Genomic DNA, 55,575 nt, shown 5'->3' with positions numbered 1-55,575 from the left:
CCGGCGAGGTAGGTCTCGATCTGCTGGCGCGTGCGGCCCTGGTCCATGCGACCGAACTGCACGCCAATGCCGGCCACCTTGCCGCCCTGAGCGCCCTGCGGGGTGACCCAGATCACCTTGGCGGCCACGGCCAACCGCTCGGGGCTGCCCATCAGGGTCAGGGTCAGGAAGATCTCCTTGCCCATCGGGATGTGGGTGTGCCCCGGGATGAACAACCCGCCGTTCTTCACGAACGGCATGTAGGACTTGTAGAGCGTGTCCTTGTCCGGGATGTTGTGGTGGATCATGCCTCCACCCAGGCCGCCTCCTGCTGCCATTGCACGCTACCTCGTCACACGGTTGTCGACCCGGCCGCGCCTGGGGCGCCGCCGGGTCGTGGTTCAGTAATCCAGTCCGAAGTCTACCGGGAATCGCCGGTAGGCCGAAGTCAGCCGACCGGCTCGAGACGCCGAGCCAGACGCGGGTCGACCAGGTCCAGTGCCAGCTGCTCGACCGAGAGCTCGGGGTGCAGCGGGTGCCCCGCCTCGCGGGCGAACTGGATCAGTCGGGTCTGCACCGCGAGCCATTGCTCGCCGTCGTGGGCACGAGCCAGACGATCGAGCATCGGCACCAGGGCGGCCGGCACCGTGTCGGTCAGCCCGGCCTGGCGGCGGGCGACGGCCGGCCAAAGCCGCAACAGCCAACGGGCCAGCACCGGGCGTGGCGTGGCCAGCCACGGGGCGATGGCGGCAAGCGGCGAGCGGGGCTCCTCGGCCAGCTGCACCCACGCCTGCGTTACCGCCTGCCAATCGAAGGTGGGGTCCGTGCCGTCGACCAGAGTGGGATCGTCGATAAAGGCCAGCAACTCGGCCCGCTCGGGCGAACACCCCGTGGCCTGCCGCCACCAGGCGGCCAGTTCGTCGGGTCTCGGCTCGCGCAGGCGCACGCGCTGCAACCGCGAACGGATCGTGGGCAGCAACCGGTCGACCTGCTCGACCGTGCAGAGGAACTGCATCGATTCCGGCGGTTCCTCGAGGAGCTTGAGCAGGGCGTTGCCGGAGGCGCGGTTGAGCCGTTCGATGCGCTCGACCAGGACCAGCCGCATGCGGCCGTACCGGGTGATGAACGCCCCGTCGATCAGGGCGCGGATGGCATCGACCGGGATATCGCGGTGATCGGGATCGTCGGCCAGCCGATGCAGGTCGGGAAAACTGCCCTGCTCGGCCTGGCGACAGGCCGGGCACTCGCCGCAGGGCCAGCCTTCGCGGGGCGCCTCGCAGATCAGGCGGCGCGCCAGCGTCTCGAGCAGCGCGGTCATGGGCGCGCCCAGACGGCCATGCAGCAGCAGCCCGTGCGGCAGGCGCTTGGCGGCAATCATCCGCTCGAGCTGCGCCCAGGCATCGTTCAGCCAGCCGGCGCTGCGGATGGTGGCCGGATCGCTGACCAACCGCTGCTCGGCCAGGCCCGAGAGATTGCCTTCCGGTGCGTCAACCGCCATGCGCTGCCTCCAGTTCGGTCTCGATTTGGGCACGCACCTCGTCGAGGGCGCGCGTGGCATCCACCCGCCGGAACCGCGCGGGTTCGCGCTCGCTGAGTGCCTCGAACCCGTCACGCACGCGCTCGAAGAAATCGAGCGTCTCCTGCTCGAATCGATCGGCGGCCTCGCGGCTCGCCGCCCGTTCGAGCCCCAGCGCCACCGGCACGTCCAGCCAGAGCGTGAGCTCGGGGTCACAACCCGCGTGTGCCACCTCGGCCAACTGGTCGATGGTCGCCATCGACAGCCCGCGTCCAGCGCCCTGGTAGGCGCGGGTGGAATCGGTAAAGCGATCGCAGACCACCACCTTCCCGGCCGCGAGGGCCGGACGGATCACCCGCTCGACGTGCTGGGCACGCGCCGCAAACATCAACAAGAGCTCGGTCGAAGCGGCTACCGGCTCCTCGCGTACGGCCTTGAGCACCGCGCGCAACTCCTCGGCCAGTGGGGTGCCGCCCGGCTCGCGGGTGCAGAGCACCGTCTCGCCACGGGCCTCGAACCAGTCGCGCACGAAGGCCATGGCGGTCGACTTGCCCGCCCCTTCCAGCCCCTCGAGGGTAACGAAACGCGGCGAGGTGGCGGCGGTCATGGGCGCTCTCCCTCTTCTCGCTTGATCGCCCGCCAACGCGCCACGGCGCGGTTGTGTTCCTTGAGCGTGCGCGAGAACGCGTGCCCGCCGGTGCCGTCGGCCACGAAGTACAGCGCCTCGGTCTCGGTCGGACGGGTCGCGGCCGCCAGCGAGGCGCTCGACGGCAAGGCGATTGGTGTCGGCGGCAGCCCGTCGCGGGTGTAGGTGTTGTAGGGCGTGTCCTCGCGCAGGTGCCGGCTGAACAGGCGCCCGTCGTAGTCGTCGCCCATGCCGTAGATCACGGTGGGATCGGTCTGCAGGCGCATGCCGCGCTTGAGCCGATTGACGAACACGCCGGCGACCTCGCCACGCTCGCCCGACAGCCCGGTTTCCTTCTCGATCACCGAGGCGAGGATCAGGGCCTCGTAGGGGTCCTCCAGCGGCAGGTCGTCCGCTCGGGCCGCCCAGGCGGCGTCCAGCGCCTCGCGCATCTGGTCGAAGGCGCGTTGAATCAGCGCCCGGTCGGTGGTGCCGGCCGGGTACTGGTAGGTATCCGGGAACAGCCAGCCCTCAAGGTGCTCCACCGGCAGATCGAGCGCCTCGATCACTGCCGACGGGGTCAGTTCGTCGAGCGTGCGCCGGATACGCGGCGCCTCGGCCAGCTGGTCGAGGAAGGCCTGCGCGGTGACGCCTTCCGGCACGGTGAACCGGTATTCGATCACGTCACCGGCGACCATCCGATCGAGCAGGGACGCCAATCGGTCGTCGGGGCGCACCTCGTACTCGCCGGCCTGGATCGAGCGTGCCTGGCCGCGGAAACGCGCGGTCCAGTCGATCACGCGCGTCGGGATGGCCGGCTGCACCTTGTGGATGGCCGCGGCGATGGCCGGCATGGACTGCCCCGGTTCCACGGTGAGCGTGGTCGGCGCCTCGGCAAGCGGTTTCTGCCAGTAATGCACGGCCAGTCCCGTCCCGACCAACAGGCCCGCGAGCAAGCCCATGCCGGCTGCCCAGATCAAGAACACTCCGATGGCTCGCCGCATCCAGAACTCCTAACGCTCGATCGATTGGGGTGACGGTGGGGTCGGGCACGCCGCCTCGCAGGGGGCACCGAACTCCGCGAGGGCAACCCGCCCCCAGCAACTGTCGGCCATCGCCTCGGACAAGCTCGCCGGCCACGGGTTCTGTCGGGGGCGCATTGCCCTCGCCGGTGGCTGCCAGCAGCCTGCCACCGATTCGAGCCCGTCGGCGGGTGGGCCATCGACGTCGGGCAGCGCCCGCCCGAGCAACCAGCCGACCGGTCGCCAGGCCGAGACGGCGTTGCAGAGAAAGGCCGCCTCGGCCAGGGCAAGTCGGCCCGGGGCGCAGGGGGTCACCCGCGCGTCCAGCGTCTCGATCCACCAGGCTCGGCGCGTGCCGGCAATGGCCCCGCCGACCAACGGCGGGGTATGCCAGCCCCCGCGCTCGCGCCAGAACAGGTTGCCCATCGTACCGGAAACCACGCGCCCGGCCGGGTCGAGCATCAGCCCCTCGCGCCGTCCCGCGGGCAGCGACTGCTGGGCCAGCACGTGCGAGAGACGGTTGAGGTGCTTGAGACCGCGCAACGCGGTCACGCCCTCCACGATCACCGGTACCGGGTCGAGCGCCAGTGGTTCCGTCGGCACCGGCGGCAGCGGCCCGACGGTAGCCGTCACCGTCAGCGCGGGTTGCTCGGGACGCCGGTAGCCACGCGGGCCGCTACCGGCGGTGACCACGAGCTTGCACACCCCGGTTGTCCCGTGATCGCTCGCCCCGGTCTTGATCGCCTCGTCGAGCACCGCGAGCACCTGGTCTCCGGACGGCTCGGGCAGGCCGAGTCGCGACAGCCCGCAACGCAGCCGGGCGAGGTGATCGTCAAGCCGGGCCACTCGCCCCTCGTGGACGAACAGCGTCTCGAACAGGCCATCGCCGAAGGCGCAGCCCCGGTCGTTGACGGCAAACCCGGCCGCGTTCATCCGACCGGCACCCCGGCCGCCAGTGCTGTCTCGCCGCCCAGGGCATCAAGTACGCCGCGGGCCTTCTGGTAGGTCTCGTCGAGTTCGCGCGCCGGGTCGGAGTCGGCCACGATGCCGCCGCCGGTGCGGAACTCCCCCTGCCCGTCCGGGGCGAGGAACAGGCTTCGAATCAGGATGTTGCTGTCCATCCGGCCGTGATTGCTCAAGTAGCCCAGGCTTCCCGTGTACGGCCCACGCCCGGTCTGCTCGAGCTCGGCGAGGATCTCCATGCAGCGCACCTTCGGGCAACCGGTAATGGTGCCGCCGGGAAAGCACGCCGCCAGAGCGGCCAGTGGCGAGGTGGTCGCCGGCAGTCGCCCGACCACGTTCGAGACCAGGTGGTGAACCTGGGCGTAGGACTCCACCACCATCAACTCGTCGACCCGCACCGAGCCGGGCTCGCAGACCCGGCCCAGATCGTTGCGCGCCAAGTCGATGAGCATGACGTGCTCGGCACGCTCCTTGGGGTGGGCCTGGAGCTGCTCGATCAGCTCGCGGTCGCGCACCGGGTCCGGGTCGCGTCGGCGGGTGCCGGCAATCGGACGGGTCTCGGCGCGTCCGTCGGCCACCCTAAGCAATCGCTCCGGCGAGGAGCTGACGATCTCCCCCTCGGGCTGGCGATACCAGGCGGCGAACGGGGCGGGGTTGCGGCGACACAAGGCATCGTAGACCGCAGCGGACGACACCCCGGGGGCCAGTCGGAAACGCCAGGCATGTGACAGGTTGGCCTGGAAGACGTCCCCGGCGAACAGGTAGTCGCGCACCTTTGCCACCCGCTCGCAGTGCGGCGCCCCCGCCGGTGCCTGGAGTTCGGCCAGTTCCACCGTGCCACCCTGATCGTTGCCGGCGGCGTCACGCGCCTGTTGCCAGGCCGTGATCAGGGCCCCGGCGAATGCTTCGCCCCGGGCGCTGCCATCGTGTACCACGATGTCTTCGCCGGTCACGTGATCCCGCACCAGGGCGGCCGGATGATATTCGGCGATCGCCCGCGGAAAGCCGCTCTCGGCACCGAGGGCAAAGGCCGGCAGGTCGAGGGTGGGCTCGATCTCGGCGGCCATCTCGTAGGCGAGGAAGAAGCTCCAGCCACCGAGGAAGGGAAATTCCGCTGGCAGGTCCTGCGACGCCAGCCAGTCACTGGCATCGAACGATGCCGGCAACGGCTGGCGACGCGAGACGGCCTGCTGGAAACGCTCGAGAAAGCGGGGCTCGTCGCTCGTCGGCATTGCCGGAGCGAAGATTCGTTCGTCGACCGCGGAAAACAGGATCGACCAGCGGCTCAACGGGCCACCGGCGGTCACGCTTTCGAACAGGTGGCTTGCGCGCTCTCCTGCGCGGGCCAGCATCGCCGCAAGCGATGGCGGTACCCGCTGCGGGTCATCGTTGAGGCGATGAATGACGGGCAGGCTCACGGGCGGATCAGGCAAGCGATGAACGATGGGTGTGCCGGATCGACGGTCCTCGAGGAGACCGCCGAGTGCGTGGTGCGATCGAACGCCGCACCGTGGCCATCAGTCGACCGAGCGGCCGAAGATCAGCGTGCCGTTGGTGCCGCCGAAGCCGAACGAGTTGGACATCGCCACCTCGAAACCCTCGACGCGGCGCGCCTCGTGCGGCACGAAGTCGAGGTCGCAGTCCTCGGAGGGGTTGTCGAGGTTGATGGTCGGCGGCAGGATCTGGTCGCGCAGGGCCAGCACCGAGAACACCGCCTCGATGCCGCCGGCCGCGCCCAGCAGGTGGCCGGTCATCGACTTGGTCGAACTGACCGGGCAGTTGACCGGCTGGTCGCCAAACAGCGACTTGATCGCGTGCACCTCGGTGCCATCGCCCGCCGGCGTGGAAGTGCCGTGGGCGTTGATGTAATCGATGTCGGCCGGGGACAGGCCCGCGTCCTTGAGCGCGGCGTCCATGCAGCGGCGGGCACCGTTGCCGTCGGTGGCCGGCAGGGTCATGTGGTAGGCATCCGAGCTCATGCCGAAGCCCTTGAGCTCGCCGTAGATGCGCGCACCACGGGCCTGGGCGTGCTCGAGCGACTCGAGCACCATCACGCCGGCGCCCTCGCCCAGCACGAAGCCGTCGCGGTCGCGGTCCCAGGGACGCGAGGCGCGTTCGGGATCGTCGTTGCGGGTGGACAGCGCCCGCGCCGCGGCGAAGCCGGCCACGCCCAGCGGCGAGACCGCGCCCTCGGTACCGCCGGCGATCATCACGTCGGCATCCCCGTAGGCGATCAGGCGCGCGGCCTGGCCGATGCTGTGGGTGCCCGAGGTGCAGGCGGTGACCGTGGCGAGGTTCGGGCCGCGGAAACCGTAGCGGATCGACAGCTGACCGGAGGCCATGTTGATGATCGCGCCGGGGACGAAGAACGGCGACACGCGTCGCGGCCCCTGGTTTTCCAGGGCGAGCGTGTTGCGCTCGATGCCACCCAGCCCACCGATGCCGGAACCGATGAAGGTGCCCACCCGATCCAGATCGAGCGAGTCGCTGACCAGGTCCGCGTCCTCGATCGCTTCGATCGACGCCCCCAGGGCGTAATGGATAAACGGCTCCATCTTCTTCACGTCCTTCGCGGGGATGAACGCGGTGGGATCGAAGTCCTTCACCATGGCGGCGAACTTGACCGCCATCTTGTCGGTGTCGAAGCGATCGATGGGGGCCGCACCCGACCGGCCCGCGAGAATGCCGTCCCAGGAATCCTTGACGTTGTTGCCCAACGGGGTCACCAGCCCAAGGCCGGTTATCACGACGCGACGTTTGCTCATGCTGTTTTTTCCAGTTCGGTTACGGTCGGCCATTAGGGAACCTCTGCACGATTCGATGGCATCTCTGGCTCGCGGGTTTGTCCGCAATCAAGGCGCCGGACCGAAGACGGGCCCAGGGCAATCACTTGGGCCCGCCGAGGGACGGCAACGCCGAGTGCGGGTAAACCCGCGAGCCCCCTCCGGGCCTCCAAGGCCCCATCTGCGGCGTCGCGGGTTCATCCATGAACCCCGCCCGTCGGGCCGGCTCGCGCCGGCCGGATCGGCGTCGTGCCGATCCGGTCCAGCCATTGTGAAGGGCGACGGCCCTTCACGGCGGACTGCGCCTTGCATCTGGACCCTTGGGGGTCCCGCTTCAGACGTCATCGAATCGTGCAGAGGTTCCCTAAGTAAAAAACCGCGATCGACCTCCTGTGCAGAAGGCCGAAACACGGTTTTTCAGTTCACAAGCCCGGACACCCGGCCAGGGCCTGCGAAACGCACAAGGGCCGAATCAGGCGTCCTTGTGGTTATTGACGTAGTCGATGGCCTGCTGAACGGTGGTGATCTTCTCGGCCTCTTCGTCCGGAATCTCGCACTCGAACTCTTCTTCCAGCGCCATGACCAGCTCGACGGTATCCAGGGAATCCGCGCCGAGGTCGTCAACGAATGAAGCTTCATTGGTGACTTCTTCTTCCTTGACGCCCAACTGCTCTACAACAATCTTCTTGACGCGTTCTTCAACGGTGCTCATTCGTATCGAACCTCTTCTGGTACAAACACTGTTCAATTAAACGTTTTGGCCCGGCAACTCCGGGCCAACACTGCCCGGCATTCTAGTGAAAACCGACCGGCAGGCCAAATAAAAATGCCCATTCGCGGCAAGGCGCGCCGCGACGGGGCTTATGCCATGTACATGCCGCCGTTGACGTGGATGGTCTGGCCGTTGATGTAGCCGGCCTCGGGCGCCGCCAGGAAACGGACCGCCGAGGCGATCTCCTCGGGCTGACCCAGGCGGCCGTTGGGGATGTTGCCCAGTAGCGCTTCTTTCTGCTTTTCCGGCAGATCGCGGGTCATGTCGGTCTCGATGAACCCGGGGGCGACCACGTTGACGGTCACGCCACGCGGCCCGATCTCGCGGGCCAGCGACTTGGAAAAGCCCATGATGCCGGCCTTGGCCGCCGCGTAGTTGGTCTGCCCGGCGTTGCCCATCGAGCCGACCACCGAGGCGATCGAGATGATCCGCCCCCAGCGGGCCTTGGCCATCGAACGCATGACCTTCTGCGACAGGCGGAACACCGACGTGAGGTTGGTCTGGATGATGGCGTCCCAGTCGTCCTCCTTCATGCGCATCAGCAGCGTGTCGCGGGTAATGCCGGCGTTGTTGACCAGCACGGCGACCGGCCCGAAGCGCGACTCGATCGCCTTGATCACCGCGTCGACCTGCTCGGCGTCGGTGACGTCCAGCGCCATGCCGGCGCCACGCTCGCCCAGGCGTTCGTCGATGGCGGCCGCGCCCTTCTCCGAGGTGGCCGTGCCGACGACCGTCGCCCCAGCGGCAACCAGCGCATCGGCGATGGCCGCGCCGATGCCGCGCGAGGCGCCAGTGACCAGGGCAACGCGGCCGTCGAGGTTGGCAAATTGAGTCGCTTGTTCAGACATGGGGATTCCTCGTGATGATTCGTGTTCGATCGGGCCGGCTTACTCGGCGCCCAGTGCCTTTTCCAGGGTCGCCTGGTCGAAGACGGCCTTGGCGCCCATCTGGCGATCGATGCGACGCGCGAGGCCGGTGAGCACCTTGCCCGGACCGAACTCGACCTGGTCGCCGGCGCCCATGGCCTGCATCGCCTGGACGCAGGCGACCCACTGGACCGGGCGGAACAGCTGCTCGATCAGTGCGGTGGCGATGGCCTCGGGCTTGTCGTGGGTCAGGGCATCGACGTTATGAATGACGGGGATCTGCGGGGGACGGATGTCGACCTGCGCGATCTCGGCTCGCAGCTGTTCGCCGGCCTCGCGCATGAGCGAGGAGTGCGACGGCACGCTCACCGGCAGCAGCACGAAGCGTTTGGCACCCGCCTCGCTAGCGACCGCCTCGGCCCGCTCGACGGCGGCCCGGTCACCGGCAATCACTACCTGGCCCGGAGCATTGAAATTGACGGCCTCGCAGACCTCGCCGTCGGCGGCCTTCTCGCAGACGCCGCGCACCGCCTCGTCCTCGAGACCCAGTATCGCGGCCATCGCGCCCTGCCCTTCGGCCACGGCCGACTGCATCAGCTGGCCGCGCCGGGCGACCAGTGCGACGGCGGCTTCGAAATCGATGGACTCGGCGGCGACCAGGGCGGCGTATTCACCCAGGCTGTGGCCAGCCAGCGCAGCAGGCATGGCGCCGTCGTTACGGCGCCAGATCTGCCAGGCCGCCACGTCGGCGGCCAGCATGGCCGGCTGGGTGACCTCGGTCCGGTTCAGGTCGGCGGACTCGCCCTCGGCCACGAGTTTCCAGAGATCGTAGCCAAGCACATCACCGGCACGATCGAACACCGCCTGCGCGATATCCTCGTGCTCGCCCCAGCCACTGGCCATGCCGATCGACTGGGAACCCTGTCCCGGAAACACCCCTGCAATCATGGTCTCGCCTCACCGTTGAAAAACGCGGGGATGGTATCACAGCGCCACGGGACGCCGACGGATGGCCACAGCGACGAACGGCCAGACGCGAAAAACCGACGCCCGGAAGCGAGTCGCGGACGCCGGCGACCATCGCGGCCCAATTAGAGATTATTGAACAGCGATAGCTGCTGGGTCTTGGCCATGCTCTGCTGGGTGGCCTGAAGGGTCAGGTAGTTCTGGTTGAGGCGGGTGATGGCCTCGGCGAGATCGGTGTCCCGGAGTTTCGAGATCGATTCCTTGTTGCTGAGGCTCCAGGCGTTCTGGTCATCGCGCAGGCGTTCGAGCTTCTTGAGGTCGTTGCCCATTTGCCCTTGTGCGGTGATCACCTGATCAAGCACCGCATCCACATCGGTCTGCAGTGCTTCGTATTGGGTATCGTCACCCGCACGCACGGCTGCCTCGAGCTCGTCGATGACCTGCAACGCCGACCGCCCGGAGGTCGGAGAGGTGTTGAAGATGTCCGTGGCGACCCGGCTGACGGTCACCGAATCGGATTCCCCAACACGCAGCTCCACCGCCCCGGTGTTCTGGGTAGCGGTGTTGAGCTGATCCTGACCGGCCGGGTCATACGGGATCTGGTTCGCACGCACGCCCGAAAAGACGTATTCGCCCCGCTCGTCCTTGGCATTTGTCTGCTCGGCCAGGGCGGACCGCAACTCGGCCAGCTCATCCGCCAGCGCGCCACGACTCACTCCGTCATTGACGGCATTATTGGCCCGTATCGCGATGTCGCGCACGCGCTGGAGAATATCGGTACTCGCCGCCAGACGGGTTTCTTGCGCCTCGATCTTGCCAGTCGCCATGTCGTTGCTGCGCAGGAACTGATCCACGCGCGCCTGCTGATTGGTCAGCTGACTGGCCTGACCGAAGGCCACCGGATCGCGATCCGCGGTACGCAGCTTCACGCCGGTGGCGATGTCGGTCTGCGCCCGGATCATCTCAGACTGCTGCCGCTGCAGGCTTTGCAAGCCTTGCTGGAAAATCAGTGACGTGGAAACGCGCATCGTGTAGCTCCCGAGCCGGCCTTAGCCGACGGCATTGAGAACGGACTGGAACAGGTTGCCCGAGATGGAAATGCTTCGAGCCAGGGCCTGGTATTGCTGCTGGTACTTGAGCAGGTTGGCGGCCTCTTCGTCGAGATTCACGCCGGACACCGACTGTTGGCGCGCAACCAGGTTGTCCAGCGAGGCCTGAGCCGACTCGCCCTGCATTTCGGCGGTGCGCGCCACCGAGCCGGCATTGCTGACAGCGGAGGACAGGGCGCCACCCAGCGTCTGCCCATCCGCGGCACCGGCACCGGTCTGCCCCACGAGGGTGCGATTTGCCAGCTCGGCCATCGCCTCGATCTGGGTGTTATCACGATTGCCCAACGAATTGCCGCCACCGTCGCCCCCGGCGGCCGCCACGTCCCGGGGGTCAGCCAGGGTTGTCTCGATCTGGCCGGCCGCACCGGCAGCCGGGTCGATGTACAGCACATCGCCCGCTTCCGGGGTGCCCGAGAACGTGATGTCCAGCCCCGGGATCGCGGTGGTGCTGCCCCCCGAACCAACGCTCGCCAGTTCCGTGCCCGGGTCATCCTGACTGCGAACACTCCAGTTCGTACCATCGAAGCGCGCCTCGTAGCGGGCATCGGTCAGGAGGGTCGCGTCCGCGATACTGCCCGAGGCGGAACCGCTGCCGTCATTCCGACCATCCACCGAAACACTGGGCGAGAAACCACCAATAGCCGTGAACAACGGCGTCCCGGCGTTTCCGTCCAGATCGTAGCCGGCCTCCTGAATCGCGTTCGCTTCCTGGGCCAACACCAGGGCGGCACGCCCCAGCTCGTTGCGCAGCGGCGTGATCAACTCGTTCTGCGTCTCGATCATACCGCCCAGCTGGCCGCCGGTTACCCGCTCGGTGATCGTCTTGTCGCCGATCTTGACCGTCAGCCCCGCGGCCCCGTTGATCGCCTGGAACTCGGTGGCTGCGCCGCCTGTGACCAGGGATTGCCCCGACCCTACCGCCAGGTTCAGCGAACCCGCACCGTCGTCGTTCACACGAATGTTCACGCGCTCGGCAATATCACGAACCAGCTGGTCGCGACGGTCGAGCAGGTCATTCGGCAAGGCGTTCGGATCCTGGGCGTAGGCCCGGCTGATCTTGTCGTTCAGGCTGGCCACTTCCTCGGCGAAGGTGTTCACCTCGCGGGAGATTGCATTCGCCTGCTGCCCAATCCGTGTATTGAGGTCGGCAAGACGGCCGTCTAGCTGGTTGAACCGGTCGGTGAGCGCCGATGCCTCGTTGAGGTAGGCCTGTCGTGCGGTGATATCGGTCGGGTTGGCCGCCACATCGCTCGCCGCCCCGAAGAAGGCCTGGGAGCTCTGGGCAATACCGGACTCGGTATCTCCGAGCACGGTGGTTACCTGGCTGGCGATGTCGCTGACGAACTGGAGCCGGCTGTTGTCACTGGTGACGTCACGCAACTGGCTTTCGACGTACTGGTCGAAGCTGCGCGTGATCGACTGCACCTGCGTGCCCGTCCCGACGTAGCCGTTGCCCATGAACTGCGGCGTCCGGGCACTGAGGTTGACGGTCTGCCGCGAGTACCCCTCGGTATTGGCGTTCGAGACGTTGTGCCCGGTCGTCGTCAGTGCGCGTTGCACCGCGAGCAGGCCGCTGACCGAGTTGCTGAGGATGTCCGCCATGATGAGGCCTCGAAGGGTTTACTGCCGACCTTATCGGCCGATTGAGGAAAAACTTGAACGTCGGCCCGACCCGATCACACCGCGTCTCGCATCGCCGGCGAGTTCATGATCGAGATCAGCTTGTCGGCGTATTTCGGATCGGTGGCGTAGCCGGCCTGCTGCAGTTCGCGGGCGAACTGCTCGGGGTCGTCACGCGCCTCCAGTGCCTTGCCGTAGCGCGGGTTTTCCTGGATAAAGCGGGCAAAGTCGTTGAAGGAGGCGGCCATCGAGTCGTACTGGCGGAAGGCCGCCTGTCGGCGGACCAGGCTGCCGGACTCGAATTCCAGCGTGCCATGCACCTGACGCTCGCCGTCCCAGCTGCGATCGGCCTTGATGCCGAAGAAGTTGTTGCTCGCCTGGCCACCGCCGTCATGCGGGACGTGCTTGCCCCAGCCCGTCTCCAACGCCGACTGCGCGACCAGCACCTTCGGCGAGACGCCGAGCTTCTCCGCCGCCTCGCGGGCATGCGGCAGGATGGCCTCGACGAACTGCTCGGGCGATTCCCAGTAGGCCGGCTGCTGCTTGCGGCCGGCAGCGTCGGAGGAATCCAGCGCGGCCAACCGCTCTTTCGTCGGTCCGGGCTGCGCCCGTTTCTCGTCGTCCGCGGCGGCGCCCTCGGTCTCCTTGTCCTTCTGCATCCAGGCGTGCGGACGCAGGGTCCATTCGGAGGCATCGGGCAGGGGGTAGGCACGTGGCGCCTGCTCGACCACGCCGCCGTTCTCCTTGACCTGCAGCGGGAACCCCTCTGACCGCCGCTCCCCGTCCATGCCGCCGGTCTGCTTGGAAAGCTGGCGCTCGATCATCTCGGCCAGGCCAATCCCGCCAGCGCGGCTGGAGAGCTTCTGCGCGATCTCCTGGTCGAACATGCCCTCGAAGGTCTTGGTCTGTTCGCTATTGAACAGCCCGTCGCGTGGCGTGGCCTCGCGCATCGATTGCAGCATCATCTTGACGAACTGCGTCTCGAACTGGGAGGCGACCTGCTTGAGGGCCTGCCCGGGGTCCTTCCCGGCCTGGGAACGCAGCTGGTTCAGGCCCTGGAAGTCGGTGTAGGAATTGATTTGCGCTGGACTGACCATTACGTCACCTCAGATCACGATCAACTCGGCCTTGAGCGCCCCGGCACTCTTTAGCGCCTCGAGGATGGCCACCAGGTCCGACGGCGAGGCGCCGACCGCGTTCACCGCATTGACGATGTCGTTGAGCTTCACGCCCGGGTCGAACAGGAAGGCGCGGCTGCTCTCCTCCTGCACGGCCACGTCCGAATCCGGCGTGACCACCGTCTCGCCCTCCGCGAACGGGCCCGGCTGGGAAACGTCCAGGTCCTCGTCGACCGTGACGGTGAGATTGCCGTGCGAAACGGCAGCCGCCTCGATGCGCACGTTCTGACCGATCACGACCGTGCCGCTGCGCGAATTGACCACCACGCGGGCCGGACCCTCGCCGGGCTGGAATTCGACGTTCTCGAGCACCGACATGAAACCGACGCGCTGGTCGGGCGAATCGGGGGCGCGCACCTTGACCGTGCCGCCGTCGACCGCCTGGGCGACCCCGCCCCCCAGCACGTCGTTGATCGCCTGTTCCATACGCCGCGCGGTGGTGAAGTCCGGCTGGTTGAGATTGAGGAACACCGCGCCGGCGCCACCCATCTTGGACGGGACGCTGCGCTCGACCGTCGCACCGTTTGGAATGCGCCCGGCCGTGGGGATGTTGACGGTCACGCGCGAGCCGTCCCGGCCCGAGGCATCCAGGCCACCCACGATCAGGCTGCCCTGGGCAACGGCGTAGATGTTGTCGTCCGCGCCCTTGAGCGGCGTCATCAGGAGCTCACCGCCGCGCAGGCTGTCGGCATTGCCGATCGAGGAGACCGTCACGTCGACCGTCTGACCCGGCTTGGCGAACGGCGGCAGGTTGGCCGTGACCATGACCGCGGCGACGTTGTTTAACTGGACGTTGCCGCCGCCGGGCGAGAGACCCTGGCGCTCGAGCATGTTCTGGATGCTCTGACGCGTGAACGGCACCTGGGTGGTCTGATCGCCGGTGCCGGCGAGACCCACCACGATGCCGTAACCGACCAGCTGGTTGTCACGCACGCCGGCGAAGCTCGCCACGTCCTTGATCCGCTCGGCGCCGGCCTGCGGGGCGAAGGTCGCTGCCCCGGCCGCCAGCACCAAAGGCAGCAGGCCGGCCAGGAAGGCGCGAAGGTGTGTCTTGATGTTCATGCCTGTCACCATCAGAAGGGGAAGACCGGGCTGTTGAAGAAGCGCGCCAGCCAGCCCATGTTGTTCGATTCGTTGATCACGCCTTCGCCGCCGTAGGCAATCTGCGCGTTGGCCACGCGCGTGGACATGACGGTGTTGTCGGGCGCGATGTCCTGCGGCCGGACCATGCCGGCCAGCTTGATGAACTCGCTGCCCTGGTTGATGCCGATCCACTTCTGGCCACGAATCACGAGATTGCCGTTGGAAAGCACCCGCGCGACGGTGACCGTGATCTGGCCATTGAGCGTGTTCTGCTGGCTGCTCTCCCCGTCGCCCGCGAAATCCCGCTCGCCGGTGATCTGGGCGTTGAGCCGCTCGATCGCCGGGCCGGTCAGCCCCAGCACGTTGGGCGGGGTGATGGCGGTCTCCTGGCTCTTGCCGGTGGAGGTCTGCGCGCTCTTGGAGGCCTGCATGCGCTCCTCGAGGATGACCGTCAGGATGTCGCCGACGCGGTACGGACGAGCGTCGGCGAACATGTTGTCCACCTGCCCGGCCTGGAAGATCGCGCCATTGCTCTGCACCGGGTTGTGCTCGGAGGCCTCCGGCGGCAGTGCGGCATTGAACTGGGGGTCCGGCTTGATCGGCGGCTGGCTGGCACAACCGGCCAGCAATGCCGCGCCGATCAGGACCACGCCCCGGGTAAGCCAGTGGATTGACGGTTTCATGGCGTGCCTCCGCGGATCGGCGTCATCAGACGTTCTGGTTCAGGTACTGGAGCATGCCGTCGGTGGTCGAGATGGCCTTGGAGTTCATCTCGTAGGAACGCTGCGTCTCGATCATGCTGACCAGCTCCTCGACCACATTGACGTTCGAGCTTTCCAGTGCCCCCTGCTGGATCGCGCCCAGGCCGTTGAGGCCCGGGGTATCCAGCTGCGGGGCGCCACTGGCACCCGATTCGACGAACAGGTTGTTGCCGATCGGCTGCAGGCCCGCCGGGTTGACGAAATCCGCCAGCTGGATGTTGCCCAGCTGAACCGGTTCGGCCTGGCCGGCCAGCTGCGCGCTGACCGTGCCGTCCGTGCCGATGGTGATGGACTGGGCCCCCTGCGGGACGTTGATCGCCGGCTCGACCGGCTGGCCGTTGGCCGTAACCAGCTGGCCGTCGCTGTTGAGCGAGAAGTCACCATCTCGGGTGTAGGCGATGTTGCCGTCGGGCTGGAGCACCTGGAAGAAGCCGCGACCGTTGACGGCCATGTCCAGGGCGTTGTCCGTCTGCTGGATATTGCCCTGCGTGTGCTGCTTCTCGGTGGCCACCACGCGAACGCCCGTGCCGACGTTCAGGCCGGTGGGCACCTCGTCCTGCTGGTTGTTCGCTGCGCCGACCTGACGGTAGTTCTGGTAGATCAGGTCCTCGAACACCGCCCGGTCACGCTTGAACCCGGTGGTATTGACGTTGGCGAGGTTGTTGGAAATCACCGACATGCGCGTCTGCTGCGCGTCCAGGCCGGTCTTGGCGGTCCAAAGTGCGGGTGTGGTCATGGTGTCTCTCCCCTAAATCCAATTAACCGAGGCGCATCAGGCGGTCGGCGGCTTCGCCGTTCTCGTCCGCCGTGCGAATCATTCGGCTTTGTGTCTCGAACATGCGGCCGTACTCGATCATGTTGACCATGGCCTCGACGGCATTGACGTTGCTGCCCTCGAGCACGCCACTGGCGATCTGTACGGCGGCATCGGCCTGCGGCTCCTCGGCGCCCTCGCGCAGCGAGAACCGGCCGTCCGGAGCCTTCTGCAGGTCCGCCTGGTCGGGGTTGACCAGCCGGATCCGATCGACCATCGCCGGGGCGTTGGTCTGACCGCCCACCGGGATGATGCTGATGCTGCCGTCGGCGTGAATATCGATCTTCTCGGCCGGCGGGATCGCGATCGGCCCCTCGTTGCCCATCACCGGATCGCCCTGCCCGGTCTGCAACTGGCCGTTGGCCGTCAGGTGAAGATCACCGCGCCGTGTGTAGGCCACCCGGCCATCCGGGGCCTCCACGGCGATAAAGCCCTCGCCCTTGACGGCAATGTCGAGATCCCGACCGGTGGTCATCAGGGGACCAGGCGAGAAATCGGCACCCTTGCCTTGCGCCTCGGTGTAGGCGCGCGATGCCTGCCCCGGGCCGTAGACCGGCAGCGCGGCAAAGGCATCGATGTCGGCCTTGAAGCCCTGGGTGTTCACGTTCGCCAAATTATTGGCGTTGGTGGCCTGGGCCCGTAATGTCTGCGAGGCACCGCTCATGGCGATATAAGCCAGACGATCCATCACAACACCTCCACGATTCACGAATCACAAGCGGGGAAAATGCCCCGTTGCCATGGGTAATGCAGGAGGTGTGCCAAGAGAAGAAAACTGGCGAAAGATGGCGCAATTGAATCACTTGCGGACAAAAAAAGGGCGGCCCGCAGGCCGCCCGGTGGAACGGTCACTCGCCGAAAGGATCAGCGAATGCCGATGATGGTGTCGCTCAAGGTCTTGTTGGCCTCGATCGCCCGCGAGTTGGCCTGGAAGTTCCGCTGCGCGGTGATCAGGTTGACCAACTCAGACGTCAGGTCGACGTTGGATGCCTCGAGCGCGCCGCCCTGGATCGCACCGAAGGTGCCCGTACCGGCCTCGCCCGCCAGCGGCTCACCTGAGTCGATCGACTCGATCCACTGGTTGTCGCCCACCTGCTTCAGACCTTGCGGGTTACGGAAATCAACCAAGGCGACCTTGCCCAGCGGGATGGACTCGCCATTGGTGTAGCTTGCGCGGATCAGGCCATCGGTACCCACCGAGATGCCAGTCAGCTGGCCGGTTGTGTTGCCGTCGGCTGACTGGTCGGCAACGTTGAACGGACCATTGTATTGAGTCGAGTCGGTGCGGAAGGTCATGTCGATACTGAGATCCCCCGCACCGGTGCCCAAATTCGCACCGGTCTCGGTCACGGTGACCGGATTGGCACTGGCCGTGTCAAACGAACCATCCGTGTTGAACGTGACCGTCTGCTGGGTCATGTCCGCTACCGGCTGATCATCGATCTGGTAGTAGACATCCCATTCGTTGGGATTCCCCGTTTTCACGAAATAACTCGTCAGCGTGTGCGGATTCCCCAAAGAATCATAAATCCGCTGCGAGTTCGCCTGATTGTAGGAATCCGGGTCGTCAGGATCGAAGGTAGTCACCGGAGGGGTTTCTGCCCCTGCAGGCAAGTTGAGGGACAGACTGCCTTCCGTAGTCGCCTGCGGGGCACCGGCCGCGACCGGCAATTGCACCGGGCTGGATGTCGCCAACGAGGTCGATTGCAGGGTGCCATTTTCGTTGACCGGCAACGCCTTCAGGAACTCACCCGCCTGGTTCACGAGATAACCGTTCTTGTTCACGCCCAGTGCGCCGGCCCGACTGAATACCGACTCCGAACTGTCCAACGACGGCTGGAAGGCAAAGAACCCCTGACCGGAAATGGCGAGATCGAGTGAGTTGTCCGTGAACTCGAGGTTGCCCTGCGCGAACTGCTGGGTCACCGCCTGGTTGATGACACCCTGCCCCACGGCGGTCTTGCTGTTGCCGAACGCGCTGACCGCATAGATATCGCCGAACTCGGCCCGCGACTTCTTGAAGCCGGTGGACTTGGCGTTGGCAATGTTGTTGCTCGTCACGTTCAGGTCTTTCTGCGCGGCGTTCAGGCCGCTGATGGAGGTATTGAACGACATGCTGCGTCCTCCGGTTTAATTAATGATTTCAACGACATCCGATAGCTTCACCGACGACAAACCGTCGAGATTCAGCTCCGGACCATTCTTGGTCACGCCCACGCTGCTGATCACCGCCCCGACGTAGGTCTGGGGCGCCTGCCCCTTGCCGTCCACCGTGGCCGTCGCGTTCACCTTGTAGTTGCCCTCGGGCGCCATCCGCCCGTCCTTCAGTCGGCCGTCCCAGGAAAAGGACGGTCGATCCGATCCATCCACCGGCACGTCGATGGACTTGACCACCTGCCCGCTGGCGTTCGTGATCTCAACACTCATCTTCGAGGCACCGGTGGGCACGTCGACCGCGCCCAGAATCCCCGATGGTGCCGTGCTGCCATCCGCCTGTTGCATGTGGTACATCTGAGCCGTATCGCCCTTGACCATGGCGGCCTTGCCGACCAGTGACGAGGCCTGCATCACCTGGTTGGACTGCACCGACTCCTGGAAGCCGGAGACAGTCTCGTTCAATTGGGTAATGCCCTCGAGCGAGGAGAACTGAGCCATCTGCGCGACGAACTGGGTGTTGTCCATCGGCTTCATCGGGTCCTGGTTCTGCATCTGCGTGGTCAGCAGCTTGAGAAAATCCGTCTGATCGAGATTCTGCTTGTTCTTGCTCTCACCCTCACTGGTCTTGCGCGCGGCAAGCCCGAGGTCGGCGTAGATGTCGCTGTTCACGGAACTGGTCATGTCATGCCCCTTGCCGGTTTTCGGCCTTCACGTTCCGGCCTTACTGGCTCTGGCCAAGCTGCAGCGTGCGCATCGCGAGCTGCTTGGTCGTGTCCATCACCTGGACGTTGGTCTGATAGGTACGCGAGGCCGACAGCATGTTGACCATCTCCTCGACCGGGTTGACGTTCGAGCTGTAGACGTACCCATTCTCGTCGGCCAGCGGGTTGCCCGGATCATGCTTCGGCGCCGGCTGCGCCTGCGACTCGGTGATGCCCACCACCTTCACACCGCGCCCGCCATTGGCCTCGAGCACGGTCTGAAAGACCGGCTGTCTTGCCTTGTAGGCCTCTTCCGGCGAGGAGGCATCGACGTTGGCATTCGCCAGATTCGAGGCGGTGGTGTTCAGGCGCGTCGACTGCGCCGCCATCGCGGAGGAGGAAATATTGAAAACGTCGTACAAGCTCATGCTTCACCTGCCTTGACTGAAAAGTGTAGTTCGCGGAAATCCGGCGCGGTCATCACTGGCCACTCAGGGCCTTCTTGATGCCGGAAACACGACTGTTGAGAAACGAAAGCGTCGTCTGGTAACCCACCGCGTCCTGGGTAAAGCCCACTCGCTCCTTGTCGAGATCGACTGTGTTGCCATCCAGGGCTGGCGCATCCGGCACCGAAAACCCCTCACGGATCCCCGACGACACGCCGCCGCCACCGATCTGGCGCGGATCCTCGGTCTTGAGGCGCCCGGCGCTACCGGCAGACGAGGACTTGCTCTGCAACGCGGTCTCCATCGCCCGATCGAACGACATCGCGCGCGCCTTGTAGCCCGGGGTGTCGGCATTGGCGATGTTCTCCGCGCGCATCTTGAGGCTGCGCTCCTGGAGAATCAGGGCATCATCGTGGATGCCAAGCAGGCGGTCATTGATGATCGACATGAAAAAACCCTCGACACAATGTCAGTGCCGAGGGCTTATGCGATAAGCGTGCCAGTTTTTGAAACCGAGGCTTGATAGAGGGTGCGGGGAGCACCCAAGGAACCCAACCGGGATCAGCTCTTGAGTCGGTAGGCGGTACCGCCGGTGGGCAGACGCTCGGGGGTGAAACGGTCGGAGAATTGGGTAAGCGACTCCGAGGCGCCGAGGATCAGGTAGCCGCCGGGCACCAGGGTATCGGCGATACGATCGATGATCTTCGCCTTGGTGTCCCGCGAGAAGTAGATGAGCACGTTGCGACAGAACACCAGGTCGTAGCGACGGGCTTCCGGGCGCAGCTCGAGCAGATTGCCGACCCGGAACTGGGTGCGACGGCTGATCTGGGGCGCGACCTTCCAGCCCTCGGTCGCCTTGACGAAAAATTGACGCTTGCGCTCCGGCGACAACCCCCGCCCGAGCGACAGGTCATCGAACACCCCCCGACGGGCCTTCTCGACCACCGCCTCGGAGATATCGGTGCCGACGATCTCGAGGTTAAACGGCACCCGCTGTTCCTCGGCGATGATGCTGATCGAGAACGCCTCCTGGCCGGTCGAGCAGGCCGCCGACCAGACCCGGTAAGTGGCCTTCTTCGCTGCCACCGCCTCGGGAAAGAACTTCTTCTCCAGCGCGGCAAAGGGGTAGCCATCGCGGAACCAGAGGGTTTCGTTGGTGGTCATGGCATCGACCACGTCGCGCGCGAGCATGCGATCCCGACGCGACAGGAGCGTCTCAATCAGGGATTCGACCGTCGAGTAGCCCTTCGACCGGGCGACGCGCGACAAGCGGGTTTCCACCAGGTACTGCTTGTCGCGGCTCAGCAGGATCCCGCTGTGCTGCTCCAGGAACGCGCAGAACCGGTCGAAGGTTTCGGCCTTCATGCCGCGGCTCAAGCCTCGTCCACGGCGTGGTGCACCTCATGGCGGCGAAGGGCGTCACCCACGACCCGGGCAAGGTCATCCGGGTGGAACTTGGGAATGAAGCGATCGGCCCCCACCTGCTTGACCATCTTCTCGTTGAACACCCCACTGAGCGAGGAGTGCAGGATGACGTAGATCCCCTTGAGGGCCGAGTCCTGGCGAATCAGCGAGGTCAGCGTGTAACCGTCCATGGTGGGCATCTCAATGTCGGAGACGACCATGGCCAGCCGCTCGAGCTGCTCGGGCTGCTTTTCCTTCCAGCGGCGCAGCGTGTCGATCGCCTCCTGCCCGTTCTTGGTCACGACCGACTTCAGGTGCATCTGCTCAAGCGTGCTTTCCACCTGCTTGCGCGCGACCACCGAGTCGTCGACCACCAGCACCAGGTCCGAGCCCTTGGCAATCTCGCCGTACTCGCCGATCACGTCGTCGGAGACGGTATCGGCCACGCCAACGACGCGCGCGAAGATCTGCTCGACGTCGATGATCTCGACCAGCTGCTTGTCGATTCGCGCCACGGCCGTGAGGAAATTGGAGTTGTTGGTCCCGCTCGGCGGGGTCAGCACTTCCTTCCAGGAGAGGTTGACGATCCGATCGACCGAGTGCACCAAAAAGCCCTGCACGGCACGGTTGTACTCGGTGATGATGACGAAGGCGTTTTCCACCTGCTCGTCGGTCATGCGGCCCTTGCCGATCGCCTCCGACAGATCGATGACGGTGATGGTATGGCCACGCACATCGGCGATCCCGCGAATCGAGCTGTCCGAATGCGGCACGTCGGTCAGCTTGGGGCAACGGATTACCTCGCGGACCTTGAAGACGTTGATCCCGAACCGCTGATCGTTACCGAGGCCGAACACCAGCAATTCCAACCGGTTGCGACCGGCGAGCTGGGTGCGGGAATCGACGGATGACATCACGTTGCTTTTCACGGCTAGTCCTGTCCTGGTGACGCGGAATGTGGCGGGAACACAATTGGTGTTCGTTATTAAACCGGCGTATCGGCGCGACGGGCGCAATCTTTAGCGTCTCATCGCATCCCTTCCCACAACGGCGCTGGCTATCGCCGCACCAAAATTGAAAAGGGGTAAGGGCATGGTAGCGCAGTCGACCACCGGTTGCCCCACGCAACCGCCCGGGCCTCCGGACGCGCGCCGGTTCAAACGGCTGGCATGGTAAGTGCTTACTACGTCGATGCAAGGCAAACCACAGCCCGAGGACGTAACGGTTTACAGATGAGTCGTCTTAACTCACACATCAAAGCAACCCGCCACGCCCGCGCCGCGAACCGGATGAGCGGCATGCTGTTGTCCGCCCTGCTCCTATTGGCGCCGACACTACTCCAGGCGGCGCCGGGCGAGCCGCCGGAGACCGTCCAGGCCCAGGTCGGCCAGGCCATGGACGCGTTCCTCGCGGCCCAGGGCAGCGGGAACGACCGCCTGACGCTGCGCGCCGGGCGCCTCGACCCGCGGCTGCGCCTGGGGGTGTGCGATCAGGCGCTGGAAATCAACGAGGGCCGCCCACTGAATCTCAATCGGGGACGCCAGACGGTGAAGGTCAGTTGCCACGGCTCCTCGCCCTGGCGCATCTACGTCCCGGTCGAACTCACCCGGCGACAGCAGGCCGTCGTCGCGGCCCGGCCGTTGTCTGCCGGCGACGTGCTATCTGCCGAGGACCTCGACCTCGCCACCGTGGACGCCAATCGCGCGCGTCGGCAGTACTACACCGACCCCGCGGAACTTATCGGCATGGTGGCCACCCAACCGCTACAATCGGGTCAATTGGTCACCGCCCACAACCTCGGCATCAATGCCGTGGTCGAACGCGGCGACATCGTCGCCATCCAGATCGGCCGGGGCGGTTTCGTGGTGGGCTCGACTGGCGAGGTGCAGGGTCGCGCTGGCGTCGGCCAGCGGGTGAAGGTGAAGAACACCGGCTCGGGCAAGGTGATCGAGACGGTCGTGATCGACAGCCGCACCGTCGAGGCGATCGGCGGCTGACGCCACACCCCGTCACGACGAACGGAAAACGTACGAACCTCGTCCCGCAGACGTATTTCAGTCGGGGCTAAAGTTTTCCGCCCACCGGCCGATGTTCAAGGGCGAAGGCGATTTTACGTTAACCTAGACGCCTGCCAGCCCGGCCCGTGCCGCGGCGCGGACACATCGTCCGAGACAGGAAGGATCAAGCATCATGGCAAACGAAATCAACGGCTTTGGCCCGCGCAACCTGGGCCCGAACGGGTCAGTGGACTCGTCCCGCGGCCGGACCGAGGCCAAGGGCGAGAGCCAGCGAGCCTCCGGCAGCGCGACGAACGGCATCAAGGAGGATGACGCCGTGACGCTCTCCAGTGGGGCCTCCCAGCTCCAGGAAATGGGCCGCGCGATGGCCGAATCCGCCCCCTTTGACCAGGCCAACGTCGATCGGATCAAGGATCTGATCAGCCAGGGCGAATACCAGATCGATTCCAGCCGCATCGCCGAGAAGCTGCGCCAGTTCGAGACCCTCTAAGGGCGCGGAACGCAGCGCCGGCGCGATGCCAGGAAACACACCCCGGCGGGCGTTCCCGACCGGGGTGCTTCTATTGGGCGTCCACAATTCGTATGCTCACGCTGCCATCCATGACAATCCGGCAGAAGCCCCAAGCAGGCACCCATCGATGACCCAGTTCGATTCCGGCAACCCCGCCGACAACAGCCCCTCGACCAGCGACTGGCTCGCCGCGATGCTCGAGCCGGCGCAGGCCCTGCTCGACGAGCATGAGACCCTCGCCGGGCTGCTGCGCCGGCCGGAAACTCCGTCACTCGACGAGTTCGACGAGGTCTTCCGCCGGATCCGCGAGCACAACGAGAAGCTGGCCCATGCCGAACAGGCCCGGCTGGACTGGCTCGCCGCGCAGGGCGAGATCGACACGGACGCGGCACTCCAGCATGAAGACGGGCAGACACGGGCCCACTGGGAGCAACTCAAGGAGACGGCACGGCGGTTTCGCGACCTATCCGAAACCAACCTGATGGCCCTGCGGCGGATCGATCACTTCCTCGGCGAACGAATCGACTTTCTCACCCAGCGTGACGAGCCGGCCGGCTCGCTCTACACCGCCGGCGGCACCGAACGCAATACCGGTCGAGGCGGCCGCACCCTCGGCGACGCCTGATCGTCGGCGCCGGCACCCGGCACACCCCGTCAGCCCGCCCGCTCGAGCAACAGCGACCGACTTTCCCCGGCCCGCGTCTCGCGGCTGACCACGAATCGCTCGGGGAGCCGCAGGGACTCCGGCGCCCCGCTCTCGACGAACACCCGGGCATCCTCGGCAAGCCAGGGGGCCTCGGCCAGCGCCTCGAGCGCCTCCTGAAGCAATTCGGGCTGACGAAACGGCGGATCGAGGAACACCAGGTCGATCGGACCCTCGAACCTCTGGGGCGGAGACGACCACCAGTGACGGGCATTCATGGCCCAGATCGTGAAACGTTCCGCCGGGGCATCCAATCGAGCCAGGTTTTCCTCGAGCGACCGTGCCACGCGCGCCGAGCGTTCGACGAACCCCACCCAGGCGGCTCCACGGGACAACGCCTCGATCCCGAGCACACCACTGCCGGCGAACAGGTCGAGCACCCGCCAACCGGCGAGATCCTGACCCAGCCAGTTGAACAGCGTCTCGCGCACCCGGTCGGGGGTCGGGCGCAAATCGCGGGCCGGGGGGAAACGCAGGCGGCGCGAGCGCCACTCCCCACCGATGATGCGCACCTGTTCGCCGCGCGCCGGGCTTCTCCCCTTGGGGGTGCTGGGCATGAGGACACTCCTTGCGAATCGCGTAAACGTCGGGCGATCAAGGGCGCCTGAACCCCCGACCGGCAATGGCCGCATGATAAACTCCGTCGGCGCCATGCGGGCCAGTGCCAGTTCACGGCCACGCCACGCCGGGACGCCCCGGCAGTCATCCGCCGCGAACCCAGGTAGACAAGCAACGTCATGTTCGGATTTCTCAGACGCAAGAAGCGCAAGAACGACGCCACCGAGGGCCAGGGCGAGGTCGACCAGCCCGCCGTCGAGACCTCGACCGGCGATGACGAGCCCACCCCGCCCGAGCCGGCCTCGGAACACGGCACCCCCGCCGAGCCGCCCCCGATCCACGAGGAACCGGCCGCCACGCCCGCCAATGACCTGACCGTCACGGAGCCGGACACGGGGCGTCAGGAATCCGACACCGCCCCATCCACCCCGAGCGAGCCTCCGACCCCGCGCCCCACGCCGGAACAGTCTGGCTCGCTGTTCAGCCGGCTGGCGAAGACCCGCTCGGGCCTGACCGAAGGGCTGGGCGATCTCTTCCTCGGCAAGAAGCGAATCGACGACGACCTGCTCGAGGAGCTGGAAACGCGCCTGATCATGGCCGACGTCGGCCAAAAAACGACCGCGGCCCTGATCGACGAGCTGACCGACGAGGTCAGCCGCAAGCACGTCAACGACCCCGAACACCTGTTCGAGACCCTCTACCTCCTGATGATCGAACGCCTGGAGGCGGTGCAGCCCGACGAACCGCCGGCCCGTCGCCAGGCGGGTCGCCCGCACGTGATGGTGGTCTGCGGCATCAACGGCGGCGGCAAGACCACCAGCATCGGCAAGCTCGCGCATCGCTTCAAGGCCGAAGGCCGCGACGTGACCCTGGCCGCCGCGGATACCTTCCGCGCCGCCGCCGTCGAGCAGCTGATTCGCTGGGGCGAACGCAACGACGTCCGCGTGATCGGCGAACCGGGCCGTGGCGATCCGGCCTCGGTGGCCTTCGATGCCGTCAGCTCGGCCAAGGCGCGCGGCAGTGACATCCTGATCGTCGATACGGCCGGCCGCCTGCACACCCAGTCGGGCCTGATGGACGAACTGGGCAAGCTGATCCGCGTGATCGGCAAGGCTGAACCCGAGGCGCCGGACGAGGTGCTGCTGGTCATTGATGCCAGCATCGGGCAGAACGCGCTGGTCCAGGCACGCCAGTTCAATCAGGCCGTCAAGCTCACCGGGCTGATCGTCACCAAGCTCGACGGCACCGCCAAGGGCGGCATCGTCTTTGCCATCGCCGACGAACTCGGCCTGCCGATTCACTTCATCGGCGTTGGCGAGAAAGCCGAGGACCTGCGCCCCTTCGAGCCGCGTGCCTTTGTCGACGCGCTGCTCGACCGTCAAGCCGACTGAGCGCTTCGCCCTGAGCCGTGACCGCGAATGCGCCGACCAAACACCGAGCGGGCGAACCGAGAAAAGTGGAAGGAGCCGCGCCGTGACCGACCAGACAGAGCAAGCCGATTGCCGGGAAACGAACGAGGTGGCGACACCAACATCAAACGGCCCACGAGGTGCCCGCCGCCATGATTGAGTTCGCCAACGTTTCCCGTCGCTACGCCAACGGGCAGTTCGGCCTTCAGGACATCAGCTTTCGTCTGCCGGCCGGGCGCATGGCGTTCCTCACCGGTCATTCCGGCGCCGGCAAGTCGACCCTGCTACGACTGATCCCGGCACTTGACCGCCCCACCTCGGGCAAGGTGCTGATCGGCGGCTATGACTTGAACCGGATGGGGCGCCACCAGTACCCCAAGCTGCGCCGGCAGATCGGCGTGGTCTTCCAGGACCACCACCTGCTCGCCGACCGGCTCGTGTTCGACAACGTCGCCCTGCCCCTGCAGGTCTCGGGCTACCTCCCCGGCGACATTCGCCGCCGCGTCGACGCCGCGCTCGACAAGGTGGGACTGCTGGGCCGTCAACGAGCCCGGATCGAGGAGCTTTCCGGCGGTGAACAGCAGCGGGTCAACATCGCCCGCGCGCTGGTCAACCGGCCACGCATCCTGCTGGCCGACGAGCCGACCGGCAACCTCGACCCCGACCTGTCCCGTGACATCTTCGACCGCTTCTTCGAGTTCCACGCCGTGGGGGTCACCGTGCTGATCGCCAGTCACGACGTCGAGCTTCTCAAGCAATACCCGGTACCGCGCATCGCCCTCAACCAGGGCCGCATCAGCGCCTTCGAGGAGGCCGAGTCATGAGCGCGCCGGCCCACCACGAGACCCGTGGCACCCGCGAGAAGAGCCGCCACCCGCTGGCCGCCTGGCGTCGGCACCACCGCCAGTGCCTGCGGGGCGCACTGGCACGGCTGATCCGCCGCCCGGTGGGGGCCTGGGCCACCATCCTGGTGCTGGGCGTGGTGCTCAGCCTGCCCGCCCTGGTGATGACCCTGGGCCACCAGGTCGAGCGATTGGGCGCCATCTGGATGAGCGATGCCGCTCGCATGGATCTCTACCTCGCCCCGGGAACGGACGAGGCCGAGCGACAATCGCTGCGCGACTGGCTGGACAGACAGGCGACCGTGGCCGAACAGCGTGTCATCCCGCCCGAGGAGGGCCTCGAGACGCTGACCGAACGCCTGCACATGGATGGCTTGGAGGGTCTGGATTCGAATCCGCTGCCCTGGGTCATCGAACTGACCTTGAGCGACGCCCGCCCGGACACGCGCCTGGCGCTGGCCGAGGGGCTGCGCGAGCAGTCGGCCGTCGCCGAGTTCTCCTCCGGGGGCGAATGGATCGAACGCCTCGAGCAGATCCGCGCCTTCTTCGACGAACTCGGCTGGTGGCTCCTGATCCTGCTGGGGCTGACCGTGGTGTTCGTGGTCGGCAACACCCTGCGCCTCGAGCTGCACGAGCGTCGCCGCGAGATCGCCCTGATCGCCCTGATCGGTGGGACCGAGCGCTACATGCTGCGCCCCCTGCTCTACGACGGCACGCTGACGGGGTTGCTGGGCGGTCTTGTGGCAAGCGGCCTGGTCGCCCTGGCGGTCTCGGTGACCGCCGGCCCGATCGAGCGCTTTGCCGCCTCCTACGGCGCGGCGATCTCGCCGCAAATCGACCCGACGCTGGTGCTGCTACTGATGACCGCCGGGGCCCTGCTCGGGTGGCTGTCCGCGCAAGTCATCGGTCGCTTCTACATCGGCCGGCTGAGCACTCCATGATTTTTTTCGATTGGTGCATTAGTCTTTTCACTCTGAGCAGGGGCGAGGGGAACTTGTCCCGGGTTTAGCACTCTCATATCGCGAGTGCTAAAATACGGGTTCACGAGACGATTGGGATACTTGCAGCGAGGCGAGAACGACAGCATGCAGACAGCAAGCAACCAGATGATCGACAGCAAATCGCGGGGCCTGACCCCGTCAGCCGGCATGACCATGCCGGTCATGGGCGATTCGCTGTCGCAGTACCTCAACGAGGTGCGCCGTCTGCCCGTCATCTCCGTCGAGGAGGAACAGGCGCTGGGCCGGCGGCTGAAGGAAACCGGTGATATCGAGGCGGCACAGAAGCTCGTCCTCGGTCACCTGCGTTTCGTCGTGCATGTCGCCCGGGGCTACCGGGGCTACGGGCTGCCGCTGGCCGATCTGATCCAGGAAGGCAACATCGGCCTGATGAAGGCGGTCAAGCGCTTCGACCCGGACCAGAAGGTGCGCCTGGTGACCTTCGCGGTGCACTGGATCCGGGCCGAGATCCACGAGTACATCCTCAAGAACTGGCGCATCGTCAAGGTGGCCACCACCAAGGCGCAGCGCAAGCTGTTCTTCAAGATGCGCCAGATGAAGAACTCGATCGGCTGGCTCTCCAAGTCGGAGGCCGAGGCGGTCGCCGAGGAGCTCGACGTCCCCGAGCGCGAGGTCATGACCATGGAGGCGCGCCTCTACGGGCGCGACATGGGCCTCGACACCCCGGCCTACGACGGCTCGGAAGATGGCGACGGCCCGTCCTACGAGCAGATCCTGGTCGACCAGGACGCCCTGTCGGTCGAGGACATCGCCTCCCAGCGCGACGAGGACGACCGCGTCGAGGCGATGACCGCCGCGCTCTCGATGCTCGACGACCGCAGCCGGGATATCCTCTCCCGCCGCTGGCTCGACGAGCCCAAGGCCACCCTGCAGACCCTGGCCGACGAGTACGGCGTCTCGGCCGAGCGAATCCGCCAGATCGAGACGGCCGCCCTCAAGAAGCTGCGCACCGCCCTGCCCCAGCCGGCCTGATCCCGGTCCGGCCCATGCGGGCTGGAAACAGCCAGGCCAACAAACCGGCAAACAAAAAAGCCACCGCGGATCACCGCGGTGGCTTTTTTCGTGGCTGACCCAGCGCGCAATACGCGCGGGCGATCAACCGAAGAAGACGACGCTCAGGAAGCTCAGCCAGGAAAACACGATCAGGCCGACGATGAACGTGAACGCGAAATTGTCGAAGTTGAAGAAGTCTTTCATGTCTGGTTCCTCCCGTTGTTGGCCGTATCCTAAACCAGCCCCACGGCAATGTCACTAGTTGGGTTGGGGTTATTCCTCACCGGAACGCGGTGATTTCCCCGCCGTTTCTTGACGCGTTCGGCCTGCGCCCTCGGCGTCGGGCTCATCCGCCTCTTCGGTGGCCTGGTTGGTCGGAATCTTCGGATCGTCATCGTCCATGAGAATGCGATGCGCCGGCCCCTCCAGGTCCTCGTACTGGTTGTTCCGGATCGCCCAGAACGCGGCCCAGACCAGCCCGGCGACCACCAGCATGCTCAGCGGCACGAACAGAAACAGGACTTCCATCGCGTTACTCCGTCACGGTGTCGACGTAGCGAACGGCATCCGCCACCCCTCGACAAGAAGGCCCGCGCTTGGCGGGCCTTTCGTTCCGGCCCCGCGGGGCCGGCAATTGTCACCCGCCGTCAGCGGGGTTTCAAATCACGCTCACGGGGCCTTGATCAAGCAACCTGGGCCTGGCCGCTGGCCGCCCGCAGGGCGGCGATCCGCTCGTCGAGCGGCGGGTGCGACATGAACAGCCGACCGAACTTGCCACCCCGACCGAAGATGCCGAAGGCGGTCATCTGCGCCGGCATGTCCGACGGGCGATCGTAGTTGAGCTTGAGACGCTCGAGCGCGGCGATCATCTTCTCGCGACCGGCCAGGCGTGCTCCGGCGTCATCGGCCCGGAACTCGCGCTGACGGGAGAACCACATCACGATGGTGCTCGCGAGAATGCCGAAGACGATCTCGGCGACGATCGTGGTGACGAAAAAGCCGATGCCCGGCCCCTCCTCGTTCTTGAGGATCATGCGATCGACAAAGAAGCCCACGATGCGGGCGAAGAAGATCACGAAGGTGTTCACCACGCCCTGGATCAGGGTCAGCGTGATCATGTCGCCGTTGGCGATGTGACCGACCTCGTGGCCGAGCACCGCCTCTGCCTCGTCACGGGTCATGCTGGAAAGCAACCCGGTAGAGACGGCAACCAGCGCCTTGTTGCGGCTCGCGCCGGTGGCAAAGGCGTTGATCTCCGCCGACTCGTAGATGGCCACCTCGGGCATGCCGATACCGGCCTCGCGTGCCTGGCGCTGCACGGTCTCGACCAGCCAGCGCTCGCCCTCGGAGCGCGGGTTCTCGATCACCTGGGCGCCGACGCTCTTCTTTGCGATCCACTTGGACATCAGCAGCGAGATGATCGAGCCGCCGAAGCCGAATACCGCCGCCAGCACCAGCGTGGAGGTCAGGTTGATCGTGCCCGCCTGGTAATCCATCGTCCGGCCTAGACCGAAGACGCTGGAAATCACGAACCAGACGATCATCAGCACGACGATCACGGCCAGGTTGGTCAGCAGGAACAAGCCGATGCGTTTCATCTCTACCTCGGGTATGAGTGGTTGATCTTCTTCCGGTGTGCCTGGCTCGATGCGCGTTAACCCGCGCATCCGAGCCATTCGCCGGCAAACCGCGACTCGCGGTGCGAGACGCAGCCTACCCCAATCTGGGGTGCCACGGTGGGTTTTTCAAGCGATTTTCACAGCGCCGGGCTACTGGTTAGCCGGGCGTCGGGTCGAGCCCGGCAGAGGCGTGCCGATGCATCCGCCTCAACCGCCCGCCGCGGCAGCCGCCAGGGCATCCACGCGGGTCAGGCCGCGCGGCAGGCTGCGACCGCGGGCGGCCCGCTTGCCGCGATACAGGGCCAGGTCGGCGGGCTTGATGGTCATGGTGCGCGCCCCGGCGGTGACGCGCAGGCCGTCGTCCTCGCCGAGGGCCGCGACCGCCACGACCTGCGCACCGCTTTTCAGGGACACGAGCTTGTTGCCCTTGCCCTTGGCGAGCACCGGCAGTTCGTCGGCCTCCATGACCAGGACGTGCCCGTCGCTGGTGGCCACGGCCAGGTAGTCGAATGCCTTGCCCGGCAACACCGGCTGGCCCGGTGCCACGCCCTTTGGCAGGCTGAAGATCTGCTTGCCGGCCCGCTGGCGCCCGACGAGGTCGCCCATCGAGGTCACGAAACCGAACCCGGCCGGTGACCAGAGGAACACCCGCTGGTCGGACTCGCCCATCGCCAACGCGGTGAAACGCGCACCCGAGGGTGGCGTGACCCGGCCGGTGACCGGCTCGCCCTGCCCGCGCGCCGACGGAAGCGTGTGCGTGGCGAGCGTGTAGGCACGCCCCGTGTCGTCGAAGACCACGGTCGGCTGGGTCGACCGCCCGGCAATGTGGGCCTGGTAGCCGTCGCCCGACTTGTAGGACAGCGACTCGGGATCGACGTCGTGCCCCTTGGCCGCGCGGATCCAGCCATTCTGGCTCAACACCACGGTGACCGGCTCGGCGGTCATCAGGCGGGTCTCGTCGAGCGGCTGGGCCGATTCGCGCGTGACCAACCGCGAGCGGCGTGCATCGCCGTACTCCTTGGCATCGGCGACCAGCTCGTCGCGCATCAGGGCACGCAGGGCCGACTCGTCGGCCAACAGCGTGCGGATGCCGTCGGCCTCCTCGGCGAGCTCGGCCTGCTCCTTCTTGACCGCGATCTCCTCGATCTTGGCCAGCTGGCGCAGGCGGATTTCCAGGATCGAGTCGGCCTGCAGCTCGGTCAGCTCGAAGCGGGCGATCAGCTCGGCCTTGGGATCCTCGGCCTCGCGGATGATCGCGATCACCTCGTCGATGTTGAGAAAGGCGATCAACAGGCCGGCGAGTACCTCGAGACGGCGCTCGATCTTGGCCAGCCGCCATTCCAGCCGCCGGCGCAGGGTCGTCTGACGGAACGCGAGCCACTCGGTCAGCATCTCCTTGAGGTTGAGCACCCGCGGCCGACCGTCGGCCGTGATCACGTTCATGTTGATCCGGTAGCTCTTCTCCAGATCCGTGGTCGCGAACAGGTGCGCCATGAGCGCCTCGATGTCGACCTGGCGACTTCTGGGCACGATCACCAGCCGCGTGGGCGACTCGTGGTCGGACTCGTCGCGCAGATCCGTGACCAGCGGCAGTTTCTTGGCGTGCATCTGCCCGGCGATCTGCTCGAGCACCTTCGAGCCCGACACCTGGAACGGCAGCGCGGTGACCACGATCTGGCCGTTTTCCATCTCGTAGCGGGCCCGCTGGCGCACGTTGCCGGTGCCGGTCTCGTACATCCGGCGGATGTCCTCGGGCGGCGTGATGATCTCGCCCTCGGTGGGAAAGTCCGGTCCCTTGACGTGCTTGCACAGGGTCGCGACCTCGGCCTCCGGGTTCTTGATCAAGGCCACGCAGGCATCGACCACCTCCTTGAGGTTGTGCGGCGGGATGTCGGTGGACAGACCCACGGCGATGCCGGTTGAACCGTTCAGCAGCACGTTGGGCAGGCGCGCGGGCAGCAGGGCCGGCTCCTTGAGCGAGCCGTCAAAGTTGTCGACCCAGTCGACCGTGCCCTGGTCGGCCTCGGCCAGCAGCGTCTGGGCGTAGCGGGTCAGGCGCGATTCGGTGTAGCGCATCGCCGCGAAGGATTTCGGGTCGTCCGGGGAGCCGAAGTTGCCCTGCCCGTCGATCAGCGGGTAGCGGTAGGAGAACGGCTGGGCCATCAGCACCATGGCCTCGTAGCAGGCCGAATCCCCGTGCGGGTGGTACTTGCCGAGCACGTCACCCACGGTGCGGGCGGACTTCTTGTGCTTGGCCAGCGCCGAGAGCCCCAGCTCGCTCATCGCGTAGACGATGCGTCGCTGCACCGGCTTCAAGCCGTCGGCGACGTGCGGCAGCGCCCGGTCGAGGATGACGTACATGGCGTAGTTGAGGTACGCCTTTTCCGTGAAGGCGCCGATCGACTGGCGCTCGTATTCGTTGTGGCTCGGGTCTTCGAACATGCGGGTCCCTATGTGTTCCTCTGCGTGCCGGATCGTGCCGTCCCGATCGTCAACCGGCAGGTCGTCGGGCGCGCGGTGTCGCCCGATACAATGCCACCACTCCCGCGATCGAGAACAGGGTCGGCGGCAGAATCGTGCTCAGGATCGGGGAGATATCGTAGGCCGGCGCCAGTGCCGAGACGATCTGGGTGAGCGTCATGTAGGCCACGCCCAGCAGGATGGCGATGAACAGCCAGCGCCCGGCCGAGCCGCCGCGCTGGGCGACGAAGACGAACGGCAGGGTCACCAGCAGCATCGCCAGCACCGAGATCGGCTGGACCACGCGTGACCACATGGCCGTGGCGTAGACCGAGGCATCCAGCTGGTTTCGCTCGAGATAACCGACGTAGTCGGCCAGCTGCGCGACGTTCATGTAGCGCGGATTGAGCGCGGCGATCTCGAGTATCTCGCGGTCGAACAGGCGCTGTTCGATCGCGGTGTGCCGCTCGACACGCACGGCCGAGGCCGGATCGTCGATCGGCAGGCGCGTGTCGATGACGTCCTCGAGCCGCCAGCGATCGTCACCCAGGCTCTCGGCGCGGCCGGCCTCGATCACCCGCTTCGGACGGCTGTCCGCGCCCAGCTCGAACACCCGCAACCCGAGCAGTTGGCCGTCGACCAGCGCGCGCTCCACGTTCACGATCCGGTCGCCCTCGCGCAGCCAGAAACCACTGGCCAGATCGGTGCTCACCTCGCTCTCGGTGGCCGCCGCGCGCATCTGGTTGGCCTCGGCCTGCCCCCAGGCGCCGATGGTCTCGCCCATGGTGGTGCCCAGCGCGGCGAGGATGACCCCGGCGATCAGTACCGGCCGGGCCAGGCGCAACAGCGACATGCCGGTCGCCCGCATCACCGTCAGCTCCGAGTGGGCCGCCAGCGCGCCGAGGCTCAACAACCCGCCGACCAGCACCGTCACCGGAAACAGCTCGTAGAGATACCCCGGGGTGCTCAAGACGACGAACTGCAACGCCTGAATGGTGGTATAGCCCGGCCCGATCTTGCTGAACTCGTCGATCATGCCGAACACGAGGATCAGCACGCCGAAGGCCGCGGAGGCCGCCAGCCCGCCGGTCACGACACTGCGGATCAGGTAGCGATCAAGCGTATTCACGGCGTCCCTTCCACAAGCTGCGCAATCGTCCCCAGCCGCCACGCGCCGACCAGAACAGCACGCCCCACAAGAGCAGGAACCCGCCATGGGCCAGCACCACGGCGCCGGCCAGGCCGTAGTGGTTGGCCTCGATGCCGTCGGAAACCAGCGGCACGACGTTGAAGTACAGGGCGTAGATCAAGAAGGCCCAGAACAGGCGGCCGTAACGACCGCTGCGCGGCGGCGCCTGCGCCAGCGGGATCGCGATCAGCACCAGCACCAGGGCGATGATGCCCTGCGACAGGCGCTCGAACAGCTCGGCGTGGTCGTTCGGGTTGCCCGAGGCCCACAATTCGCCGGACGAACGCACCCGGACCTGCCCGCCATCGGCCTCCGTCTGGCCCGGCAGGCGCATCAGGTGGCGCTCGTAATCGAGCCGATTCCAATCGGCCGCCCCGACCGTACCGCCGATGCGTCGGCCGTCCTCGAGGGCGATGTAGCGCTGGCCATCCTCCTCGACCATCACGCCCGACGGCGCGCTCTCGACCGCGATCGAGCCATCCTCGGCACGATCGAACAGGAAGATGCGCTGGTAGCCGCCGTTTTCGGACGCGCCCACGTAGGCGACCAGCCGGCCCTCGTTGGCCTCGATGAAGCGGCCGACCGGCACCTGCTGGCCGATGTAGTCCGATTGCGCGCCCTCGACCATCCGGTCGCGCGCCTGTTCGGCCATGGGCCAACCGAACAACGAAATCCAGGCGGTCAGCAACGCCAGCGGAATCCCCAGCGGCAAAAGCGACCCGGTGATCCGCCACAGACCGAAACCGCTCGAACGCATGATCGTCTGCTCACTGTCGCGGTTGAGCCGCCCGAGCGCGAACATCAGGCCGATGAACGTCGCCACCGGGACGACGTACATCAGCATCTTGACCAGGTTGAACCCAAGCAGGTTGGGCACCAGCGCGGCCGGCAACGTGCCGTCGGCGGCAAGCGAGAGCGCGCGAGCCAACAGGTTGGTGGCCATGATCAGCATCAGCACGGTGGTCACCGCGCCGATGGAAATCAGCGCCTCGCGGCGCAGGTATCCGGCAAGCCGCACGCCGTCAGTCGGCCAGGTTGCGGGCGATCAGCCCGTAGCGCAGCCGGTCGCCGAAGGCCTCGGCCCCTTCCGGCAGGCGCAGGCGTACCCGCCAGCCGCCGCCCGGCGCCTCATCCAACGGCTCGCCCTCCAGCGTCTGCATCTCGGCGAGCTGGTCGACCCGGTTGCCGTCGGGGAGCAGGAACGTGACCTGGTCGCCGACCCGGAGCTTGTTCTTGACCTCGACCCGGGCCCAGTCGCCCTCGATCTCGCTGATCTCGCCGACGAACTGCTGCTGACGGCTCTTGGAGACGCCCTCGATGTAGTTCTGGTATTCCTGCGTGTGGTGGCGCTTGTAGAAGCCGTCGGTGTAACCGCGGTTGGCGAGGTTGTCGAGATCGGCAATCAGCTCCTCGTTGAACGGTCGCCCGGCCATGGCATCGTCGATCGCCTGGCGGTAGACCTGCGCGGTGCGGGCGACGTAGTAGTGCGACTTGGTGCGCCCCTCGATCTTGAGGCAGTCGACGCCGATGTCGACCAGCGCCTGGACGTGCTCGACGGCGCGCAGGTCGCGCGAGTTGAGGATGTAGGTACCGTGCTCGTCTTCCTCGATCGGCATCTGCTCGCCGGGGCGGCTCTTCTCCTCGAGGAGATACACCTGGTCGGCGAGCGGATGGCGTTCCTGATCGCCCATCGCGCCATCCCGCATCGGGTTGGCCGCGTTGAGCGCGTCCAGCGAGATGGGCTTTTCCTGGGGTTGCTCGGACGCCGGCTCCGGACGCACCACGCCGGAGATATCCTCGGCGGCGTTCTGCGGCGTGTATTCCCAGCGACAGGCATTGGTGCAGGTGCCCTGGTTCGGGTCGCGGTGGTTGAAGTAGCCCGACAGCAGGCAGCGCCCCGAGTAGGCGATGCATAGCGCGCCGTGGACGAACACCTCGAGCTCCATGGTCGGGCACTTTTCGCGGATCTCGCGGATCTCGTCCAGCGACAGTTCGCGCGAGAGGATCACGCGGGTCACGCCCACCGACTCCCAGAACTTCACCGTGGCCCAGTTGACCGTGTTGGCCTGCACCGACAGGTGGATGGGCATCTCGGGGAAGGCCTCGCGCACCATCATGATCAGGCCGGGGTCGGCCATGATGAAGGCATCCGGCTTCATCGCGACGATGGGCTCCATGTCGCGGATGAAGGTCTTCAATTTGCTGTTGTGCGGCGAGAGATTGACCGTGACGAAGAACTGCTTACCCGCGGCGTGCGCCTCCTCGATGCCGATGCGCAGGTTGTCCTCGAGGAAGTCGTTGTTGCGCGCGCGTAGGGAATAGCGCGGCAGGCCGGCGTAGACGGCATCGGCGCCGTAGGCGAAGGCATAGCGCATCGACTTGAGCGTGCCCGCCGGGGAAAGCAGCTCGGGCGTCTTGCGGGTGGTGCCGTTGGGGGAGGCCTGGGGCATGCCCTGAGTCATAAGAAGGTGGCTCCGGATCGATCGGGTGCGTGTGTGGCGCGCGATTCTAACAGGTTGACCGACAAGGCCCGGCGGGATTCCCCGCCACGAGGTCAATTCCCGGGGCTCAATCAGTAGAGCGTGCGGGCCTGGCGCTCGTCGAGCCCGTCATCGTAGACCGCCGCCTCGATGCCGGAGTCGGGCACCCCGGCGAGCATCTCGCCGGCACTCGGCGTCCGTGCGGCCAGCGTCCGGCTGTCCGGGTCCCAGAGACCCGCGCGCAGCAACGCCCGGGCGCACTGGAAGTAGACCGTCTCGATCTCGACCACGATGACGCACTGCGGCGGCTTGCCCTTCATGGCGGTCCGCTCGAGCAGGGTCGGGTCGGTGGTGATCCGCGCCCGACCGTTGACGCGCAGCGTCTCGTTCTTGCCGGGCACCAGGAACAAAAGCCCGATGCGCGGATCCTCGACCAGGTTGCGCAGACTGTCGATGCGGTTGTTGCCGCGGCGTTCGGGCAGCGCGATGCGCCGCTCGTCGAGCACCTCGACAAAGCCGGCCGGGTCACCGCGCGGCGAGCAGTCCAGCCCGCCGGCCCCGTGGGTGGCCAGAACAAAGAACGGCGAGGCCTCGATCAGCCGGCGGTAGACCGGCACGAGGCGGTCGACCTCCTTCTTGATCGCCGCCTCGCCGGGCGTGTCGAACAGGGACTCGAGTTCGTCGAGCGAGCGGATCTGATGCGGGTCCAAAACGGTTTCCTCGGGACTCTCAAGCGTGCCCCAAGGATACGGCAAAACCCGGCACGACGACCGTCAGCGCATCGATTCGATCGACTGCGTGCGTACGAACACCTCGGGCTTGATCACCGCGTAGCCCTGCTGCTGGTAATGGACCAGGTCGGTGAAGGCCGACGGCACCAGGGTAATGAAGTCCTGGAAGTCCTCGCGGTCGTAGTCGTAGTCCTCGGCGGCCAGACCGCAGACGTGGAAATCCACCCCGAGGTTGGCGTAGTAGCGCATGCGGGCGACCGCGTCCTCGTACTTCGCCTCGTTCTTCTTGGCCACGGTGACGATCTCGGTGCCGTGGATGATCACCACGATCTCCATGTCGAGCATCGGGTCCATGTTGTACGGACTGGCCTGCAGCGGGTTGATCAGCGAGCGCACCCAGTACAGGGCGGCGTTGATCTTGGCCGGATCGTCGAGGTAGAAGTCGTAGACCACCCTCGGCGGCTCGTAGTCGGGCGTGGCGACCTTGGCCTGCGCCCAGGCCGAGGAGGCGCCCAGCAGGGACCCGACCGAGGCGAACCCAAACAGGGCGAACCACAACAGGAAGGCCGGCACCGCGAGTGTCCGGGCGGGAAGGATCTGGCGTTTCATGGCGACCACCTCTCGTCGTTGCGCTAAGCGCGCCCGAATGAGCGCCGGCGACGCATCGCGGCGGCCAATCGGGCCGAGGGAGACTGCCGCTCCCTCAAGTCAAGAGTAGGCCATCAATCACCTCGCGTTGCTGGGAAAACAACGCCTTGCGATTCGTTCGCCGGCTTTCAATCCTCGCGACGGGCGCAGGCGGGGGTGTCGTCGGGGCACTCGACCGCTTTCGCCACCCGGTCGACGAACTCGCCCACCTCATCCGGGCTCAGGACCGACAGCATCCGGCTCATGATCGAGGGCTCGATCGGGGCGAAGCTCGACCGGCCGTCCGCCAGCGTCACCCATACGCCCGCGGAAATGGCGGCCTCTGCCCGGCCGTCACGAAACAACTCGGCCTCGGCCGCCTGCGTTTCCTCCTCGTACCAGCCCTCGATCCGGTCGACCAGCTCATCGCTGATGTCATCGGGAATCGAGATGGTCGTGGCCTCCTCGGCCATCGGGTCGCGCGAGACGGAGACCGACAGCCCCTCGGCCTCGAGCCGCTTGACGAATCCCGCGCCGCGATCCGGCGTCAGAAACGTGAACTCGTACATGCCTCCCTCCTGCTTGTCGCTTGCCTCGCCACGAGCGACGAGACCCTTTTGCTATCCTAACGGGCCTTCATTCAGCAACGCCAACCGGAGCCGTCCATGACGTTCTCGCGCGCCTTCCCCGCCCATCGCCCACGCCGCATGCGTCGCGACGCCTTCAGTCGCCGCCTGATGCAGGAGCACACGGTCTCGAGCAACGACCTGATCCTGCCGGTGTTCGTACTCGAGGACCCGAACGGGCGGGAGCCGGTCGAGTCGATGCCCGGCGTCGAGCGCCTCGGGATCGAGAACCTCTCGCGGCTGGCCGAACAGGCGCTGGAGCTGGGCATCCCGGTACTGGCGCTGTTCCCGGTCACCCCACCGGAGGCGAAATCGGAACAGGCCGAGGCGGCCTTCGACCCGGACGGGCTGGTGCAGCGCACCGTGCGGGCACTCAAGGAGCGCTTCCCCGAACTCGGCATCATGACCGACGTGGCGCTCGACCCCTACACCACCCACGGCCAGGACGGCATCATCGACGCGACCGGCTACGTGCTCAACGACGAGACCGTCGAGGTGCTGGTCCGCCAGGCCGAATCCCACGCCGCGGCCGGCGCCGACATCGTCGCGCCCTCGGACATGATGGACGGGCGCATCGGCGCGATCCGCGCGAACCTTGAGGCCAAGGGCCACATCCATACCCGCATCATGGCCTACAGCGCGAAGTACGCCTCCGCCTTCTACGGCCCGTTCCGCGACGCCGTCGGCTCGGCGGCGAACCTGGGCAAGGCCGACAAGACCACCTACCAGATGGATCCGGCCAACGGCAACGAGGCCCTGCACGAAGTGGCCGCGGATCTCGCCGAGGGCGCGGACATGGTAATGGTCAAGCCGGGCATGCCGTACCTGGACGTCATCTACCGGGTGAAACAGGAACTCAAGGCCCCAACCTTCGCCTACCACGTCTCCGGCGAGTACGCGATGCTCAAGGCCGCCGCCGAGCGCGGCTGGCTCGACTGGGACAAGTGCATCATGGAAACCCTGGTCGGCTTCAAGCGCGCCGGCGCCGACGGCGTACTCACCTACGCGGCCATGGACATCGCCCGCCAGCTCAAATAACGGTCGGGGTTCGGCCACGGCGTCCGGCCAGTCGCCCGATTTGCCGGTCATGCCACCGACCGAAGGCGGTGATCGCCACCAGCGCACCCAGCAGGGCAAAGGCCATGTCCGACTGGGCATCCCAGGGATCGCCCTGCGTGCCGAGAAACTCGACCGCCCCGCCCCCGGCGACCACGGCCACGCCCCACTCGATCAGCTCGTAGACGGCGCTCACCGTCACCGCCACGCAGATCGCGAGAAAACCGACCATCCAGGTGCCACGGGCAAACCGGCCGCGAATCAGGATTTCACGGGCCAGCAAGGCCGGCACCACCCCCTGAAACACATGCCCGATCTTGTCGTAGGGATTGCGGGCAAGGTCGAGCCAGGCCTGGATCTCGAAGCCCAACGGCACGCGGGCATAGGTGTAGGCCCCGCCGTAGATCAACACCAGGGCGTGCAGGAAAATCAGCACGTAGAGCAGCGCGGTAAGCGGGAATTGCCGGCGGGTGAACCACAGGATCGGCAGCGCGATCACCGCCGGGGCGACTTCAAGCACCCAGGTAGCGCGATCGTGGGGATCGATGCCCGAGAGCAGCAAGGCGACGAACACCAGCACGGTGCCGCCCGTCAGCAGCCACCGCCTGCTCTCCGCCATCATCACACGCCCTCTCCTGTTGCCAGCGACACGCTGCCCGCCGCGTCCATCGCCCAGAACGGGTTATGGGCCACCTCCCAGAGATGCCCGTCCGGGTCGGCAACGTACCCCGAGTAGCCGCCCCAGAATGTCTCCTGCGCGGGCTTGACGACCCGCCCACCGGCCCGTTCGGCCTCGGCCAGCACGTGATCGACCTCGTCTCGCCGGCGCACGTTGTGTGCCAGGGAAAACCCGGCAAAGCCGCTGCCCTGGGACGGGACCCCGGCATCGGCGGCGAGTGCCTCGCGTGGATAGAGCGCCAGCACCATGCCGTTGAGCTGGAAGAACACCACCGACTCGGCCGCCTGACCGACCGACCAGCCCAGCCCCGTCTCGTAGAAGGCCCGCGAGCGGGCCAGGTCGGCCACCCCCAGGGTGATCACGCTCAACCGCTGTTCCATGCCCGCCCTCCCGATCGTTGGTGGCTAACGCGTCCCGGACGAACGCTCGCGGATCGCGCCGAGGATCAGTTTCGCCAGATTGCGATCGACCAGGGGCTTGTGCTCCGGGGCGATGCGCGAGGCCCGCATGGCCTGGCGGCCGATGCGCAGCGAATACAACGCCACGGCCACGCCCTGGCCGGCCCGGGCGCCGAGGTTGACCATCAGGTTGGCGGCCCAGCCCTCGCTGGCCGAATCGAGAACGGTCTCGGTGGCCGAGGCGAAGGCCATGTTCTGCAGGATCATCCGGTAGAGGCGCCAGCGGGCCGGGAAGGAGAGCGTCAACCCGTAGATGCCGGCAATGGCATTGACCATCCGCGCGTTGCGCCAGGCCACCAGCAGCAGGTCGAGCGCGGGATAGGGGCTGGCGGCAATGAACAGGCCGGTACGCACCACTTCGCGATGGATCAGCGCCCGGGCCCGGGCATCCTGCTCGGCGTAACCCCGCTCGAGGGCCACCACCAGCTCGGTGGCGTGGCTGCCGGCATCGATGCCGAGCAGGTTTTCCTCGAAGGTCCGCCGTTGCGGGTTGTCGGCGAGCAGGTGCTCGGCCGCCTCGCGCAGCTCGACCACCGACTGGCCCATCTCGCCCTCGCGCTCGGCCTCGGCCAGCCGGCGGTTGAGGTGGGTGATCGCATCGATGTGATGCCGCTGGCGCCAGGCCCGCCAGATCAGGGCCAGACCGGCCCCGCCGACGCCCACGCCGATGGCGAAGATCACCCAGCCCAGGGCCGGGTGCGTGGCGTGCGCCCACCAGATTGCCTGCAGCCAGTTGATGGTGATCCAGGTGATCGCCACCACGCCCAGCAGGGTCGCCACCCAGGGAACACCGCGGCGCGGTTCGATCAGGTCGGCGACGTCCTCGGACGATTCCTCGTCGTACAGCGCCTCGGTATCGACATCGGGCACCGAGTCGCCCTGCGCGTGGATGCGGGTGGCCAGATGGCCGCCGCGCGGTGGTTGCTCGTCGTTCATTGCAGGCCCTTAGGGGTAAATGGCGTCATGGATCAGGACTCGCCGATCAGGAAGTCGAGCAGGGCATCGACCCGACGGCCGGGGAAGGCCCGGGCCCGATCCAGCCCGGCCGGCGGCGCCAGCGTCGGCAGGTCGTCGATGGCAAGATCCAGGTCATGCGGCATCTGCTCGGGGATGGTCGGCGGGGTAAAGGCGATCTTCTGCCGCGAGCTCTTCTCGGTACCCACCAGCATGGGGCGACCGCGGGCATCCTCGCGCGGCTGGGCGGCGGTCACCGCCGAGACGGCGAACAGGCGCAGCTCGATGTCCTTGCCGGCCAGCCGCTGGGTCAGCTCGAACAGATAACTGTCGAGCAGGCGGGTGAGACGGGCCTGATCGGCGGGCAGCAGGTGATCGATCTGCGTGGCGACGATCGCCACCCGGCGAATGCGGCGCGTGAACAGGTTGCCCAGCCAGTGCCCCTCGCGGTAGCGGAACGGCTCGAGGATCGATTCCAGCGCCGCGCGCATGTCCGCCAGCGCCGACCGGCCGCTGCGCAGCGCGCCGAGCAGGTCGACCAGGATGACCTGCGCATCCAGCCGACCGAAGTGCGATTCGAAGAATGGCCGCGCGATCCGGTCGCGGTAATAGGCGAAATGGCGCTGACAGACCTTGCCCCAGGAGCCCTCGGGATAGTCCTCCGAGGGCTCCGCCACCACGCTCGGCAGTGGCAGGAATGGCATGGCGTCCGGGTCGAAGCCCTCGCCCGGCATCAGCCAGCGCCCGGGGAGGTTGCGTGACAGGCGATGCGGCGGCAGCCGGCTGTCGGCCAGCATCATCGACCAGCGCCCGGCAAGTGACGCCAGCTGCTCGGGGTCGACCGGCGCGGCCGGATCGATCGCCTGCAAGTCCTCGAGCAGCCCCGGGGCGATCGCCCGGCGCGGACTGCGTGCCAGCCAGTCGGTCCAGTGGGCGCTGTACTCGGCAAACGACCAGTCGAGCAGGGAGAGATCGAGCAGCCATTCGCCCGGGTAGTCGAACAGCTCCAGGCAGCGGCGTCGCGGCCGCAACGAGTACCAGCGCCGATCGTAGTCCAGGGTCAGTCGGGCGATCGACCAGTCGCGGGTCGACTCGGGCCAGCTCGGTGGCTGGCCGGTCAACGCGGTCAAGGCGTGGTCGTAGTCGAAGGCGCGCTCGATCTCGCGGTGCCAGCGACCGTGACGGATGGCGGCAAGCCCCGCCTGCTCGGCGAGCGCGCCGCGACGGGCATTCTCCAGGTGATTGATAATGGCCGTGATCAGGGTCGACTTGCCGGCCCCCGACAGGCCGGTGATGCCGATGCGCGTGACCGGGCAGCCGGCGAGCGTTCGGGATTGCCGCTGCTCGTCGCTCATGAAGAGATCAACCGAAAACGTGGAGGCCGGGGTGTCATGGCTCATCACCTGTCGCGCGTTGCATTCGAGGCCATCGCCCGGGGATCCCCGGCGACGACGGCGGTAGCACGATGGTAGACGAGCCGGTCAAGGCCCCAAAGCGCCATGAGCGAGCCATCCCGCGCACGGCACCCGACGATCAAGCCCTTGAGGTCGGCCTCGCGAACACCGAGGGAAGGTGCTGAGCGTGCCGGACTGGCGGACGGCGGCGGGGTGCAGTAAAATGGGACCAATCCAGTTCGGTATTAGTCCCGACTAACTTTCCGGCGGCGAATCAGCGACGCTTCGCCCCGCCGGCACCGTATCGACCCTGACTAGGCGGCGATCACCCCATGTCCAATCCCCACGCCCAGCTGCTGCGCATGGTCACCACCGCGTCGGTGACACTGGCCCTGACACTGATCGCGCTCAAGCTCGCGGCGAGCATCACCACCAATTCGGTGAGCCTGCTGGCCTCGCTGATCGACTCGACCATGGACCTACTCGCCTCGCTGGTCACGCTGGTGGCGGTACGGATCGCCCTGCAACCGCCCGACGAGGACCATCGTTACGGGCACGGCAAGGCCGAGCCGCTCGCCGCGCTGGCCCAGGCGACCTTCATCGCCGGTTCGGGCGTCTTCCTGATGATCCAGGCGTTGCAGCGCCTGATCCGACCGCAGGAGCTTTCCGCGATCGACTGGGGCGTGGGCGTGATGATCTTCTCGATGGTCGCCACCCTCGCGCTGGTGAGCTTCCAGCGCTACGTGATCGCCAAGACCCGCTCGCCGGCGATCAAGGCGGACGCGGCGCACTACACCATGGACTTCCTGGTCAACGCCTCGACCATCGCCGTGCTGATCCTTGCCGGCTACGGCGTGGTGTGGCTCGACCCGGCGTTCGCCGCCGCGGTGGGCGTGTTCGTCCTCTACAGCGCCTGGAAGCTTGGCCGCGAGTCGCTCGACCAGCTGATGGACCGCGAGGTGCTCGACGGCACCGAGATGCGGGTGGCCCAGATCGCCACCGCGCACCCGTCGGTGCACGCGGTCGACCAGATCCGCACCCGGCTGGCCGGGCGCACCATGATCATCCAGCTGTACCTCTACCTCGACAATCACATCGATCTCAATCGCGCCCACCAGATCGGGGACGAGGTCGAGGCCCGGCTGCTGCGCACCTTCCCGGGTGCCGACGTGATGATCCACGAGGAACCCGTCTCGGCCTGGGAGCCGGGACGCGGCCCCTCGCCCATGCGCATCGAACCCCTGACCACGCGCCGCCCGCGCGCCGGCCAGTGCGAGACCTGTCGCGATCTCACCGATACCCGCCCCAGCCTCTGGCGCCGCCTGCCGCTGATCAACCGCCTGGTCCGCGGCCCGCTCTGATCACCCGGCAGCGAGTCGCCTGACTAGGGAAACTCCGCACGAATGCCATACCGCTCTGCGTGCCTTGAGCCGGGCAGGTGCAAGGCGCTCGTCCGCCGCGGAAGAGTCATTCTCTTTCCAAGGACGACAACGCAGCAGATGCCCGGCTCAAGGCGCGCCCTGCGGGGCCTGGCGAGTCGCCCGTGCTCGGCGTTGCGATGTCTTGACGTGGCCACCGGCACGCCGGCGACATCGCGCCTTGATCACGAACGACTCGCCAGGCCAGAGCGGCATGGCATTCGTGCAGAGTTTCCCTAGCAGCCCAACGAAAAAGGCCGGCATCGTGCCGGCCTTTCTGCGTGGGTCACCCCATACCGCCTCAGGTCTTGAAGCGGTTGACCAGCCCGTCGAGATTCGACGACAGCCGGGTGAGATCGCCACCGGCGGTGGACACCTGCTGTGAGGCATCGTCGAGCTCCTCGCTCTTGGCACGGATGCGCTCGAGGTTGCGGTTGACCTCCTCGACGGTGGCCGACTGCTCCTCGGCGGCGGTGGCGATCTGCATGGTCATCTCGTTGATGTGATTGACGTGGCGCACCACCGCCCCGAGGGACTCGTCGGTCTCGTTGACCGCCTCGAGCGTCGCCTCGCCCTGCGACTGGCTGACCTCCATCGCCTCGACCGTCTCGTGCGCCCGGTCGCGCAGCCCGTCGATAATGCCCTTGATCTCCTCGGTCGACTGCTGCGTGCGGCTGGCCAGGTTGCGCACCTCCTCGGCCACCACGGCGAAGCCCCGACCCTGTTCGCCGGCGCGGGCTGCCTCGATCGCCGCGTTCAGCGCCAGCAGATTGGTCTGCTCCGCCACGCCCTGGATCACGTCGAGCACCTTGCCGATGTCCTTGGTCTGCGACTCGAGCTCGCCGATCGACTCGGCGGTATTGCGCATCGAGCCCATCAGCTCGTGGACCGTGTCCATGGAGCGCTTGAGCGCCTGCTGGCCGTTGTGGGTGACTTCCTCGGTCTCGTTGGAGGCGCTGGCGGTCTGGTTGGTGTTCTCGGCGATCTCGCGCGTGGTGGCGGTCAGCTCCTCGATCGCCGAGGCCACCATCTGGGTCTGCTCGTTCTGCTCGTGGGTGCTCTCACGCGACTGGCGGGTGATCATCGACATCTCCTCGGCCGAGGCGGCAAGCTGGCCGGTCGAATCGGTGATCTCGCGCACCAGGTCGTGGATACGCTCGACGAAACGGTTGAAGCCACGCGAGAGCTTGGCGAACTCGTCGTTGCCGGTCACCGACAGCCGGCGCGTGAGATCGCCCTCGCCCTCGGCAATGTCCTCCATCGCGTTGATGACATGGTGGATACGCCGGGTGAAGTTGGCCATCACCAGCACCAGCAGGAAGATGCCCACGCCCAGCGCCACCGCGCCGATCACCAGCGTAGCCGCCCGCGCCTCGAGCATGTGGTCCTCGGCCGCCTGGGTACGCGCGTCCTCGCGCGCCTTGGCTGTGGCGATCAGCGACTGGATGTTCTTGCGGATCTGCTGCCAGTCCGGGTGCTCGTCCTGCACCAGGATCTGCTGGGCGCGTTCGATGTTGCCGGCATCAACCTGGTCGAAGACCGCCAGGCGCGCGGCCATCACGCGCTCCCAACGCGCCTCGATGTCATCGAGCAGGCCCTGGGCCTCGGCATTGTCCGCGGAGGTCAGCGAGCGGGCCTCGACCAGGGCGGCGCGCACCACCTCGTCGGTCTTGCCGGTAACCTTGATCGCCGCCTCGAGGTTGGGACGGAAGACCTTGTTGCGCGTCGCCACACCACCCAACAGGCCGTTGCTCATGATGTCCTGCAACGCCTCGACGCGCGCATTATCCTGCTGCTGAACCTGCAGGTACTGCTCAGAGATCGAATCCATCTGGATCAGCGCGTAGCCCAGCGCGCCGATAAACAGCACGGCGGACACGGCAAACGCCAGGAGGATCTTGGTGGTGTTGTTCAACCGGTTCATTGTGACTCCTTGAGACCGATGACTTGCTAGGGAAACTCTGCTCCACGTTTCGACCGGTTTTTCGGCCGAGGCAGGCGAATCTTTAGCCTGCCCACGTAAATAAGCAGAACCTTATGAAAGCGCGCCGTGGCGCCATTTCAGCAAGGGTGAAATTATCGGTCGGGGAGCGTACACTGAACGTGCGCTGGACGTGTTCACGACTTGTGATGCGTGCATAAACACACGTTTCGACGGAGGAGGCAGCATGGCCGACTCGGTATCCGCCGCCGGCAGCATGCAAACTGCCATGGCAAACGCACAGCTGACACAGGAAGTGGGCGTGCGCGTACAGAAACAAGCGATGGAAACGCAGGAACAGGCGATGGCGCCGCTGATCGACTCGATCGGCGAGAGCGGCGGCCAGACCAGCACCGCGGCCAGCAATGGTCCGGTCGGCGGCCAGATCAACACCTACGCCTGAACCAACCCGCCATTGGTCCCATGGACCAACGGTTCCGTCATCCCCGGCCCCGCCGGGGATTTTTCGTTGTCAGCCCCTCGCGAGGCCCCGTGGACGACATCACCCTTCTTCAGCTGCTGCTGGCCAACCTCGCGATCTTCGCCGGCGCCTTCCTGCAGGGGCTGGCCGGCTACGGCATCGGCACCCTCTCGGCCCCACTGCTGTTCCTGATCAGCCCGCTGCTCCTGCCCGGCCCTCTGATCCTCAACGCCGTGTTGCTCACCGTGCTGATCCTGTGGCGCAGTCGCGCGAGCCTGAGCTTCCGCCCGGTGCGCTTCGCCATCGGTGGCGATATCGTCGGCACGCTCCTGGCCGTGGTGACCCTGGCTCTGCTCACGCCCCGGGGCTTCGAGCTGGCCTTCGGCATCCTGATCCTGCTCGCCGTGGCCTTGAGCGTTATCGGCATCCACCCGGCCCTCAATCCGCGCAATTCGGTCATCGCCGGGGCCGCCTCGGGCTACATGGGCACGATCACCGCCGTGGGCGGTCCGCCGATCGCCCTGATCTACCAGAACGAAACGGGCCCGGTGGTGCGCGCCAATCTCTCGGCCTTCTTCCTATTCGCGAGCCTGGCAAGCGCCGTGGCCCTGTTCTTCTCCGGCTTTATCGGCCCGCGGGAATGGTGGCTGTTCGCCGCGTTGCTGCCCGGCACCCTGATCGGGTTTCTCACCTCCGGGCACCTGGTCAACCGCATCCCGTTCGGCGCGCTGCGCCCGATCATCCTCGGCATTGCGGCGATCGCCGGGTTGAGTGCCATCATCAAGGCCCTGCTGCCCTGACGTGATTACCGGAAGGCTGGCCTCGGCACGCTACAATGCCGACCTTTTGCGCCGGACTGCGACCCCATGAGCGACTCCATTCCCGCCACCCGCGAGCCCTCGCCGGACAGCCCCTGGCGCTTCTGCGTGGCGCCGATGCTGGACTGGACCGACCGGCATTACCGGTATCTCGCCCGCCAGTTGAGCCGGCATGCGCGGCTGTACACCGAGATGGTGACCACGGGTGCCTTGCTGCACGGCGACGTCGAGCGCCACCTGCGTTTCGATGAAAGCGAGCACCCGGTCGCCCTGCAACTGGGCGGCTCCGATCCGAACGCCCTGGCCGAGGCGGCGCGAATCGGTGCCGACTGGGGCTACGACGAGATCAACCTCAACGTGGGCTGTCCCAGCGACCGGGTGCAGAACGGCGCCTTCGGGGCCTGCCTGATGGCCGAACCCGGCCTGGTGGCCGAATGCGTCGCGGCCATGCGCGCGGCGGTCGACGTGCCCGTGACGGTCAAGAGCCGCATCGGCATCGATCATCAAGAAACCTACGAGGAATTCCGTGAATTCGTCGACATCGTCGCGGATCAAGGGGGTGCCAACGTGTTCCTCGTCCACAGCCGCAAGGCCTGGCTCAAGGGGCTCTCGCCCAAGCAGAATCGCGACGTGCCCCCTCTGCGGCCCGAGTTCGCCACGCGCCTGAAGCGCGAACGCCCCAACCTGACGGTGGTGCTCAACGGCGGGCTGACGACGGTGGCATCGATGCAGGCGGGCCTGGGCGAGGTCGACGGCGTGATGGTGGGCCGGGCGGCCTACCAGAACGTCGGGCTGCTGGCCGAGATCGATGCCGCGCTGTTCGATGGGAATCAGCCGACCGACCGCCTGGCCGCGCTGCAGGCCTACCGCGACTACGCGGCCGCCGAACTTGCCCGCGGCACGCGCCTGCCCACGCTGATCAAGCCGATCCTGACCCTGTTCCAGGGACGCCCGGGCGCCCGCGCCTATCGCCGGCACCTGAGCGAACAGGCACCGAGGCGCCCCGACGACGCGAGCGTGATCGACGAGGCGATCGCCCTGCTGCGCTAGGGAAACTCTGCACGATTCGATGGCATCTCTGGCTCGCGGGTTTGCTCGCAATCAAGGCGCCGGACCGAAGACGGGCCCAGGGCGATCACTCGGGCCCGTCGAGGGACGGCAACGACGAGTGCGGGCAAACCCGCGGGCCCCGTCCGGGCGGGCCTCCAAGGGCCCATCTGCGGCGTTTCAGCCCTTGTAAAGGGCGACGGCCCTTGACGGCGGACTGCGCCTTGCATCTGGACCCTTGGAGGTCCCGCAGAGACGTCATCGAATCGTGCAGAGTTTCCCTAGCCCCGCCGCTGCGAGACGACCGAGAACCCGTCCAGCAGGAAGGCGCTGCCAAAGCCGTTGACGTAGCTGCCGCCTTCGGGGTGAAGACCCAGCAGGTGGAAGTCTCCCAGCTCGCACAGCAAGTCGACCGTCTTGCCGTGACGCGCTCGCAGGGCCGCGGTGATCACGGCAAAGCGCTCGTCCGCGCGGTGGACGGACTCGACCCGTGCCGCCCAGTGGGCGCGCTCGCGGGCGAAGGGATTGCGGGTATCCGCCTGGTCGGCCAGCAGGGCGACGCGGGCCTCGCCGCGCTTAAGCAACGGCCGCGTGTGGGCGGCCAATTCACTGGCCAGCACCCAGAACGCGGCCTCGTGGCGCACGAACGGCAACGTGCCGATCTCCGGCAGGGTCTGCCCCTCGGGGGTGACGGCCAGCACGATTGCCGACTGGCCATCGACAAACCCGGCCAGCCGGTCGGCCTCCGCGGCCAGGTCGGGCGCGGAGGGAGCCGGTGACGATCCGGCACGGGCCATGCCCTAGCCGGTCCCGGCGTAAGCGGCCTGCAGCTGCATGACCCGCTTGACGTAGGTGCGCGTCTCCTCGTACGGCGGAATCCCACCGTAGCGCTTCACCGCGCCCTCGCCGGCGTTGTAGGCGGCCACCGCCAGCTCGCGATTCCCCTGGAACATGTCCAGCAACAACGCCAGGTAGGCGACGCCGCCGGCAATGTTGTCCTCGGGATTGAAACGGTCGGTCACGTCGAAGCGCGCGGCCGTCGCCGGCATCAACTGCATCAGCCCGCCGGCCCCCTTGGGCGAGACCGCATCGGGCCGGAAGGCGCTCTCGGCGTGGATCACGGCACGAACCAGGGTGGGGTCGACGCCGTATAGTCCGGCGAACCGGTTGACCGGCTCGACGTAGCGGTCATGCACCAGGCGCGGCATGACGCGGTAGCCATCCTGCCAACCCTTGGGCTTGGTCGCCTCGCTCTTGCGCCAGAGCGCGTAGGGTTCGTTGGCCGACTGCTGCGGTACGTTGGTCAGGTGAACCACGCCCTGGGCGTCGCGGTACTTGTACACATCGGCCTGTGCCGCCCCGGCCGTGAGCAGGGAAAGCAGCAGACTGGCCGCGAGCGTGCCGATCGCCCCCGGACGTCCCCGGCGGACCATTCGCCCCGCGGCATTCCTATTCGCGCGGCGCTTGCTTACACTGGCAGGCATGAATCTCAACACCGGCATTCCTCATTCCATCGAGCACGATCCATTCGATCAGTTGATGGATCTCTACGAGCAGAACTATATCCTGATTCGCCGCCTGCTCGGCGACCTGCGCCGCCTGACGCCGGGCGACGAATTCACCCTGGGTTTCTCGGTGGTCGCACGGGTCACCGAACGCGGCCGATTCACCCTCGAGCTTGCCTTTACCGACCACGAGATACTCGATTCGCGACAGCGCCCCGTGACACTGCGCGTGCGGGTCTACCTCGACGCCCGTTCGGCCGAGCTGCACGACCCGCGCCACCCGGCTTCCTGTCTGCAGGCCGACCGTACCGAGTGTAATCGGGCACGACAATCGCGCAACCGCATGTTGCAGCGCTGGCTGCTCGCCCGGCTGCGCCACCACTAACCCCTGATGGGCAAGTGGGCCGAGCGCCCTCGCCGGCACCTGCCATACGACGCGCCCATGAACGACTTGACAAGGGGGCGGTTCCTGATGAAAATTGCGCCCCCTCAAGCGGGAATAGCTCAGCTGGTAGAGCACAACCTTGCCAAGGTTGGGGTCGCCGGTTCGAATCCGGTTTCCCGCTCCAGATTTCGGCTGGATGGCAGAGTGGCTATGCACCGGATTGCAAATCCGTTTACCCCGGTTCGACTCCGGGTCCAGCCTCCAACACTGATGTATGTCACGGATAACCCGCCTCGCGCGGGTTTTTCTGTGTCTGCCACACTCGGCGACCGCGCCGACGCCAGCCGGCCGGGCCGGCGACGAGCCCCCCAGGCGACATGACCGACCCCCATCACCACCCCGAACGCTTCGAGATCCAGAACGAGCCAACCTTTCGTGGCCGCCGACTGGCGTGGTTCGCATTGCTGTTCATTGGACTCAGCGCCGCCGGGATCTGGGCGGTCTACTCGCAAGTCGCCGGTCACGAGATCCATTGGGATGCCCGCCTGCTCGGCTGGCAGCTATTACTGGCAAGCCTGGCGCTGCTGTTGGTCTACTTCGCCGCGGATGGTCTGCGCCTGTGGTTCACCCTGCGCGCGCTGGGGCACTCGATCCCGTTGACGGCGATGGCTCGGCTGGTGTTTCTCAACATCTTCGTCTCCAACATCACGCCGCTGGCCACCGGCGGCGGGGTGGCCCAGGTCTGGTTCATGCGCCGGCGCGGCGTGCCGGTGGGCACCGGGCTGACGGCCACCACCATCCGCACGGCACTGGCCGTGCTGTTCATCTTCGGCGCCACGCCCATCCTGCTGGTCACGCTCCCCGGCGCCGAAGGCGCGGCACAGAGCGATTCGCTGGTGATCACCCTGAGCGTGTCGGTCGCGCTTTACCTGGGGTTCTTCACGATCCTGGTCATGCGCAGCAACTGGCTGTTGCGACCGATGCTGGGCCTGCTCAAGGCGCTACGAGGTCTGCATCTGATCGGTCCGCGCCGACATCACCGCTGGCGCCATCGGCTGGTGCGCGAGCTGCAGCGCTTCGCCCACGGCTTCGTGCGCTACTTCCAGGGGCGCAAGCTCGACATCGCCGCCTCGTTCCTCTTCACGGCCATCTTCCTGCTGGCGCTGTTCTCGTTCCCCGCCCTGCTCTTCTGGGCCCTGGGCTACGGCTTCGACTACTGGCTGGTGATCGGCCGCATGGTGATGACCACCTTCGTCATGTATTTCTCGCCCACGCCCGGGGCCTCGGGCATTGCCGAGGGCGTGTTCGGCTACTTCTTCCGTGATGTCGTCACCGCCTCGCACCTGGTGCTGGTGACGGTCGCCTGGCGCGCATTGACGATCTACCTCGGCATGCTGATCGGGCTGTTCGTCACCCAGCGCGAGATCGCGGCCACCCGGCGGGACGCGTCATGAGCCGGGTGTCGGACAAGCTCACGCCGCGCCGGCTCAAGCTGGCCTTCTACCTGACACTGGCCGCGATCCTGCTGCTGGTGGGCTATCGGGTCTATCTCTCGATCTTCGAGGGCACCTACCACGCCGTCCACGCCGAGCAGATCGAGCGCATCCAGGCCCAGACCGACGGCCCCGCCGACGACGCGCTGCATTTCGCGGTGGTCGGCAACATCAACAACTCGGTCGGCCTGTTCGAGCGCAAGATGATCCCGCGGCTCAACCGTGCCGGCCTGGATTTCGTGGTCTCGGCGGGCAATGCGGTCAGCGGCGGTGGCGAAGACAAGTATCGCGCCCTGTACCGCACGCTCTCCCACCTGGACATGCCCTACCTGCTGACCGTGGGCGAAAAGGAGAGCGGTGCCTTCGGTTCGTTCAACTACTACGAGCACTTCGGGCCGTACTTCTTCGGCTTTCGCGCCGGTGGCAGCCAGTTCCTGTTCCTCGACAGCACCGACCCCGACACCTACCCCTTCCAGCTGCACTGGCTCAAGGAGCAACTGCGCGACCCGTCGGCCGCGCATCGCTTCGTGTTCATCGGCCACCCGATGTTCCGCACCGCGCAGAAAAGCCCGCTCGATTTCGACGACCAGTACCTGACCGACGAGGCCTTCCGCGACCGGCTGCACGCGCTGTTTCGCGCGCATGGGGTCGACGCGGTGTTCTCCAGCAACCTGCACCTGTTCGACGAGCAGCAACGCGATGGGGTGCGCTACGTGGTCACCGGCGGGGCCGGCGGACTGGTACTCAACGACGACACCAGCTTCTATCACTACGTCGACGTCAAGACCGGCGATGGCGAGGTGGCGATCACGGTCGAGCGGCTCGACATCGGCCAGCACCAGGTCTTCAAGACGCTCGAGAGCCTGTGGTTCTTCATCCATTCCCTGTTCTACGTCGGCCACCTCAACTTCCTGCTGGTGCTCGGCCTGCTGATCCTGCTGGCAATCAAGCTCTATAGCGCCATCTTCGTCGAACGCGACTACTACCGGAACTACGAGCTGGATACCTCGCCCTGGACGGGCCGGCCGCTGGGGATCGCCATGGTGACCAACAACTATCTGCCGTTCATCGGCGGGGTGCCGATCTCCATCGACCGGCTGCGCCGCGGCCTGGAGCAATTGAGCCACCGGGTACGCATCGTCGCGCCCAGCTACGCCGACCAGGACGACCATGACCGCGACGTGGTGCGCGTGCCCTCGCTCTTGAGCATGGGCCGCAACGGCGAGTTCCGCCTGGCCAACCCGCTCTCGCCGCGCATCCGGCGGGAATTGAAGGCGTTCGCCCCGGACCTGATCCACATCCACCACCCCTTCTGGCTCGGCTGGGCCGCGCAATGGCATGCCCGCCGGCTGAAGGTGCCGACGGTGTTCACCTACCACACCCGCCTGGAGCACTACTCGCACTTCGTGCCGCTGCCCGGCCCGCTGTTCCGCAACCTGATCGCGCACACCGCCATCCGTCGCTTTGCCAACCGCTGCGATGGGGTGATCGTGCCGACCGAGTCGGCCGAGGAATACCTGCGGGTGATCGGCGTCACCACCCCGATCTACGTGCACCCGACCGGAATCGATTTCGACCGGTTCCAGGCCGACGAACCCGCGGCCGTCCAGGCCCTGCGCAACAGGCACGGCATCGAGCCGGACGAGCGCGTGCTGGTGAGCGTCTCGCGGCTCTCGCGGGAAAAGAACATCGACTTCCTGATCTCGGCAATGGACGAGTTGCGTCGGCGCAGCGACCAGCCGTTCCGCTGCCTGATTATCGGTGATGGCGACGAGCACGAGCGCCTGCAGGAGCGCATCGATGCCCTCGGCCTGACGGCGATGGTTACCCTGGTGGGGGCCGTTTCACCCGACGAGGTGGCGCGCTACTACCAGCTGGGGGATGCGTTCGTGTTCGCCTCGAAGTCGGAAACCCAGGGGATGGTCATCCTCGAGGCAATGGCCGCCGGCCTGCCGGTGGTCGCCGTCCGCTCCAGCGGCATCGACGACGTGGTCAACCACGAAAGCAACGGCTTCAAGACGGCCGAGGACATCGAGCGCTGGACCACGGCCACCCAGCGGCTGATCGAGGACGACAGCCTGCGCGCCACCATGGCCGAGCGGGCCGTCAGCACCGCGCGACGTCACGCCATCGACCATTTCGCCCGCGACGTGGCCGACACCTACCGCCAGGTCCTGGCGCTGTTCCACTGGGAGCAACCCAAGTCGGACGAGGCCGACTGACCCACCGAGTCAGAGCGGATGTCGCCACTCGCTCAGGGCCGACTGGGCCGAGGCGCTCAGGCGCGTGAGCAGGCCGCGCTTTTTCATCGGCTGGACGATCTCGTAGGCATCGCCCTGCTCGGCCGCGGCAAGTACCAGGTCGTCGCTCGTGCCAATCTCGTCGATCAGGCCCAGACCGAGGGCGTCCTCGCCGTACCAGTGCTCGCCGGTGGCCAGCTTGTCCAGATCCAGTTGCGGGCGATAGCGGTTCAGGAACTGCTTGAACAGCAGGTGCGTCTGCTCGAGCTCCTCCCGAAACTTCTCCCGCCCGGCCTCGGTGTTCTCGCCCAGCAGGGTCAGGGTGCGCTTGTACTGCCCGGCGGTGTGCAGCTCGACGTCGATGTCGTTGCGCTTGAGGAGGCGATGGATATTGGGCAGCTGCGCCACCACGCCGATCGAGCCCACGATGGCGAACGGCGCGGCGACGATCCGGTTGGCCACCGCCGCCATCATGTAACCACCACTGGCCGCGACCCGGTCGACGACGGCGACCAGCTCGATCTCCGCGCTGCGCAAACGGGCGAGCTGGGCGGCGGCCAACCCGTAGCCGGGCACCACGCCACCGGGGCTGTCGAGCACCAGCAGCACGCGGTCGCGACCCGGTTCGGCCGCCTGCAACACGGCACTGACCTCCTCGCGCAGGGCCTCGACCGCCGAGGCGCGAATGTCGCCGTGAAACCGCAGCACGAAGGTGCGTGGCGCCGCATCCGCCTCGCCCTTCTCCTCGGCCGCTGGGGACGTTTTGTCCTCGGTCGCCGCAGGCGCGTCACCCTGATCCTTCTTCTTGCCGCCGGGCAACCGCTGGCGCAGATCGGCCCACTTGGCCTTCCAGCCGCCGTCGGGTTTTTTCAGCGCCTCGCGCAACTGCTTGCTGCGCGACTCGATCTCGTCGTTGAGGCGTCGGATCTTCAGCGGCTTGAGCCGGCTGTCACCCGCCTGCGTGTTGCGCGCCTGGGCCACGACGGAAATCACCGCGGCGACCACGAAGATCACGGCGACCGCCAGCGTCAGGGTCTTCAGGAGAAACAGGAAATACTCTGGCCACATGGGGGATCTGCTCCGGGCAAAAGGGGTGAGTATAGACGTGGCTTTCAGGCACGAAAAAAGCGACTAGAATCGAATCGAGAGCAAGGAAAACCCCAAGCCAGACCCACA

The 55,575-nt window shown here is 66.6% G+C and carries 56 protein-coding genes and 2 tRNA genes (1 of these 58 cut by a window edge); 17 read left to right on the top strand and 41 right to left on the bottom strand.

What is annotated here, in order from left to right:
* The 23 genes from LV475_RS08135 to LV475_RS08025 all read right to left on the bottom strand — a co-directional run.
* Positions 1-317 carry the 5' portion of a PilZ domain-containing protein gene (locus tag LV475_RS08135; protein ID WP_136866616.1) on the bottom strand. It extends 37 nt beyond the left edge of the window, so only the first 317 of its 354 coding nucleotides appear in the window; the start codon lies at positions 315-317; its stop codon lies beyond the left edge, outside the window.
* 110 nt (positions 318-427) lie between these two features.
* On the bottom strand, positions 428-1,477 hold the full coding sequence (locus LV475_RS08130) for a hypothetical protein (protein ID WP_250106120.1): 1,050 nt from the start codon (positions 1,475-1,477) through the stop codon (positions 428-430).
* Positions 1,467-2,102, bottom strand: coding sequence for a dTMP kinase (tmk, locus tag LV475_RS08125; RefSeq protein WP_250106119.1), 636 nt, complete (start codon positions 2,100-2,102; stop codon positions 1,467-1,469). The genes LV475_RS08130 and tmk overlap by 11 nt, the downstream gene beginning before the upstream one ends.
* Positions 2,099-3,124 (bottom strand): endolytic transglycosylase MltG, encoded by a 1,026-nt coding sequence (mltG, locus tag LV475_RS08120; RefSeq protein WP_250106118.1) that lies wholly within the window; start codon positions 3,122-3,124, stop codon positions 2,099-2,101. The genes tmk and mltG overlap by 4 nt, the downstream gene beginning before the upstream one ends.
* A gap of 9 nt (positions 3,125-3,133) precedes the next feature.
* Positions 3,134-4,075, bottom strand: a complete 942-nt coding sequence (locus LV475_RS08115; RefSeq protein WP_250106117.1) for an aminotransferase class IV — start codon at positions 4,073-4,075, stop codon at positions 3,134-3,136.
* On the bottom strand, positions 4,072-5,523 hold the full coding sequence (locus LV475_RS08110) for a chorismate-binding protein (RefSeq protein ID WP_250106116.1): 1,452 nt from the start codon (positions 5,521-5,523) through the stop codon (positions 4,072-4,074). Before LV475_RS08110 ends, LV475_RS08115 begins: the two co-directional genes overlap by 4 nt.
* Before the next feature lie 99 nt (positions 5,524-5,622).
* Entirely contained in the window at positions 5,623-6,870 is a 1,248-nt protein-coding gene (gene fabF, locus LV475_RS08105; protein ID WP_136866621.1) for a beta-ketoacyl-ACP synthase II, read from the bottom strand.
* A gap of 490 nt (positions 6,871-7,360) precedes the next feature.
* On the bottom strand, positions 7,361-7,600 hold the full coding sequence (gene acpP, locus LV475_RS08100) for an acyl carrier protein (protein WP_058575544.1): 240 nt from the start codon (positions 7,598-7,600) through the stop codon (positions 7,361-7,363).
* A gap of 149 nt (positions 7,601-7,749) precedes the next feature.
* Complete coding sequence (fabG, locus tag LV475_RS08095) at positions 7,750-8,508, bottom strand: 3-oxoacyl-ACP reductase FabG (protein ID WP_136866622.1); 759 nt, start codon at positions 8,506-8,508, stop codon at positions 7,750-7,752.
* Between the two features lie 39 nt (positions 8,509-8,547).
* Positions 8,548-9,474 (bottom strand): ACP S-malonyltransferase, encoded by a 927-nt coding sequence (gene fabD / locus LV475_RS08090; protein ID WP_136866623.1) that lies wholly within the window; start codon positions 9,472-9,474, stop codon positions 8,548-8,550.
* A 143-nt stretch (positions 9,475-9,617) separates the two neighbouring features.
* The gene (locus LV475_RS08085; protein WP_136866624.1) at positions 9,618-10,520 is read right to left on the bottom strand and encodes a flagellin N-terminal helical domain-containing protein; all 903 of its coding nucleotides are present in this window, start codon (positions 10,518-10,520) and stop codon (positions 9,618-9,620) included.
* A gap of 21 nt (positions 10,521-10,541) precedes the next feature.
* Positions 10,542-12,203 (bottom strand): flagellar hook-associated protein FlgK, encoded by a 1,662-nt coding sequence (flgK, locus tag LV475_RS08080; RefSeq protein ID WP_156228101.1) that lies wholly within the window; start codon positions 12,201-12,203, stop codon positions 10,542-10,544.
* Positions 12,204-12,277: 74 nt separating this feature from the next.
* Positions 12,278-13,318, bottom strand: a complete 1,041-nt coding sequence (flgJ, locus tag LV475_RS08075) for a flagellar assembly peptidoglycan hydrolase FlgJ (protein WP_250106115.1) — start codon at positions 13,316-13,318, stop codon at positions 12,278-12,280.
* A 9-nt stretch (positions 13,319-13,327) separates the two neighbouring features.
* Entirely contained in the window at positions 13,328-14,461 is a 1,134-nt protein-coding gene (locus LV475_RS08070) for a flagellar basal body P-ring protein FlgI (RefSeq protein WP_136866627.1), read from the bottom strand.
* Positions 14,462-14,472: 11 nt separating this feature from the next.
* The gene (gene flgH / locus LV475_RS08065; RefSeq protein WP_136866628.1) at positions 14,473-15,165 is read right to left on the bottom strand and encodes a flagellar basal body L-ring protein FlgH; all 693 of its coding nucleotides are present in this window, start codon (positions 15,163-15,165) and stop codon (positions 14,473-14,475) included.
* A gap of 25 nt (positions 15,166-15,190) precedes the next feature.
* Positions 15,191-15,979 carry a flagellar basal-body rod protein FlgG gene (gene flgG / locus LV475_RS08060; protein ID WP_136866629.1) on the bottom strand — a complete coding sequence of 263 codons (789 nt, stop codon included), beginning with the start codon at positions 15,977-15,979 and terminating at the stop codon, positions 15,191-15,193.
* 22 nt (positions 15,980-16,001) lie between these two features.
* Entirely contained in the window at positions 16,002-16,745 is a 744-nt protein-coding gene (flgF, locus tag LV475_RS08055; protein WP_136866630.1) for a flagellar basal-body rod protein FlgF, read from the bottom strand.
* 176 nt (positions 16,746-16,921) lie between these two features.
* Entirely contained in the window at positions 16,922-18,172 is a 1,251-nt protein-coding gene (gene flgE / locus LV475_RS08050) for a flagellar hook protein FlgE (protein ID WP_136866631.1), read from the bottom strand.
* Between the two features lie 15 nt (positions 18,173-18,187).
* Positions 18,188-18,895 (bottom strand): flagellar hook assembly protein FlgD, encoded by a 708-nt coding sequence (locus LV475_RS08045; protein ID WP_250106114.1) that lies wholly within the window; start codon positions 18,893-18,895, stop codon positions 18,188-18,190.
* Between the two features lie 40 nt (positions 18,896-18,935).
* Positions 18,936-19,343: a flagellar basal body rod protein FlgC gene (gene flgC, locus LV475_RS08040; RefSeq protein WP_136866633.1), complete on the bottom strand. Its 408-nt coding sequence runs from the start codon at positions 19,341-19,343 to the stop codon at positions 18,936-18,938.
* A gap of 52 nt (positions 19,344-19,395) precedes the next feature.
* Entirely contained in the window at positions 19,396-19,809 is a 414-nt protein-coding gene (flgB, locus tag LV475_RS08035; RefSeq protein WP_231505809.1) for a flagellar basal body rod protein FlgB, read from the bottom strand.
* 113 nt (positions 19,810-19,922) lie between these two features.
* Positions 19,923-20,726 carry a CheR family methyltransferase gene (locus LV475_RS08030; protein WP_250106113.1) on the bottom strand — a complete coding sequence of 268 codons (804 nt, stop codon included), beginning with the start codon at positions 20,724-20,726 and terminating at the stop codon, positions 19,923-19,925.
* An 8-nt stretch (positions 20,727-20,734) separates the two neighbouring features.
* Entirely contained in the window at positions 20,735-21,694 is a 960-nt protein-coding gene (locus tag LV475_RS08025) for a chemotaxis protein (protein ID WP_331281117.1), read from the bottom strand.
* Between the two features lie 369 nt (positions 21,695-22,063).
* On the opposite strand from LV475_RS08025, the gene flgA reads away from it, so the two are divergent.
* From flgA to flgN, 3 genes are all read left to right on the top strand, one after another.
* Positions 22,064-22,762 (top strand): flagellar basal body P-ring formation chaperone FlgA, encoded by a 699-nt coding sequence (flgA, locus tag LV475_RS08020; protein WP_250106112.1) that lies wholly within the window; start codon positions 22,064-22,066, stop codon positions 22,760-22,762.
* Positions 22,763-22,955: 193 nt separating this feature from the next.
* Entirely contained in the window at positions 22,956-23,273 is a 318-nt protein-coding gene (gene flgM, locus LV475_RS08015; RefSeq protein ID WP_250106111.1) for a flagellar biosynthesis anti-sigma factor FlgM, read from the top strand.
* Between the two features lie 148 nt (positions 23,274-23,421).
* Positions 23,422-23,919, top strand: a complete 498-nt coding sequence (flgN, locus tag LV475_RS08010; RefSeq protein WP_250106110.1) for a flagellar export chaperone FlgN — start codon at positions 23,422-23,424, stop codon at positions 23,917-23,919.
* A gap of 29 nt (positions 23,920-23,948) precedes the next feature.
* Here flgN and rsmD read toward each other — a convergent pair whose 3' ends face one another.
* Positions 23,949-24,554 (bottom strand): 16S rRNA (guanine(966)-N(2))-methyltransferase RsmD, encoded by a 606-nt coding sequence (gene rsmD / locus LV475_RS08005; protein ID WP_250106109.1) that lies wholly within the window; start codon positions 24,552-24,554, stop codon positions 23,949-23,951.
* 180 nt (positions 24,555-24,734) lie between these two features.
* On the opposite strand from rsmD, the gene ftsY reads away from it, so the two are divergent.
* The 4 genes from ftsY to rpoH all read left to right on the top strand — a co-directional run bounded on the left by ftsY (position 24,735) and on the right by rpoH (position 28,797).
* A complete protein-coding gene (gene ftsY, locus LV475_RS08000; protein WP_250106108.1) occupies positions 24,735-25,946 on the top strand; it encodes a signal recognition particle-docking protein FtsY in 1,212 nt (403 codons plus the stop codon).
* 170 nt (positions 25,947-26,116) lie between these two features.
* Positions 26,117-26,788, top strand: a complete 672-nt coding sequence (gene ftsE / locus LV475_RS07995; RefSeq protein ID WP_136866640.1) for a cell division ATP-binding protein FtsE — start codon at positions 26,117-26,119, stop codon at positions 26,786-26,788.
* On the top strand, positions 26,785-27,747 hold the full coding sequence (locus LV475_RS07990) for a cell division protein FtsX (RefSeq protein ID WP_136866641.1): 963 nt from the start codon (positions 26,785-26,787) through the stop codon (positions 27,745-27,747). Before ftsE ends, LV475_RS07990 begins: the two co-directional genes overlap by 4 nt.
* 165 nt (positions 27,748-27,912) lie before the next feature.
* Positions 27,913-28,797 (top strand): RNA polymerase sigma factor RpoH, encoded by an 885-nt coding sequence (gene rpoH, locus LV475_RS07985; RefSeq protein ID WP_136866675.1) that lies wholly within the window; start codon positions 27,913-27,915, stop codon positions 28,795-28,797.
* 294 nt (positions 28,798-29,091) lie between these two features.
* Here rpoH and ccoS read toward each other — a convergent pair whose 3' ends face one another.
* From ccoS to LV475_RS07940, 9 genes are all read right to left on the bottom strand, one after another.
* Entirely contained in the window at positions 29,092-29,346 is a 255-nt protein-coding gene (gene ccoS / locus LV475_RS07980) for a cbb3-type cytochrome oxidase assembly protein CcoS (RefSeq protein WP_136866642.1), read from the bottom strand.
* Between the two features lie 155 nt (positions 29,347-29,501).
* Positions 29,502-30,416, bottom strand: a complete 915-nt coding sequence (gene htpX / locus LV475_RS07975; protein WP_136866643.1) for a protease HtpX — start codon at positions 30,414-30,416, stop codon at positions 29,502-29,504.
* Positions 30,417-30,644: 228 nt separating this feature from the next.
* Positions 30,645-32,879, bottom strand: coding sequence for a DNA topoisomerase IV subunit A (gene parC / locus LV475_RS07970; protein WP_136866644.1), 2,235 nt, complete (start codon positions 32,877-32,879; stop codon positions 30,645-30,647).
* Positions 32,880-32,928: 49 nt separating this feature from the next.
* Positions 32,929-34,026, bottom strand: coding sequence for an LPS export ABC transporter permease LptG (gene lptG, locus LV475_RS07965; protein ID WP_169303559.1), 1,098 nt, complete (start codon positions 34,024-34,026; stop codon positions 32,929-32,931).
* Entirely contained in the window at positions 34,013-35,104 is a 1,092-nt protein-coding gene (gene lptF / locus LV475_RS07960; RefSeq protein WP_136866646.1) for an LPS export ABC transporter permease LptF, read from the bottom strand. Before lptF ends, lptG begins: the two co-directional genes overlap by 14 nt.
* 4 nt (positions 35,105-35,108) lie before the next feature.
* Complete coding sequence (gene trhP / locus LV475_RS07955) at positions 35,109-36,536, bottom strand: prephenate-dependent tRNA uridine(34) hydroxylase TrhP (protein ID WP_197039208.1); 1,428 nt, start codon at positions 36,534-36,536, stop codon at positions 35,109-35,111.
* 122 nt (positions 36,537-36,658) lie between these two features.
* Positions 36,659-37,276 carry a pyridoxamine 5'-phosphate oxidase family protein gene (locus LV475_RS07950; protein WP_136866648.1) on the bottom strand — a complete coding sequence of 206 codons (618 nt, stop codon included), beginning with the start codon at positions 37,274-37,276 and terminating at the stop codon, positions 36,659-36,661.
* Positions 37,277-37,339: 63 nt separating this feature from the next.
* The gene (locus LV475_RS07945) at positions 37,340-37,906 is read right to left on the bottom strand and encodes a DsrE family protein (RefSeq protein WP_136866649.1); all 567 of its coding nucleotides are present in this window, start codon (positions 37,904-37,906) and stop codon (positions 37,340-37,342) included.
* 167 nt (positions 37,907-38,073) lie between these two features.
* Positions 38,074-38,493, bottom strand: coding sequence for a hypothetical protein (locus LV475_RS07940; RefSeq protein WP_136866650.1), 420 nt, complete (start codon positions 38,491-38,493; stop codon positions 38,074-38,076).
* A 96-nt stretch (positions 38,494-38,589) separates the two neighbouring features.
* On the opposite strand from LV475_RS07940, the gene hemB reads away from it, so the two are divergent.
* A complete protein-coding gene (hemB, locus tag LV475_RS07935) occupies positions 38,590-39,588 on the top strand; it encodes a porphobilinogen synthase (protein WP_156228067.1) in 999 nt (332 codons plus the stop codon).
* On the opposite strand, the gene LV475_RS07930 is transcribed toward hemB, so the two are convergent.
* Genes LV475_RS07930 through LV475_RS07915 form a run of 4 tightly spaced genes read right to left on the bottom strand, consistent with a single transcriptional unit; the run spans position 39,581 to position 43,097 of the window.
* Positions 39,581-40,228, bottom strand: a complete 648-nt coding sequence (locus tag LV475_RS07930) for a DUF2238 domain-containing protein (RefSeq protein ID WP_136866652.1) — start codon at positions 40,226-40,228, stop codon at positions 39,581-39,583. The two genes, hemB and LV475_RS07930, sit on opposite strands and share 8 nt — an antisense overlap.
* Positions 40,228-40,665 (bottom strand): VOC family protein, encoded by a 438-nt coding sequence (locus LV475_RS07925; RefSeq protein WP_136866653.1) that lies wholly within the window; start codon positions 40,663-40,665, stop codon positions 40,228-40,230. Before LV475_RS07925 ends, LV475_RS07930 begins: the two co-directional genes overlap by 1 nt.
* A gap of 24 nt (positions 40,666-40,689) precedes the next feature.
* A complete protein-coding gene (locus tag LV475_RS07920) occupies positions 40,690-41,679 on the bottom strand; it encodes a DUF697 domain-containing protein (RefSeq protein ID WP_136866654.1) in 990 nt (329 codons plus the stop codon).
* A gap of 32 nt (positions 41,680-41,711) precedes the next feature.
* Positions 41,712-43,097, bottom strand: a complete 1,386-nt coding sequence (locus LV475_RS07915) for a YcjX family protein (protein WP_136866655.1) — start codon at positions 43,095-43,097, stop codon at positions 41,712-41,714.
* Positions 43,098-43,423: 326 nt separating this feature from the next.
* Here LV475_RS07915 and LV475_RS07910 point away from each other — a divergent pair, with 326 nt between their 5' ends.
* On the top strand, positions 43,424-44,452 hold the full coding sequence (locus LV475_RS07910; protein ID WP_169303561.1) for a cation diffusion facilitator family transporter: 1,029 nt from the start codon (positions 43,424-43,426) through the stop codon (positions 44,450-44,452).
* Between the two features lie 358 nt (positions 44,453-44,810).
* Here the strand turns inward: LV475_RS07910 and LV475_RS07905 are convergent, their stop codons facing one another.
* The gene (locus LV475_RS07905; RefSeq protein WP_250106107.1) at positions 44,811-46,433 is read right to left on the bottom strand and encodes a methyl-accepting chemotaxis protein; all 1,623 of its coding nucleotides are present in this window, start codon (positions 46,431-46,433) and stop codon (positions 44,811-44,813) included.
* Positions 46,434-46,677: 244 nt separating this feature from the next.
* Between LV475_RS07905 and LV475_RS07900 the strand changes: the two genes are divergently transcribed.
* From LV475_RS07900 to dusA, 3 genes are all read left to right on the top strand, one after another.
* Positions 46,678-46,893, top strand: a complete 216-nt coding sequence (locus tag LV475_RS07900) for a YjfB family protein (RefSeq protein ID WP_136866657.1) — start codon at positions 46,678-46,680, stop codon at positions 46,891-46,893.
* 89 nt (positions 46,894-46,982) lie between these two features.
* Positions 46,983-47,711, top strand: coding sequence for a sulfite exporter TauE/SafE family protein (locus tag LV475_RS07895; protein ID WP_250106106.1), 729 nt, complete (start codon positions 46,983-46,985; stop codon positions 47,709-47,711).
* A 66-nt stretch (positions 47,712-47,777) separates the two neighbouring features.
* Positions 47,778-48,779 carry a tRNA dihydrouridine(20/20a) synthase DusA gene (dusA, locus tag LV475_RS07890; RefSeq protein WP_250106105.1) on the top strand — a complete coding sequence of 334 codons (1,002 nt, stop codon included), beginning with the start codon at positions 47,778-47,780 and terminating at the stop codon, positions 48,777-48,779.
* A gap of 278 nt (positions 48,780-49,057) precedes the next feature.
* On the opposite strand, the gene LV475_RS07885 is transcribed toward dusA, so the two are convergent.
* Positions 49,058-49,573, bottom strand: a complete 516-nt coding sequence (locus tag LV475_RS07885; protein WP_250106104.1) for a hypothetical protein — start codon at positions 49,571-49,573, stop codon at positions 49,058-49,060.
* 3 nt (positions 49,574-49,576) lie between these two features.
* Positions 49,577-50,209, bottom strand: coding sequence for a transglycosylase SLT domain-containing protein (locus LV475_RS07880; RefSeq protein WP_250106103.1), 633 nt, complete (start codon positions 50,207-50,209; stop codon positions 49,577-49,579).
* A gap of 49 nt (positions 50,210-50,258) precedes the next feature.
* Here LV475_RS07880 and LV475_RS07875 point away from each other — a divergent pair, with 49 nt between their 5' ends.
* The 5 genes from LV475_RS07875 (at position 50,259) to LV475_RS07855 (ending at position 54,381) form a co-directional block, all read left to right on the top strand.
* The gene (locus tag LV475_RS07875; RefSeq protein ID WP_136866662.1) at positions 50,259-50,666 is read left to right on the top strand and encodes a DUF1249 domain-containing protein; all 408 of its coding nucleotides are present in this window, start codon (positions 50,259-50,261) and stop codon (positions 50,664-50,666) included.
* Between the two features lie 108 nt (positions 50,667-50,774).
* Positions 50,775-50,850: transfer RNA gene (locus LV475_RS07870), tRNA-Gly, on the top strand.
* Positions 50,851-50,856: 6 nt separating this feature from the next.
* Positions 50,857-50,930 (top strand) — tRNA-Cys (locus LV475_RS07865).
* Between the two features lie 113 nt (positions 50,931-51,043).
* Complete coding sequence (locus LV475_RS07860) at positions 51,044-52,120, top strand: lysylphosphatidylglycerol synthase transmembrane domain-containing protein (RefSeq protein WP_136866663.1); 1,077 nt, start codon at positions 51,044-51,046, stop codon at positions 52,118-52,120.
* A complete protein-coding gene (locus LV475_RS07855; RefSeq protein ID WP_250106102.1) occupies positions 52,117-54,381 on the top strand; it encodes a glycosyltransferase in 2,265 nt (754 codons plus the stop codon). The genes LV475_RS07860 and LV475_RS07855 overlap by 4 nt, the downstream gene beginning before the upstream one ends.
* Positions 54,382-54,390: 9 nt before the next feature.
* Here LV475_RS07855 and sohB read toward each other — a convergent pair whose 3' ends face one another.
* Positions 54,391-55,467: a protease SohB gene (gene sohB / locus LV475_RS07850; RefSeq protein ID WP_136866665.1), complete on the bottom strand. Its 1,077-nt coding sequence runs from the start codon at positions 55,465-55,467 to the stop codon at positions 54,391-54,393.
* Positions 55,468-55,575: the final 108 nt, after the last annotated feature.

Origin of the sequence: Guyparkeria hydrothermalis, assembly GCF_023555375.1 — a bacterium.
Lineage (GTDB): Bacteria > Pseudomonadota > Gammaproteobacteria > Halothiobacillales > Halothiobacillaceae > Guyparkeria > Guyparkeria hydrothermalis.
The sequence above is the reverse complement of the archived record's forward strand: the minus strand, read 5'-3'. Positions and strand labels throughout refer to the sequence as shown.

What these genes read in the sequence shown, in the direction of transcription:
- LV475_RS07930 (WP_136866652.1), bottom strand. Translation starts at nt 40,228, where the DNA reads ATGATGGCGGAGAGCAGGCGGTGGCTGCTGACGGGCGGCACCGTGCTG.
- LV475_RS07915 (WP_136866655.1), bottom strand. Translation starts at nt 43,097, where the DNA reads ATGAGCCATGACACCCCGGCCTCCACGTTTTCGGTTGATCTCTTCATG.
- rpoH (WP_136866675.1), top strand. Translation starts at nt 27,913, where the DNA reads ATGATCGACAGCAAATCGCGGGGCCTGACCCCGTCAGCCGGCATGACC.
- LV475_RS08045 (WP_250106114.1), bottom strand. Translation starts at nt 18,895, where the DNA reads ATGACCAGTTCCGTGAACAGCGACATCTACGCCGACCTCGGGCTTGCC.
- flgF (WP_136866630.1), bottom strand. Translation starts at nt 16,745, where the DNA reads ATGGATCGTCTGGCTTATATCGCCATGAGCGGTGCCTCGCAGACATTA.
- LV475_RS08070 (WP_136866627.1), bottom strand. Translation starts at nt 14,461, where the DNA reads ATGAACATCAAGACACACCTTCGCGCCTTCCTGGCCGGCCTGCTGCCT.
- LV475_RS07875 (WP_136866662.1), top strand. Translation starts at nt 50,259, where the DNA reads ATGAATCTCAACACCGGCATTCCTCATTCCATCGAGCACGATCCATTC.
- mltG (WP_250106118.1), bottom strand. Translation starts at nt 3,124, where the DNA reads ATGCGGCGAGCCATCGGAGTGTTCTTGATCTGGGCAGCCGGCATGGGC.
- tmk (WP_250106119.1), bottom strand. Translation starts at nt 2,102, where the DNA reads ATGACCGCCGCCACCTCGCCGCGTTTCGTTACCCTCGAGGGGCTGGAA.
- flgH (WP_136866628.1), bottom strand. Translation starts at nt 15,165, where the DNA reads ATGAAACCGTCAATCCACTGGCTTACCCGGGGCGTGGTCCTGATCGGC.
- LV475_RS07925 (WP_136866653.1), bottom strand. Translation starts at nt 40,665, where the DNA reads ATGGAACAGCGGTTGAGCGTGATCACCCTGGGGGTGGCCGACCTGGCC.
- LV475_RS07900 (WP_136866657.1), top strand. Translation starts at nt 46,678, where the DNA reads ATGGCCGACTCGGTATCCGCCGCCGGCAGCATGCAAACTGCCATGGCA.
- LV475_RS07885 (WP_250106104.1), bottom strand. Translation starts at nt 49,573, where the DNA reads ATGGCCCGTGCCGGATCGTCACCGGCTCCCTCCGCGCCCGACCTGGCC.
- htpX (WP_136866643.1), bottom strand. Translation starts at nt 30,416, where the DNA reads ATGAAACGCATCGGCTTGTTCCTGCTGACCAACCTGGCCGTGATCGTC.
- ftsY (WP_250106108.1), top strand. Translation starts at nt 24,735, where the DNA reads ATGTTCGGATTTCTCAGACGCAAGAAGCGCAAGAACGACGCCACCGAG.
- ftsE (WP_136866640.1), top strand. Translation starts at nt 26,117, where the DNA reads ATGATTGAGTTCGCCAACGTTTCCCGTCGCTACGCCAACGGGCAGTTC.
- LV475_RS07905 (WP_250106107.1), bottom strand. Translation starts at nt 46,433, where the DNA reads ATGAACCGGTTGAACAACACCACCAAGATCCTCCTGGCGTTTGCCGTG.
- flgE (WP_136866631.1), bottom strand. Translation starts at nt 18,172, where the DNA reads ATGTCGTTCAATACCTCCATCAGCGGCCTGAACGCCGCGCAGAAAGAC.
- LV475_RS07945 (WP_136866649.1), bottom strand. Translation starts at nt 37,906, where the DNA reads ATGAAACGCCAGATCCTTCCCGCCCGGACACTCGCGGTGCCGGCCTTC.
- LV475_RS08030 (WP_250106113.1), bottom strand. Translation starts at nt 20,726, where the DNA reads ATGAAGGCCGAAACCTTCGACCGGTTCTGCGCGTTCCTGGAGCAGCAC.
- hemB (WP_156228067.1), top strand. Translation starts at nt 38,590, where the DNA reads ATGACGTTCTCGCGCGCCTTCCCCGCCCATCGCCCACGCCGCATGCGT.
- fabF (WP_136866621.1), bottom strand. Translation starts at nt 6,870, where the DNA reads ATGAGCAAACGTCGCGTCGTGATAACCGGCCTTGGGCTGGTGACCCCG.
- parC (WP_136866644.1), bottom strand. Translation starts at nt 32,879, where the DNA reads ATGTTCGAAGACCCGAGCCACAACGAATACGAGCGCCAGTCGATCGGC.
- LV475_RS07860 (WP_136866663.1), top strand. Translation starts at nt 51,044, where the DNA reads ATGACCGACCCCCATCACCACCCCGAACGCTTCGAGATCCAGAACGAG.
- LV475_RS07855 (WP_250106102.1), top strand. Translation starts at nt 52,117, where the DNA reads ATGAGCCGGGTGTCGGACAAGCTCACGCCGCGCCGGCTCAAGCTGGCC.
- flgA (WP_250106112.1), top strand. Translation starts at nt 22,064, where the DNA reads ATGCTGTTGTCCGCCCTGCTCCTATTGGCGCCGACACTACTCCAGGCG.
- fabG (WP_136866622.1), bottom strand. Translation starts at nt 8,508, where the DNA reads ATGTCTGAACAAGCGACTCAATTTGCCAACCTCGACGGCCGCGTTGCC.
- flgK (WP_156228101.1), bottom strand. Translation starts at nt 12,203, where the DNA reads ATGGCGGACATCCTCAGCAACTCGGTCAGCGGCCTGCTCGCGGTGCAA.
- fabD (WP_136866623.1), bottom strand. Translation starts at nt 9,474, where the DNA reads ATGATTGCAGGGGTGTTTCCGGGACAGGGTTCCCAGTCGATCGGCATG.
- dusA (WP_250106105.1), top strand. Translation starts at nt 47,778, where the DNA reads ATGAGCGACTCCATTCCCGCCACCCGCGAGCCCTCGCCGGACAGCCCC.
- LV475_RS07910 (WP_169303561.1), top strand. Translation starts at nt 43,424, where the DNA reads ATGTCCAATCCCCACGCCCAGCTGCTGCGCATGGTCACCACCGCGTCG.
- flgB (WP_231505809.1), bottom strand. Translation starts at nt 19,809, where the DNA reads ATGTCGATCATCAATGACCGCCTGCTTGGCATCCACGATGATGCCCTG.
- LV475_RS07990 (WP_136866641.1), top strand. Translation starts at nt 26,785, where the DNA reads ATGAGCGCGCCGGCCCACCACGAGACCCGTGGCACCCGCGAGAAGAGC.
- rsmD (WP_250106109.1), bottom strand. Translation starts at nt 24,554, where the DNA reads ATGCCCAGCACCCCCAAGGGGAGAAGCCCGGCGCGCGGCGAACAGGTG.
- flgJ (WP_250106115.1), bottom strand. Translation starts at nt 13,318, where the DNA reads ATGGTCAGTCCAGCGCAAATCAATTCCTACACCGACTTCCAGGGCCTG.
- flgN (WP_250106110.1), top strand. Translation starts at nt 23,422, where the DNA reads ATGACCCAGTTCGATTCCGGCAACCCCGCCGACAACAGCCCCTCGACC.
- LV475_RS07880 (WP_250106103.1), bottom strand. Translation starts at nt 50,209, where the DNA reads ATGGTCCGCCGGGGACGTCCGGGGGCGATCGGCACGCTCGCGGCCAGT.
- LV475_RS08085 (WP_136866624.1), bottom strand. Translation starts at nt 10,520, where the DNA reads ATGCGCGTTTCCACGTCACTGATTTTCCAGCAAGGCTTGCAAAGCCTG.
- LV475_RS07920 (WP_136866654.1), bottom strand. Translation starts at nt 41,679, where the DNA reads ATGAACGACGAGCAACCACCGCGCGGCGGCCATCTGGCCACCCGCATC.
- LV475_RS07940 (WP_136866650.1), bottom strand. Translation starts at nt 38,493, where the DNA reads ATGTACGAGTTCACGTTTCTGACGCCGGATCGCGGCGCGGGATTCGTC.
- sohB (WP_136866665.1), bottom strand. Translation starts at nt 55,467, where the DNA reads ATGTGGCCAGAGTATTTCCTGTTTCTCCTGAAGACCCTGACGCTGGCG.
- flgM (WP_250106111.1), top strand. Translation starts at nt 22,956, where the DNA reads ATGGCAAACGAAATCAACGGCTTTGGCCCGCGCAACCTGGGCCCGAAC.
- flgC (WP_136866633.1), bottom strand. Translation starts at nt 19,343, where the DNA reads ATGAGCTTGTACGACGTTTTCAATATTTCCTCCTCCGCGATGGCGGCG.
- flgG (WP_136866629.1), bottom strand. Translation starts at nt 15,979, where the DNA reads ATGACCACACCCGCACTTTGGACCGCCAAGACCGGCCTGGACGCGCAG.
- ccoS (WP_136866642.1), bottom strand. Translation starts at nt 29,346, where the DNA reads ATGGAAGTCCTGTTTCTGTTCGTGCCGCTGAGCATGCTGGTGGTCGCC.
- LV475_RS08115 (WP_250106117.1), bottom strand. Translation starts at nt 4,075, where the DNA reads ATGAACGCGGCCGGGTTTGCCGTCAACGACCGGGGCTGCGCCTTCGGC.
- LV475_RS08130 (WP_250106120.1), bottom strand. Translation starts at nt 1,477, where the DNA reads ATGGCGGTTGACGCACCGGAAGGCAATCTCTCGGGCCTGGCCGAGCAG.
- acpP (WP_058575544.1), bottom strand. Translation starts at nt 7,600, where the DNA reads ATGAGCACCGTTGAAGAACGCGTCAAGAAGATTGTTGTAGAGCAGTTG.
- trhP (WP_197039208.1), bottom strand. Translation starts at nt 36,536, where the DNA reads ATGCCCCAGGCCTCCCCCAACGGCACCACCCGCAAGACGCCCGAGCTG.